Raw genomic sequence first — 57,413 nt, 5'->3', positions numbered from 1 at the left:
CGGACGCGCGACGAGCATGTCCTCGCCGCCCTCGTTCTCACCGAAGTCGATGTCGAAGGACTCGAGAAGCTCGCGGTCCTCCTCCTCCGGGCTGACGATCTCGACGACGTAGTTCATCTCGTCGGCGAGCAGATGCAGCGTCTCGTCGGTGACCGACTGAGTCGCGGTGACCATCTCGCCCAGGTTCAGCATGACCTGGACCAGCGACGCCGGGTTGGCGTTGATCTTCTCGGCGAAGTCCGTCAGCGAGGCACCACGCGACAGGCGAACCGTCGCGCCGTTGCCGCGGGGCAGCATGATGCCGCCCACCGACGGGGCCTGCATGGCCTCGTACTCCTGACGCCTCTGCCGCTTCGACTTGCGGCCACGACGCGCCGGACCGCCGGGACGGCCGAACGCACCCTGCGTGCCACCACGGCCACCGGGACCGCCGGGACGACCGGCGAAGCCGGGACGACCGCCGAAGCCGCCGCCACCACCGGGACCGCCGCCACCGGGACGACCGGCGAAACCGCCGCCGCCACCCGGACGACCGCCACCGCCACCACCGGGACGACCGGCGAAGCCGCCGCCGCCACCGGGACGACCGCCGCCGCCACCAGGACGACCGGCACCGCCGGGACCACGGCCGCCGCCACCGCCGGGGCCCGGACGCGGGCCGGCAGCGGGACGCTGCGGCATCATGCCCGGGTTCGGGCGGTTACCGCCGCCACCACCGGGACGCGGGGCGCCACCGGGGGCCGCACCCTGCGGACGGGGCATACCACCGGGGGTGGGACGCGCGCCGCCCTGACCGCCCTGGGGACGGGGGCCGCCCTGGCCGCCGCCCTGCGGACGCGGACCGCCGCCGGGGCCACCCTGGCCGCCGGGACGCGGGGCGCCACCGGGACGGGGGGCCTGCGGACGGGCCATGCCCGTGGAGCCACCGGATGTGAAGGGGTTGTTGCCCGGACGCGGACCGGACGGACGACCGCCGGGACGCGGGCCCGGACGCTCGCCACCGGGGCGCGGAGCGTTACCGCGGCCCTGGCCGCCCTGGCCGCCCTGACCACCCTGGCCGGACGCCGCCGGACGGGCCGGACGCGGGGCGGGGGCACCGGGACGGGGAGCCGACTGGCCGGCCGCCGGAGCAGCCGGAGCGGCCGGCGGAGCCTGGAACTCGGGCTGCGCGGGGGCGGCCGGAGCGGGCTTGGGTGCCGCGGGGCGCGCCGGGGCGGGGCGCGGGCCCGGGGTGGGGCCGGCGGCGGGAGTGCTCTTGGGAGCCACCGGGGCCTCGGGCGCCTTCGGCGCCTCGGGGACCTTCGGTGCCTCGGGGGCTGCCGGAGCCGCGGGGCCCGGCTTGGGGGCGCCCGGCTTCGGGGCAGCAGGACGTGCCGCCTGCGCCGGGGACGGCGCGGACGGCTTCGCGGGGGCCGACTTGCGCGGCGCCGCGGGCTTACCGGCGGCGCGGCCATTGCCGCTGCCTGCCTGGAAAGCGTCGGTCAACTTGCGAACAACCGGCGCCTCGATCGTCGAGGACGCCGAACGGACGAATTCACCAAGTTCTTGGAGCTTGGCCATGACGACCTTGCTCTCAACGCCGAACTCCTTGGCGAGTTCGTATACCCGGACCTTAGCCACTTCGCTCCTTCTAGGTCCGGGTTTGTCCACCGGACCGTCGCTACTTCATGGGCGTACTCATCGCGTACTCATCGAGTGCTCATCGCAATCTCGACCTACTTCCGACTCGCGAGGTACCTGACCGCACGGTTTTCCGTGCGCTGTGCATTTCGTGCTGTGCGTTATTGCAGGGGCTGCTCGGCACGCTCGACGGACCGGCGCAAGGCCGTCGTGTCGAACGGTCCCCGGGCCCGGTAGGCCCGGTTGAACGCCCGGCGGCGAACCGCCAGGTCGAGGCAGACCAGTGTCGGGTGCACGTAAGCACCCCGGCCGGGCAGCGTACCGCGAGGATCGGGGACGCACTCACCCTCGATCTCCACGATGCGCAGCAAATCGCCCTTGGCCGCTCGCTCCCGGCATCCCAGACAGGTGCGCTCAGGGCATGCGCGGGCATGCGTCCGGCCAGACACTGCTTAAGTCTACCTCCCCGCGCCGCTCCGGCCCCGCTGGGGTGAAGGCCGTGCGGCTGCTCAGAATTCCCGGACGGGCGCCGCGGCACCACCGATTTTTCGGGGCCCGCGGCGCGACCGGTCGCCTCGGACGGTCTCAGTCCTGCGGCGCGTGCTCGGTGTCCGGACGGATGTCGATCCGCCAGCCCGTGAGACGGGCGGCGAGCCGGGCATTCTGCCCTTCCTTACCGATGGCCAGTGACAGCTGGTAGTCGGGCACGGTGACCCGGGCGGAGCGTGCCGCCAGGTCCACGACCTCGACCTTGCTGACCCGGGCCGGCGACAGCGCGTTCGCCACCAGCTCGGCCGGGTCGTCCGACCAGTCCACGATGTCGATCTTCTCGCCGTGCAGCTCGGCCATCACGGCGCGCACCCGGCCGCCCATGGGGCCGATGCAGGCGCCCTTGGCGTTCAGGCCGGAGCGGGTGGACCGTACGGCGATCTTGGTGCGGTGGCCGGCCTCGCGGGCGATGGCGGAGATCTCCACCGAGCCGTCCGCGATCTCCGGGACCTCCATGGCGAAGAGCTTCTTCACCAGATTGGGGTGGGTGCGCGACAGCGTCACCGACGGGCCGCGGACGCCCTTGCTCACCCGTACGACGTACGAGCGCAGCCGGGTGCCGTGCGCGTAGTCCTCACCGGGGACCTGCTCCTGCACCGGCAGCATGGCCTCCATCGGGCCGACGTCCACCAGCACGTTCTTGGGGTCCTTGCCCTGCTGGACGACGCCGGTGATGACATCGCCCTCGCGCCCGGCGAACTCGCCGAAGGTGATCTCCTCCTCGGCGTCCCGCAGCCGCTGGAGAATGACCTGCTTGGCGGTGGTCGCCGCGATCCTGCCGAAGCCGGAGGGGGTGTCGTCGAAGTCGCGGGGCTCCGCGCCCTCCTCCAGGTCCTCCGGGTCCTCCTTCGCCCACACCGTCACATGACCGGTGTTGCGGTTCAGCTCCACCCGCGCCCGCCGGCGGCTGCCTTCGGTGCGGTGGTAGGCGATGAGGAGGGCCGACTCGATCGCCTCGACCAGCAGGTCGAACGAGATCTCCTTCTCCCGCACCAGACCCCGCAGGGCACTCATGTCGATATCCACGGCTACGCCTCCTCCTTGTTCTCGTCGATCTTCTCGTCGTGCTGCGCGTCGCGCTTGTCTGTCTTGTCGGTCTTACGGCTGAATTCCAGCTCGACGCGCGCCTTGGCGATCTCGTCGAAGGAGACCCGGCGGGCGGTCGGCTTGCGGCCCTTGACTCCCGGCACCTCGAGGTCCAGTCCGGAGTCGTCGACGGCGATGATCCGTGCCACCAGCTCGCCGCCCTCGTGGAGTTGGGCCTTGATGAGGCGGCCGACGGCGCGGCGGTAGTGCCGCAGCTCGGTCAGCGGGCGGTCGGCGCCGGGTGAGGTCACCTCAAGGGTGTACGGGGCGCCGCCCATCACATCGGAGTCGTCCAGGACCTGGGAGGCCTCGCGGCTCAGCTCGGCACACTCGTCCAGCTGGACGCCCTCGTCGGAATCGACCACGATCCTCAGCACCCGCCGCTTGCCTGCCGGTGTCACCTCGATCTCTTCCAGATCCAGGTCGCGCGCGGCGATGAGCGGTTCAAGCAGTCCGCGCAGCCTCTCGCTCTGGGTGGTGCTCATCCGGGTGACTCCTCGGCCGCGTGTGCTGTTGTGGGTAGGTCGCGTGTCGGGTCAAAGCCTATCGGTTCCGGCGGGGTACTGACGATTCGGTGGGTGGTCACGGATACTCTCGCCTGCGGTGATCACTACGGAAGACCCCGGGAAGTGCAACGTGCCGAATGTGCCGTACGCGCGTAGAAGGACCCTGCTGGCCGGCGCCGCCCTCGGGGGCGCGGCCCTGCTCACGGGCTGCTCCGAGGACTCCGGCCCCGACCGGGCCGAGCACTCCTCCGCCGCCGAACGGCTGCGCAAGCGCTCGGCCCGCGACAGCACGACCCTGCTGGCGCGCTACGACGCGACGCTGGCCGCGCACCCGGCGCTGGAGTCGCGGCTGCGCCCGCTGCGCTCCGAAGTCGCCCGGCACGCCGAGGTGTTCGGCGACGAGCGGGCCGCGCCCTCGCCCGGCGGCGGCGCCTCCGACGGCCCCGCGGAGGACGCCGGAGCCCCCGCGTCCGCTCCCTCGCCGCACGGCGCCCGGCCGTCCGGTCCCCCGGTCCCCGAGGATGAGCGGGCCGCCCGCTCGGCGCTCGCCGACGCCGAACGCCGGCTCGCCGACACCCGTACCAAGGCGCTGATCGCCGCGCCTCCGGAACTGGCCCGGCTGCTGGCCTCGGTCGCGGCGGCCGGTGCGGTGCACGCGTATCTGCTGGCGGAGCGGGCCGGATGACGGGTGCGGCGGGGCACCGGGCAGGAACCAGCGAAGGGGTGTGCGGATGACGGCCGGAACGGCTCGCGGCAGCAGACGCGACAGCGACGACAGCGGGCACGACGAGCTGACGGCGGTGCAGGCGGCGCTGGCGGCCGAGCATGCCGCGGTGTACGGCTACGGCGTGGTGGGCGGGCGGATCGCCGGTGACCGGCGCACCGAGGCGCAGGCGGCGTACGACGGGCACCGCGCCCGCCGGGACGCGCTGCGCCGCGTGGTGCGCGATCTGGGCGGTACCCCGCAGGCCGCGGCCGCCGCCTATGAGCTGCCCTTCCCGGTGCCGGACGCGGCCGCCGCGGCCCGGCTGGCGGCGGAGCTGGAGGACCGGCTGGCCGCCGTGTACGCGGATCTCGTACGGGCCGGCGGCGCGGTCCGGCGGCGGGAGGCGGCGGCCGCGCTGCGCGAGGCGGCGGTGCGGTCGGTGCGCTGGCGCGGCGGCGGCGTAGCCTTCCCTGGGCTCGTGGAGCGGGCCGCGGAGGCCGCGCCGGCCGGCTCCGCGAGCGCCGCCGCGGGCGCGCTCTGAACGACCGGCCGCTCCGCGGTCTCCGCCCCAGGAAAGGGACAGCTCAAGCATGGCAACGGCCCCCATCGAACCGCCGCAGCGGTTGGTGAGTTCGCTGAGCGGCGATCCGGAAAGTCCGGTGCGGCAGTGGCTCACGGCGCTGCCGACGCTGGTTCAGCAGCAGCTGGCGGCCTGGGAGCTGACGCTGGAGCGGGTGCAGGCGCCCGGTGGCCGCCGCAGTCTGCTCGCGCTCGTACGGCAGCAGGACGGGACGCCGGCGGCGCTGAAGTTCCCGGTGCCGGGGCGGGTGTCGACGCACGAGGGCGCGGCGCTGGAGATATGGGACGGCTGGGGCGCGGTGCGGCTCCTGCGGTCCGACGACAAGAGCGGTGCGCTGCTCCTGGAGCGGCTCCAGGGCGGGGTGTCGCTGCGTTCGCTGCCGGAGGCCAAGGCGCTGCTGGAGGCGGCCGGCACGGTACGGCGGCTGTGGGTGGAGCCCGCCGCGGGGCACCCGTTCGAGACGCTGGCCGGGCGGACCGAGCAGGACATGGAAGGGCTGCGCACGGCCGGGGCGCTGACCCGGGCCGCCGGACCGCTGGTGGAGCAGGCACTGGAGCTGCGGCGCGCGCTGCCGACCGGGTCCGATGAGGAGTTTCTGCTGCACGGTGCGTTCCGGCAGGGCAAGGTGCTGGCCGGGGCGCGGACGCCCTGGCTGGCGGTCGGCCCGTCGCCCGTCGTCGGCGAGCGGGCGTATGACCTGACGGCGCTGGTGCTGGACCGGTTCGAGGATCTGCTGGCCGGGTCCGGCGCGGCCGCCGCGGCCCGCCGCCGGGTGGCCAAGCTGGCCGACTCCCTGGAGGTCGACCGGGACCGGCTGCGCGACTGGACGCTGTACCGGGCGGTGGACACCGGCGTCCGGGAGGTGGCCGTGGGCGACCGTCAGCGCGGGGAACTGCTGCTGGAGTTCGCGGCCTGGCTGTAGGCCCGGCCCGGTGGTCGGTGCCCACGGGACAGGCCCTGGTGCACAGGCGAACGGGCCGGCCGGGGCGCACCCCTGGCCGGCCCGTTCGCCGTACGGCGGTTACGCGCTGAGGCGGGCGACGGCCTCCTCGACCGTCAGCTCCTCGCGCTCGCCGGTACGGCGGTCCTTGACCTCGACGACGCCCTCGGCCGCGCGCCGGCCGGCGACCACGATCGTCGGGACGCCCAGCAGCTCGGCGTCGGTGAACTTCACACCCGGCGAGACACCGGCCCGGTCGTCGACGAGGACCCGCAGGCCCGCGGCGCCGAGCTGCTCGCCGACCTCCAGGGCGAGTTCGGTCTGCTTGGCCTTGCCGGCCGCCACGACGTGCACATCGGCCGGGGCGATCTCCCGGGGCCAGCACAGGCCCTTCTCGTCGTGGGTCTGCTCGGCGAGGGCGGCCACCGCACGGGAGACGCCGATGCCGTAGGAGCCCATGGTGACCCGGGCGGGCTTGCCGTTCTGGCCGAGCACATCGAGGTCGAAGGCGTCCGCGTACTTGCGGCCGAGCTGGAAGATGTGGCCGATCTCGATGGCGCGGTCGATCTTCAGGCCGGTGCCGCACTTCGGGCAGGGGTCGCCGGGCTCGACGACGACCATGTCGAGGTACTCGTCGACCTCGAAGTCCCGGCCGGCGACGACGTTCCTGGCGTGCTTGCCCTCCTTGTTGGCGCCGGTGACCCAGGCGGTGCCGGCGGCGATGCGGGGGTCGGCGAGGTAGCGGAACGCCTTGCCGGCCAGGCCCTGCGGGCCGACGTAGCCGCGGACCAGGTCCGGGCGGTCGGTGAAGTCCTCGGCGGTGACCAGCTCGACGGTGGCCGGTGCCAGGTGCTCACCGAGCTTGCCGAGGTCGACCTCGCGGTTGCCGGGGACGCCGACCGCGACGATCTCGCCGTCGACCTTGATCAAGAGGTTCTTGAGGGTCGCGGCGGCCGGGACACCGAGGTACTCGGCGAGGGACTCGATGGTCGGGGTGTCGGGGGTGTCCAGCTCCTCGACGGGGCCGTGCGCGGAGCCGTCGGCCGGCTCGACCTTGACCGTGACGGCCTCGGTGTTGGCGGCGTAGTCGCAGGCCGGGCAGTCGACGAAGGTGTCCTCACCGGCCGCGGCGGGGGCCAGGAACTCCTCGGAGGCGGAGCCGCCCATCGCGCCGGAGACGGCGGAGACGATGCGGTAGTCCAGGCCGAGCCGCTCGAAGATCTTGGTGTAGGCCTCGCGGTGCTGGGCGTAGGACTGCTCCAGGCCCTCGTCGGTGGTGTCGAAGCTGTACGAGTCCTTCATCTGGAACTCACGGCCGCGCAGCACACCGGAACGGGGACGGGCCTCGTCGCGGTACTTGGTCTGGATCTGGTAGAGGATCACCGGCAGGTCCTTGTAGGACGTGCACTGGTCCTTGACCGTGAGGGTGAAGATCTCCTCGTGGGTGGGGCCGAGGAGGTAGTCGGCGCCCTTGCGGTCCTTGAGGCGGAAGAGCAGGTCGCCGTACTCCTCCCAGCGGCCGCTGGTCTCGTAGGGCTCCTTGGGCAGCAGGGCCGGCAGCAGGACCTCCTGGCCGCCGATGGCGTCCATCTCCTCGCGCACCACGCGGGAGACGTTCTCCAGGACCTTCTTGCCCAGCGGCAGCCACGTCCAGATACCGGCGGAGGAGCGGCGGACGTAACCGGCGCGGACGAGCAGCTTGTGGCTGGCGGTCTCGGCGTCGGCCGGGTCGTCGCGCAGTGTCTTGATCATCAAGCGGGACATGCGCTGGACCTGTGCGGCGTGGGCCATGGGAGATTCTCCTGCGTAAGAAAGGTGACTCCCTGGAGGTTAGCCGTAGGGGTGTGGCGCTAGGAAATGAGATGCGCTGCGCTTTGCCTGTCTCCCGCGTTTTCGGCTTTCCCGCCGTGGTGGTCGCTCGCCGTTTGTGGCCCGCTTCGCGGTGCGTTTCGCTGCGCTTTGCCTCGGTCGATGATTTCGGCTGTCTCGCCGTTGCGCCTGCGGCGGGCGGTCCGCTGCGCGGGGCTGTCGGGGTGCGGTGACGGGCCTGCGGGGCAGGGGTGTGGGACTGCTTCGCTTTACGTCCCACACCCCTGCCCCTCCGGCCCGTCACCTCCCGTTGTGGTGGGTGGAAGGGAAGGCCGGTGGGGGTGGGCCCTTGTTGTTGCCTGCGGCCTGATGGCTCGTTCAGGGGCGCTTGAGGGGCAGGGGGGCGCCCATTACCGCGTAGGGGGTGGGGGCGCTGGGGAAGAGGACTCGGCGGGCCAGGTCGTGGTAGCCGAGGGAGCGGTAGAGGCGGCGGGCGGGGCTTTCGGTGTCGATGGCGGAGAGGATGGAGCGGGGTTCGGCGGCCTCGTCGGTGATGCGGGTGATCAGGGCGCGGCCGAGGCCGCGGTGCTGGTAGCCGGGGTGGACGTGCAGCTCGGTGATGGTGAAGGAGTCGTCGAGCCAGTGGTCGAGGTGCTCGTTGCGGAGGTAGGGCTCGACGACGGTGGACCACCAGTGGGCGCGGTCGTTGGGCATGCCGTAGACGAAGCCGACCAGCCGGCCCTCGGGGGTGGTGGCGCCGAGCGCACGGGCGCCGGGGCAGCCGAGGTGGCGCAGCACGATGTGCCGGCGGACGGCGATCTCCTCGTCGCTAAGGCCGAAGGCGAGCGCCTGGACGGCCAGCGCGTCATCCACGCGGGCAGCGAGATCAAGGGGGCCGACCGCGACGTCATCCATGCCCGGAGCGTACAAGGCGGTGGGTCAGAACAGTACGCTCATGAACGCTCCGACTTCCTCGAAGCCCACCCGGCGATAGGAGGCGCGGGCCGCGGTGTTGAAGTCGTTGACGTAGAGGCTGACGACGGGGGCGACGTCGCTGAGGGCGTAGCGCAGCACGGCGGCCATCCCGGTCTCGGAGAGGCCCTTGCCGCGGTAGGCGGGGTCGACCCAGACGCCCTGGATCTGGCAGGCCCGCGGGGTGGCGGCGCCGATCTCGGCCTTGAAGATGACCTTGCCGTTCTCCATACGGGCGAAGGAGCGGCCGGCGCCGACGAGTTCGGCGACTCTGGCCTGGTAGAGCAGTCCGCCGTCGCCGGCCATCGGGGAGATGCCGACCTCTTCGGTGAACATGGCCACGCACGCGGGCATGATCAGGTCCATCTCGTTCTTGCGGATCCGCCGGACGTACGGGTCGGGGGCGATCTCGGCGGACGGTGCGGTGGTGACCATCAGGGGCTGGTGGGCGCGGATGTCGCGGGCCGGCCCCCAGTGGGGCTCCAGGAGCGACCACAGTTCGGCGGTGACTTCAGCGGGGCCGACGATGGAGGAGCAGCGACGGCCCTGGCGGCGGGCGCGCTCGGCGAAGCCGCGGATGGCTTCGGAGGTGGCGCAGACCGGGACGAGGTTGGCTCCGGCGTAGCAGAGCGACTCCAGGCGGCCGTCCACGTACCAGCCCCACATCTCGCCGCCCAGCCGCCAGGGGTCGAGGCCGGCGATCTGTACGCGGGCGGCGACGAAGGCATTGGCGACCGGATCGCGGTCGAGGACCGCGAGGGCGTCGTCGAGCTCCCCGGGCTCGAGGACCTTGATGGCGGTGGTCGTCAGCACGTGTCGGAAAGCCTCACCGTTACGGGCCTGGGAGGCCAGGCGGGAGCAGGTCTTGGCACTTTACCTCCCCCCGCGCGGGAGCACCCGGCCGCTGCGGGGGCGGATGGTGCCGGGCAGCGCGGAGCCCCGCGGCCCGGGGCGGGCGCGGGGCTCGGCGGCGGTACTGCGGGGCCGTGGTGGCCGTGGATCAGCCGGCGACGGCGACGGTCGGCTCGCCGGAGGCGATGCCGTCCTTCTCCATCTGCTCGGCGATCTTCATGGCCTCTTCGATGAGGGTCTCGACGATCTTCGACTCGGGGACGGTCTTGATGACCTCGCCCTTGACGAAGATCTGGCCCTTGCCGTTGCCGGAGGCGACACCGAGGTCGGCCTCGCGGGCCTCGCCGGGGCCGTTGACGACGCAGCCCATGACGGCGACGCGCAGCGGCACCTCCAGGCCGTCCAGGCCCGCGGTGACCTCGTCGGCGAGCTTGTAGACGTCGACCTGGGCGCGGCCGCAGGACGGGCAGGAGACGATCTCCAGCCGGCGCTGGCGGAGGTTGAGCGACTCCAGGATGGAGATGCCGACCTTGACCTCCTCGGCGGGCGGCGCCGAGAGGGAGACCCGGATGGTGTCGCCGATGCCCTCGCTGAGCAGTGCGCCGAAGGCGACGGCGGACTTGATGGTGCCCTGGAAGGCGGGGCCGGCCTCGGTGACGCCGAGGTGGAGCGGGTAGTCGCACTGGGCGGCGAGCTGCCGGTAGGCGTTGACCATCACGACCGGGTCGTTGTGCTTGACCGAGATCTTGATGTCGCGGAAGCCGTGCTCCTCGAAGAGGGAGGCCTCCCACAGCGCGGACTCGACCAGCGCCTCGGGGGTGGCCTTGCCGTACTTCTGGAGCAGGCGGCGGTCGAGGGAACCGGCGTTGACGCCGATCCGGATCGGGGTGCCGGCGTCACCGGCCGCCTTCGCGATCTCCTTGACCTGGTCGTCGAACTGCTTGATGTTGCCGGGGTTGACCCGGACCGCGGCGCAGCCGGCGTCGATCGCGGCGAAAACATACTTCGGCTGGAAATGGATGTCCGCGATGACCGGAATCTGCGACTTCCGGGCGATCACGGGCAGCGCATCGGCGTCGTCCTGCGTCGGGCAGGCGACCCGGACGATCTGGCAGCCGGAGGCCGTCAGCTCGGCGATCTGCTGCAATGTCGCGCCGATGTCGGACGTCCGCGTGGTCGTCATCGACTGCACCGAGACCGGTGCGTCTCCGCCCACGGCGACCGGACCGACCTGGATCTTGCGGCTGACCCGTCGGTCGGCAAGTTTCGTCGGTACGTCCGGCATTCCCAGTGAAATGGCAGTCATCTGGCGAGCAACCCCAAGGTGTGGATCAAGGCCCCGCAGCGGCGGGCTCCGGTCTTCGAGATTACGGCACAGGAGTCGCGGCAAGCACATCGCGCCCGTGTCGCGCCACGAATGGAGACGGCCGGACACCTCCAAACGCCACAGAGGCGCCCGGCACACGCCAGGGAGGTGTCCGGCCGCCGCCAAACCCGTTTTCAGGTCAGCTTCACCGGATTCACCACGTCGGCGACCAGGACCAGCAGCGTGAAGCAGATGAAGATCCCGGCGACGACGTAGGCGACCGGCATCAGCTTGGCCACGTCGAAGGGGCCGGGGTCGGGACGCCGGACGATCTTGGCGAAGGCCCGCCGGATCGACTCCCACACGGCACCGGCGATGTGCCCGCCGTCCAGGGGCAGCAGCGGCAGCATGTTGAACAGGAACAGCGAGAGGTTGAAGCCCGCGACCAGGAAGAGCATGGTCGCCACCCGCTGCTCCGGCGGAATGTCCAGGGAGAAGACCTCGCCGCCGACCCGGGCCGCACCGACCACGCCCATCGGGGAGTCCTGCTTGCGCTCGCCGCCGTTGAAGGCCGCGTCCCACAGGTCCGGGACCTTGGCGGGCAGGTTTATCAGCGAGGAGACGCCCTGCTCGACCATGCTGCCCATGCGGTCGACGGACTGGCCGAAGGACTGCTGGACGACGCCGCTGGCCGGGGTGAAGCCGAGGAATCCGGCGGTGACGAATTCGCCGGGGACGTAGCCTCCGCGGCCGTCGGTCTTGGCGACCTTGTTCTCGATCAGGTCGGCGTGCAGCGTCTTGCGCGCGCCGTGCCGTTCGACGACGAGGGTCGCGGGTCCGGTGGTGTCGCGGATCTGCTGCTGGAGTGCGCCCCAGTCCGGCACGGGGTGGCCGTTGAACGAGACGATCTTGTCGCCGGCCCGCAGGCCCGCGGCCTCGGCCGGGGAGTCCTTGGCGCCGGCCGGGCACTTGTCCGTCTTGGCCGCGGCCGAGATGACGCACTCCGAGACCGAGCCGACCTGGGTGGTCTGGGTGTTGATCCCGAAGCCCATCAGCACGCTCATGAAGATCACGACCGCCAGGATCAGATTCATGAACGGCCCGGCGAACATCACGATGACGCGCTTCCAGGGCTTACGGGTGTAGAAGAGCCGCTTCTCGTCGCCGGGCTGGAGCTCCTCGTAGGCGGCCGAGCGGGCGTCCTCGATCATGCCGCGGAACGGCGAGGTGGAGCGGGCCTGGAGCTTTCCGTCGTCGCCGGGCGGGAACATCCCGATCATGCGGATATAGCCGCCGAGCGGGACGGCCTTGATGCCGTACTCGGTATCGCCCTTCTTACGGGAGAAGAGCGTCGGCCCGAAGCCCACCATGTACTGCGGCACGCGGATACCGAACATCTTGGCCGTGGAGAGATGGCCGAGCTCGTGCCAGGCAATGGAGAACAGCAGGCCGACGACGAAGACGACTATGCCGAGGATGGTCATCCAGGTCGTCATGCGCGAGCCTCCGAAGGTGTCCGTGCCGCACGGGCGGCCAGTTCGCGGGCGCGGGCGCGCGCCCAGGTTTCCGCCTCCAGGACGTCCGCGACCGTCAGGGAGGTTCCCCGTGCGGGCGTGCCGTGCTCGGCGACCACTGCGGCGACCGTATCCACAATCCCTGTGAATGGCAGCCCGCCCTGGAGGAAGGCATCCACACATTCCTCGTTCGCCGCGTTGAAGACGGCGGGGGCGGTGCCGCCCAGATCACCGACCCGGCAGGCCAGCGAAACGGCCGGGAAGGCCTCCTCGTCCAGCGGGAAGAACTCCCAGGTCTGCGCCTTCGTCCAGTCCACGCCCGGGGCCGCGTCCGGGACCCGCTCGGGCCAGCCGATGCCCAGCGCGATCGGCATCCGCATGTCGGGCGGGCTGGCCTGGGCGAGCGTGGAGCCGTCGGTGAACTCCACCATCGAGTGGATGTAGGACTGCGGATGGACGACGACCTCGATGCGGTCGAAGGGGACGTCGAACAGCAGATGCGCCTCGATGACCTCCAGGCCCTTGTTGACGAGGGTCGCGGAGTTGATGGTGACGACCGGTCCCATCGCCCAGGTGGGGTGGGCCAGCGCCTGCTCGGGTGTGACCCCGGCCAGGTCGTGCTTGGTGCGGCCGCGGAACGGGCCGCCGGAGGCGGTGACCACCAGCTTGCGGACCTCGGCCCGTTCGCCGCCGGCGAGCGCCTGGAAGAGCGCGGAATGCTCGGAGTCGACGGGGATGATCTGGCCGGGCGCGGCGAGCGCCTTGACCAGGGGGCCGCCGACGATCAGCGACTCCTTGTTGGCCAGCGCGAGCACCCGGCCCGCCTTGAGGGCGGCCAGCGTGGGCGCGAGCCCGATGGAGCCGGTGATGCCGTTGAGGACGGTGTGGCAGGGGGAGGCGGCCAGGTCGGTGGCCGCGTCGGGGCCGGCCAGGATCTCGGGCAGCGGCTCGCCCGCGCCGTAGCGGTCCGCCAGCGCCGTACGCAGTGCGGGCACCGCGTCCTCGCGCGCCACGGCGACGGCGGTCACCCGCAGTTGGTGCGCCTGATCGGCGAGCAGCTCGACCCGGCCGCCGGCCGCGGAGAGCGCGGTCACCCGGAAGCGGTCGGGGTTGCGCAGCACGATGTCGATCGCCTGGGTGCCGATCGACCCGGTCGAGCCGAGGATCACGATGTCGCGCGGGCCGCCGGGGTGCGGGGCGGCCGGCTCGAAACGCAGATGCGGGTGGGCGAGGGAGTCCGTCATGTGGTCCATTGTGGCCGGTCGCCGAGGGGGCCCGGACACCCAGGCCCGGTCGGATGGATCATGTGGCTCGCCCGCGGCGCGGGACATGCCCCGGGGCCGGTCCGGTGGATCGCTGCCGGACCGGCCCCGGGCGTGCGGCCGAGGGACGTTCAGCGGATGGGCCGCCGGACGTTGTCGGTCATGCTCGGTCCCGGAGTGGCGTCGGCGATCCAGGGGCCGTCGCTGCTGGGGTCGATGATGCCCTCCTCCAGCCAGGCGTAGCTGCCGTCGAGGACTCCGGAGACGACCTTGCGGTCGAGTGCGTCGGTGTTGGTCCACAGCCGGCCGAACAGCTCCTCGACGCGGATCCGCGCCTGCCGGCAGAACACATCGGCCAGCTGCTGTGCCTCCCGGCCGTGGTCCCCGGTCTCCCGCAGATACTCGGCCCGTACGCAGGCGGCGCTCATCGCGAAGAGTTCGGCGCCGATGTCGACGATCCGGCCGAGGAAGCCCTGCTTGGTCTCCATCCGGCCCTGCCAGCGGGACATCGCGTAGAAGGTGGAGCGGGCGAGCTTGCGGGAGGTCCGCTCGACATACCGCAGATGGCCCGCCAGCGTGCCGAACTCCTGGTACGTACGCGGGAGTTGGCCCGGTCCGGCGACGAGCTTGGGCAGCCAGCGGGCGTAGAACCCGCCGGCCTTGGCCGCCGCCCGGCCCTTGTCGGCGAGGGTCTTGTCCGGGTCGATGAGGTCACCGGCGACCGACAGATGGGCGTCCACCGCCTCGCGGGCGATCAGCAGATGCATGATCTCCGTGGAGCCCTCGAAGATCCGGTTGATGCGCATATCGCGCAGCATCTGCTCGGCGGGGACCCCGCGTTCGCCGCGGGCGGCGAGCGAGTCGGCGGTCTCGAAGCCGCGGCCGCCGCGGATCTGGACCAGTTCGTCGGCCATCAGCCAGCCCATCTCGGAGCCGTAGAGCTTGGCGAGGGCGGCCTCGATGCGGATGTCGTTGCGGTTCTCGTCGGCCATCTGGGAGGACAGGTCGACGACCGCTTCGAGGGCGAAGGTGGTGGCGGCGATGAAGGAGATCTTGGCGCCGACGGCCTCGTGCTTGGCGACCGGCCGGCCCCACTGCTCACGGGCCCCGGACCACTCGCGGGCGATCTTCAGGCACCACTTGCCGGAGCCGACGCACATCGCGGGCAGCGACAGCCGGCCCGTGTTGAGGGTGGTCAGGGCGATCTTCAGACCGGCGCCCTCGGGGCCGATGCGGTTCGCGGCCGGGACCCGTACCTGGTGGAAGCGGGTGACGCCGTTCTCCAGGCCGCGCAGGCCCATGAACGCGTTGCGGTTCTCGACGGTGATGCCGGGCGAGTCCGCCTCGACGACGAAGGCCGTGATGCCGCCCTTGTGGCCCTCGGACGCGGGCACCCGCGCCATCACCACCAGCAGATCGGCGACCACGCCGTTGGTGGTCCACAGTTTCACGCCGTCGAGCACGTAGTCCGTACCGTCCGGCACGGCCATGGTCGCCAGCCGGGCCGGGTCCGAGCCGACATCGGGCTCGGTCAGCAGGAAGGCCGAGATGTCCGTGCGGGCGCAGCGGGGCAGGAAGGTCTCCTTCTGCTCCTTGGTGCCGAACAGCTTCAGCGGCTGGGGGACGCCGATCGACTGGTGGGCCGACAGCAGGGCGCCGATGGCGGGGCTGGCGGTGCCGACCAAGGACAGCGCGCGGTTGTAGTAGACCTGGGTGAGACCGAGGCCGCCGTACTTGGGGTCGATCTTCATCCCGAGCGCGCCGAGCGCCTTGAGGCCGTCCACGGTCTCGTCCGGAATCTGCCCCTCGCGCTCGATCCGCGCCCCGTCGACCTCCGTCTCGCAGAATTCGCGCAGCGTGGCCAGGAACTTCTCACCGCGGCGGACGTCGTCGACCGCGGGGGTGGGGTGCGGATGGATGAGGTCGAGCCGGAAGCGCCCCAGGAACAGTTCCTTGGCGAAACTGGGCTTGCGCCAGTCCTGCTCACGGGCCGCCTCGGCGACCTGGCGTGCTTCGCGCTCGGAAACGTTGCGGATGGATGGAGCAGTCATCAGGAGCTCACCTCGCCGCGGGATCGGGAGTTCAGCGCCGGCGGGCCGGTCGGCCGCTGGACAGCGCTACTTGTGAGAGTTACCCGATCCGCACGGGTTGCACCACTGGAGCTACCGGACGCGGGTGGGTGTTCGGGCCACCGCACGCCAAGCGGGACCTGTGCCCCGGCCCCGGACCGGGCCGGCCGGCCGCCCTCCGCCCTTCGGGGGGTGCGGCATACCGCGAGGGTTGTACGCGCGGCGCGGTCTCCCCCCTGGGGTACCGGCGCGGCTCCCCCTCAGACAGGAGGAAGCAGCGGGGGCCCGTCCCGTACGGTCAAGATCCGGCATGGCGGGAGACGATGCCGGAAACGGGGGACGCGGCGCGCTCCGGAAACAGGGTGCCGGAGCGCGCCGCGTCGAGAGGCCGGCGCCGGGGGGCGCGCCGGCCGGGGCCCGGACGGCGATACGGCCCGAGGGAGGGCCGTCGCTGTCCACCGGTCCGGGCCGGGCCGGGTGTTACAGGGCGAGCCCGGTCAGGACCAGCACCCGCTCGTAGGTGTAGTCGTCCATCGCGAAGCGCACGCCCTCGCGGCCCACACCGGACTGCTTGACGCCGCCGTACGGCATCTGGTCGGCGCGGTAGGACGGCACATCGCCGATGATCACGCCGCCGACCTCCAGCGCCCGGTGGGCGCGGAAGGCGGTCTGCACGTCATGGGTGAACACACCCGCCTGGAGGCCGAACTTGGAGTCGTTGACGGCCGCGAAGGCCGCGGCCTCCCCGTCGACCTTCTTGAGCGTGAGGACCGGGCCGAAGACCTCCTCGCAGGCGAGGGTGGCGTCGGCGGGCACGTCCTCCAGGACGGTCGGCGCGTAGGAGGCGCCGTCGCGCTTGCCGCCCGCGAGCAGCTTCGCCCCGCGCTCCACGGCCTCGTCCACCCAGGACTCGACGCGCCGGGCGGCGTCCTCGCTGACCAGCGGGCCGACCTCGGTCGCATCGTCCGACGGGTCGCCGGTGACCTGCGCCTCGACGGCCGCCACGATCTTCGGCACCAGCCGGTCGTACACGGACGCGTCCGCGATGACCCGCTGTACCGAGATGCAGGACTGGCCGCCCTGGTAGTTGGAGAAGGTGGCGATGCGCTGCGCCGCCCAGTCCAGGTCCGCCTCGGAGGAGAAGTCCGGCAGGACGACGGCCGCGCCGTTGCCGCCGAGCTCCAGGGTGCAGTGCTTGCGCGGCACCGAGTCGAGGATCGCGTAGCCGACCTTCTCGGAACCGGTGAAGGAGACGACCGGCAGCCGCTCGTCCTGGACCAGCGCCGGCATCCTGTCGTTGGGCACCGGGAGGATCGACCAGGAACCGGCCGGCAGGTCGGTCTCGGCCAGCAGCTCGCCGAGGATCAGGCCGGAGAGCGGGGTGGCCGGGGCCGGCTTGAGGATGATCGGGGCGCCGGCCGCGATGGCCGGGGCGATCTTGTGGGCGCAGAGGTTCAGCGGGAAGTTGAACGGGGCGATGCCCAGGACCGTGCCGCGCGGGAAGCGGCGGGTCAGCGCCAGCCGGCCGGCGCCGCCGGCGTCGGTGTCCAGGCGCTGCGCCTCGCCACCGTTGAAGCGGCGGGCCTCCTCGGCGGCGAAACGGAACACGGAGACGGCGCGGCCGACCTCGCCACGCGCCCACTTCATGGGCTTGCCGTTCTCCGCGGAGATCAGCCGGGCGATCTCCTCCGTGCGCTCCACCAGCCGGCGGTGCACATGGTCCAGCGCGGCGGCCCGTACATGCGCGGGGGTCGCGGCGAGCTCCTCCTGGACGGCGACGGAGGCGGCGATCGCCTCCTCGACCTGGGCCTCGGTGGGGACGCTCACCGTGCCGACGAGACGTCCGTCCCAGGGGGAGGTGACATCGAAGGTGGCCTCGCCGGTGGCCTCGCGGCCGGCGAGCCAAAAGGCGGTGGGGGCTGCATCAGTGGGGATCGGCACAGTGGAACCCGGCCCTTCAGAAGTGGTGGGTGGTGCGCATGGCTCAGGGAGCGTCTCTGCGGTGTTGACTCTGGACCCACGGTAGGGGTGCGGCGCCGTCGTGACGTTTGTCCGAAGCGGCGTAATCACGGCGCCCGTCTCTCCGCGGTGGAGGGGGCGTACGGGGCCGAGCCGGGGCGCGGGGCGGCGCGAGCTCCCGGAGGCCTCCGCGGCAGGTCCTCCCGGGGGAGCGGCTCGACGCCTGGGACGCGCTTGTCTCCGGCCCGCCGGCCGACGGGGACACGACCCACCGGCCTACGGGGACGCTGCCTCCCCGCGCCTTCCAAAGACGGCCACCGCGCGGAAGCAGCGAGCTCGCTCGGACTGCCCTCCCCGGGGCGGCCCCGCCCTCACTGCTCCCCCTGCGGCGCCGACGTCGCCTTGAGCGCCAGCCACAGCTCCATCCGCACATCCGCGTCGTCCAGCGAGCGCCCCAGGATCTCCTCCACCCGCCGCATCCGGTAGCGCAGCGTGTGACGGTGCACCCCCAGGTCGGCGGCGGCCGCGTCCCACTGGCCGTGCCGGGCGAGCCAGGCGCGCAGCGAGGCCACCAGATCGCCGCGGCCGGTCGCGTCGTGCTCGCGCAGCGCCCGCAGCAGCCCGTCGGCGAAGGCGCGGACCGCGTCGTCGGCGAGCAGCGGCAGCACGGAACCCGCCGCCACATCCTCGTGCTCGACCAGCGCACGGCCCCGCCGCCGCGCCACCGAGAGCGCCTGTTCGGCCTGGCGGTAGGCGTTCGCGGCGGCTATCGGCCCGGTCGGCGCCGACAGCCCGACGGCCACCCACGCGCCGTTGCCCGCCTCCGCCCGCGCCGCCCGGCCGCGCGCCCGCGGCTGCGCACCGGCTCGGGCCTCGGCCTCGGCGGCGTACGCGGCACAGGCGTCCGCGGCCGCCCCGCCGTCCGTGACCAGCACGATCAGCCGGCCGCCGTCCGGGACGGCGAGCACCGCCTCACCGGTACGCGCGGCCGCGGAGTCCATCGCGTCGGCCAGCGCATCGAGCACCCCGGCGCCCGCGGCACCGCCCGACGACGGCTCCTCACCGGCCACCGGTTCGGCGACCACCACCCGGAACGGCGCGTCCAGCAGCCCGCCGTAGAGCCGCCCGGCCACCGCCCGCGCATGGTCCGGCTCCCCCGCGAGCAGCATCTTCAGCACCGCGTCACCCAGCCGCTGCTCGGCGTCCTGCAGCGCCCGGGACCGCTCGGTGGTCAGGGTGAGCAGCGCGACCGCGGAGTGCACGGCATAACGCTCGGCGGTGCCGAGCGGCGCGGCGGTCCCCACCGCGAGCACCCCGCGGGCCCGCCGCCCGGTGCCCAGCGACTGGAGCTCGACCCGGTCATCGCCGTCGGTGTCGCTGACGACCGAGCTGGCGGGGGCGGGCCGCTCCCGCAGCCGCCCGACGTCGTCGGTCAGCCGGGCCGCGCGGCGGGCGGCCCAGTCGGGGGCGGCGGCCACCACCGCGCCCGACGCGTCGTAGAGCGCGGCCCAGCCGTCCAGATGCGCCGCGAGCCGGGACAGCAGCTCGGCCGGTCCCTCCGCGCTGAGCGCCGCCCGGGTCAGCTCCCGCTGCGCCTCGAATCCGGCGGTCACAGCGCGGTACTGGTCCGCGGCCACGGCGGCCGACACCGCCTTGCTGATCGCGATGAACGGCGTCCTGCGCGGCACCCCGAGCAGCGGCAGCCCCTGCTCCCTCGCCGCGTCGACCAGCGCCTGCGGCACCCCCTCGTAATTCACCCCGACCGCGAACCCCAGCCCGACGACCCCGGCCTCCGCGATCCGCCGCACATACCTCCGGGTCGCCTCCGCGTCCTCCGCGTCCAGCTTGAGCGCGGTGATCAGCAGCAGCTCGCCGCCCTCCATGTACGGCACCGGATCGATCAGCTCGCTGGCGTGCGCCCAGCGCACCGGCGCCTCCAGCCTCTCCTCCCCCGCGAGCACGGTCAGCTTGAGCGCGGTGTGATTGACCAGGGAAGCCAGGGTGTGCGGCATGGAACCTTCATGACATCGACGACTACGAGGGACCGACCGGCAACCGGCCACGAACCGGCCGATGCCCGCCCGACACCCGATTGATTACGCCGCCTCGTATGAACGGCCACTGCCGATTCTGCCTCAACGGAGGAATCGGGGGGACCCACCATTCCAGCCCCCCGCCTCCGGCCCGGACAGGCATGGCAAGGCGGTCCCTCCGGGCCCCCTCAGGACCGCAGATCCACCAGCACCGGCGGAGCGTGCTCCCCGGCCACCGACGTCACGGACAGCACCGCATGCCCGGGCGGCACCGAATTCGCCAGATCCGACGCGGACCAGCGCTCCCGCTCGACGGTGCGGACGGTGACGGCTTTGGCGGTGGCCGCCTTGCCGGTGACCAGCTGGCGCACCATATGGAACGCCTTCCCCGCGGCACTCTCCGCAATGATCTGGCGGTCGGTCACATCGCGGGTCTCCACCCACTCCTTGCCCCACACCTCGGCGAACCGCGCACCGTCCCAGGTCGTGACGCCCGAGAACGCCATCCGGCAGCCGACCGCGCCGAGCAGGGTGCCGCGCAGCGCGTCGGGCACATCGTCCAGGGAACGCAGCGTCAGCACCGCGCCGGCATTGGCCGAACGCAGCCGTTGCAGCCCACGCAGGGCCTCGGCGGTAATCGTGTGCGCGGCCTCGTCGACGACCAGACACGCGAACAGCGAGCGGTCACCGCGGGCCACCGCGCACTCGATGAACTGTGCGAGGACCAGCCGGGCGAGAATCCGCGAGGCCTCCGCGTGCCCGCGCTCCGGCAGTTCGATGCGGACCCGCAGGGGGTGGTCCAGGGCACGCAGGGAGACCTGGCGGGTGCGGCCCGTGGGGTCGAAGAAGGCGGCGAAGGCCGGCCGGTCGAGCAGCGCGATGCGGTCGGCGAGCAGGACGGCGACATCACCGGGGCGGTCCGACTGCCGTACGCGGGCGTCCAGTTCGCGCAGCAGAGTGGGGGCGTCGGCGGCCTCCAGCGCGGTGCGCAGTGCGGCGATCGCCTGGGGTGCGCCGTCCAGCAGTTCCCGTAGTTCGGGCACCGTGGGGAAGCGGTCGTGCGCGGCCCGGAAGGGGCCGAGCAGCTGGGACAGCGCTGTCGCGGCGCGCCGGCTGTCACCGCCGGGCAGCTGCTCGGCAAGGTCGCCGACCAGCGCCTCGGCAAGGATTCCGGACGCCTCGTCAGGGTCGGTGGTGCCGCCGTAGAGGTCGAGATCGCACTCCGGGTCCGGACGGCCGACCCGGACCACCACATCGAACGCGTCATCCGGCCCGAGGTCCGATCCCGCCGGGCCGACGGCGATCAGCGCGCTCTGCCCGGCCAGCGCCTGGAGGCACATCGACTCGACGACCGGCTTGACGACCCGGGTGGTCTTGCCGCTTCCGGCGGGGCCCACGGCCAGCAGCGAGGTGCCCAGCACGGCGGGCGACAGCGCGCTGCCCGCGCCACGGTGCTGATACGGGTTCCGCGTGTGTTCGGCGGCGGTGCCGATCCGGACCTGGTGGGCGAGCAGGTCGTGGTGGGCGGCCCTGCGGGACAGATCGCGCCGCCCCGAAGGGTGCGCGCAGGCCGCCGCGCCGTGCCGGAGCACGGTGTCGGTGAAGGAGGCGGCGGAGTTCTTGCCGGACCGCACCGACTGCCAGGCACGCTCGATCCTGGCCACGTCCACATCGTTCATCCGCCCGGTCCGCGCCTCGGCGGCGAGCTTGTCGGCGGCATCGGCGGCGCCATGGGCCCGCAGCTCGGGCCACAGCGCCCGGTCGGCGCCGGGCTCGGGCTTGGAGACGGGGGCGCGCTTGCGGCGGAGAGCGGGGAGCGCGTACCGGCGGGCCAGCTCCGCCCACCGGCCGAGGCGCCCGAAGACGATCACCAGGCCGACGATCCACAGGCCGTAGTAGACGCGGGAGGCAATGGCATAGGCGACCCTGTCGCCGGATGTCGCGCCGAGCACCCAGGAGTCGGGGAACAGGACGGCCATGGGCCAGGCCCAGTACGGCCCGAGGTAGCCGTTCCACAACAACGACCACAACAGCCACCCGCACAGGAACGAGATCACCGCCCCGCTGATCAGCTGTCGGCCGGGGACCCGGTCGGGTTCCTCCGCCGGCCGGGGCCGGTGGCCGTACGTCCAGATCCCGGGTGCGGCGGAGGGGCGCGGGGTACGCAGCCAGCCCAGCAGCGGCGGTTCGGCTGCGGTGCCGGCGGACGCGGGGCCCGGTGGGGTGGTGGGCACGGCCGGCAGGGCGGGCGTGACAGCGGGGGGTGGCGGGGTGTGCGGCGCCGCGGCCGGTGGGGCGGGGGGTGCCGCGGGGTGCGGCACCGTGGGTTCGGGTCGGTGCGCTCCGCCGGACGGCTGGGGAGCGGTGTGCTGTGCGTCGTGCGTGCCCTCGGTGTCCATCCGGTGCCCCTTGTCCCCCTTGAGCCGTGGCCTGCCGCGGCCGGGGCGGCCGGCCGCGTTGTCATTGTCATGCCCGTGCTGGTGGCCGCCGTTGCCGGGTGGGCCGGCGTTCAATCTACTGGCCGTGGGGCGTCGCTATGTCCGGTGCGGACAACGCAACACGCGCACTTCTCCCGAACGGAACATGCCAGACCCGCCCGGCCGCCCCTAGCCTGCGAGAACAACACCTGTGTACGTCCCGTTCCACCCCCAGGAGACTGCCATGACCGAACTGTCCGGAGGCCCCGCCCTCGCCCAGGAGCGTCGCGTCGTCACCGCGATCCCCGGCCCGAAGTCGCAGGAGCTGTGGGCCCGTAAGCAGGCCACGGTCGCCGGTGGTGTCGGCGCCGTGCTGCCCGTCTTCGTCAAGCGCGCGGGCGGTGGCGTCCTGGAGGACGTGGACGGCAACTCCCTGATCGACTTCGGCTCCGGCATCGCGGTGACCTCCGTGGGCAACAGCGCGGAGGCGGTCGTCCGCCGGGCCACCGCGCAGCTCCAGGCCTTCACCCACACCTGCGCCATGGTCGCGCCGTACGAGCCGTACATCGAGGTCTGTGAGCAGCTGGCGGAGCTGACGCCGGGCGACCACGCGAAGAAGTCGGCGCTGTTCAACTCCGGTGCGGAGGCGGTCGAGAACGCCGTCAAGATCGCCCGGGTGCACACCAAGCGCCAGGCGGTCGTCGTCTTCGACCACGGCTACCACGGCCGGACGAACCTGACGATGGCGCTCACGTCCAAGAACATGCCGTACAAGCAGGGCTTCGGCCCGTTCGCGCCCGAGGTCTACCGCGTCCCGGTGGCCTACCCCTACCGCTGGCTGACCGGCCCGGAGAACTGCGCGCAGGAGGCCGCCGACCAGGCCATCTCGCAGATCACCAAGCAGATCGGCGCGGAGAACGTCGCGGCGATCATCATCGAGCCGGTGCTCGGTGAGGGCGGGTTCATCGAGCCGGCCAAGGGCTTCCTCCCGGCGATCGCGAACTTCGCGAAGGAGAACGGGATCGTCTTCGTCGCGGACGAGATCCAGTCCGGCTTCTGCCGCACCGGCCAGTGGTTCGCGTGCGAGGACGAGGGCATCGTCCCGGACCTGATCACGACGGCCAAGGGCATCGCGGGCGGTCTGCCGCTGGCGGCCGTCACCGGGCGCGCGGAGATCATGGACGCGGCGCACGCGGGCGGCCTGGGCGGCACCTACGGCGGTAACCCGGTCGCCTGCGCCGCGGCGCTCGGCTCCATCGAGACCATGCGCGAGCAGGACCTGAACGCCAAGGCCCGCCGGATCGGCGAGGTCATGACGGCCCGTCTGCACGCGATCGCGGAGAAGTACGACATCATCGGCGAGGTCCGCGGCCGCGGCGCGATGATCGCGATCGAGCTGGTCAAGTCCGGTTCCAAGGAGCCGAACCCGGAGGTCACCGGCGCCCTCGCCAAGGCCTGCCACCAGGAGGGCCTGCTGGTGCTGACGACCGGCACGTACGGCAATGTGCTGCGCTTCCTGCCGCCGCTGGTCATCGGTGAGGACCTGCTCAACGAGGGTCTGGACATCCTTGAGGGCGCCTTCGCCGCGCTCTGAGCGGCCGACGGCGCGCACCCCGCGGGAGGAACCCCGGCGCGGCCCGGGGCACGACTCATGTCGTGCCCCGGGCCGCGCCCCGTTCCGGGTCTGGGGACGGGCGGGCGGGGCGCAGGGGGACGGGCCGGTGCGCGAGCCGGTGGACGGGCCGGTGCGGGCCGGTGCGGGCCGGTGCACGCCTCTGTCCGCCTTCCCCTCCACCCCCTCCTGCTCCCCTTCTGTCCCCCTTTCTGGGCTCATTTCCGTATGGACGCGCGTAGCTGGAGACATGGCGTGAAGAAGATGTGCGGGGCCGATGGCGGCAGGGTGATGCGCCTGTCGGGCGCGCTCGCCGTGCCGTACGGTTTCTGCAGATGAGAGAAACACCCCGCTCGCAGGGGACTGCGGGCGACGCCCGGTCGGCGCTTCCCCGGCTTCGACCAGGCCGTGCCCTCGCGCACACCACCGGAACCCCCGGTTCCGGGAATCCTCACCGATCGGATGTCCGCCCGCCCCATACCCCCCGGGGCGCGCGGGACACCGGTCCACCCGGCCGCCTCGGAACTACCCCCCCTGTTCCGAGGCGGCCGCCCCCTTTTCCGGGCTCTTCTGACGCACCGTGTTCCCCTGGCCCGTCCGGTGGCGGCTCCCGGCGCCTCTCCCCGTGGTGGGTCGGTGCCTTCGGTGCACTGCTCTTCGCGGCGCTCACCTGGCAGGTGGCCGGGCACGGCCCGCTGCGCGCCCTCGACGAACGGCTCGGCCGCGCGCTGGCCACCAGTCATCTCCCCGCCGGGCCCGCCGAGTTCTGCGCCGATCTCGGCAACACGGCCGTGGCGCTACCGGTGTTGTGTCTGGTCATGGTGTGGGCGGGGTGGCAGGGGTGGCGCGGCGGAAGCGAGGAGGCGCCCAACGAAGGTGCCCCGGTGCGGTGGTGGCTGCCGCCGCTCGCCGCCGGCCTCACCCTGGCCGTCGTGCCCGCGCTGGTCGTCCCGCTCAAACTGTGGCTCGCGCGGCCGGGTCCGCCGGAGATGGCGGGCGGGGCGCACGACGGCTTCTATCCGTCGGGTCATGGCGCCACGGCGGCGGTGGCGTACGGGGTGGCCGCGCTGTTGGTGCTCCGCGGGGTACGGGGGAAGCGGGCGGGCCGCCCGGCCCGTCGGCTGGTCGCGCCGTCGGTCGTGGCCGTGGTGGCGCTGCTGAATGTGGCCGTCGGACTCGGTCTGGTGCGTCGCGGCTACCACTGGCCGCTGGACGTGCTCGGCAGCTGGTGTCTGGCCGCGGTGCTGCTGGCGGTGTGGTGCGCGGTGTGTGACCGGTGGTCGGGGGCGGGCGCCGGGCGGGCGTCGAAGCGCTGAGGAATACGCAGGGGGCGGACGGCTGTCGGCCGCCCGCCCCCTGCGCCGCGCGTCAGCTGTCGAAGCCCAGCCCCACCTTGTCCATGGCCTTCAGCCACAGATTGCGGCGGCCGCCACGGGTGTCGGCCTGGGTCATCGACCACTGGGTGATCCCGATACCGGCCCAGCGCAGCGGCTCGGGCGGGAAGGGCAGCGGCTTGCTGCGGACCATCTCCAGCTCCGTACGCTCGGTGCGCTCGCCGGACAGCAGGTCGAGCATCACATCGGCGCCGAAGCGGGTGGCTCCCACGCCGAGGCCGGTGTAGCCGGTGGCGTAGGCGACCCGGCCGGCGTGTGCGGTGCCGAAGAACGCGGAGAAGCGGGAGCAGGTGTCGATGGCGCCACCCCAGGTGTGGGTGAAGCGGAGCCCCTCCAACTGCGGGAAGCAGCGGAAGAAGTGCCGGGCGAGCTTCTCGTAGGTGGCGGGGTGGTGGTCGTACTCGGCCCGGATGCCGCCGCCGTAGCGGTAGACGATGTCGTAGCCGCCCCACAGGATGCGGTTGTCGGCGGTGATGCGGAAGTAGTGGAAGTGGTTGTTGGAGTCCGAGAGGCCCTGGCGGTTCTTCCAGCCGATGGCGGCGAGCTGTTCCTCGGAGAGCGGCTCGGTCATCAGGGCGTGGTCGTAGACCGGGACGATGTACGGGCGGACCCGCTTGACCAGTGACGGGAAGGCGTTGGTGCCGAGCGCGACATGGCGGGCGAAGACCCGGCCGTAGGGCGTGCGGACGGCCATGCCGATGCCGTCGGAGGCCAGGTCGGTGGCGGGGGTGCGCTCGTAGATGCGGACGCCGAGGCCGAGGCAGGCCTGCTTCAGGCCCCAGGCGAGCCGGGCCGGGTTGAGCATGGCGACGCCGTCGCGGTCCCACAGTCCGGCGCGGAAGGTCGGCGAGTCGACCTGGGCGCGCAGCTCGTCCTCGTCGAGGAAGGTGTGCCGGTCCAGGCCGAGTCCGGCGGCGTCCTCGGCGAACTCCTTGAGTTCGGCGATCTGGTGGGGCTCGGTGGCGATGTCGATCTCGCCGGTGCGCTCGAAGGCGCAGTCGATGCCGTAGCGCTCGACGGCCTCCCCGATGGCGTCGAGGTTGCGGATGCCGAGCTGTTCGAGGGTGGCGAGTTCACCGGGCCAGCGGGCCAGGCCGTTGCCGAGGCCATGGGTGAGGGAGGCGGCGCAGAAACCGCCGTTGCGTCCGGAGGCGGCCCAGCCGATCTCGGCGCCCTCGACGAGGACGACATCGCGCTGGGGGTCGCGCTCCTTGGCGATCAGCGCGGTCCACAGGCCGGAATAGCCGCCGCCGACGACCAGCAGATCGCAGGTCTCGTCGCCGACGAGGGCGGGTCGGGCGGCCGGCCGGTCCGGATCGGCCAGCCAGAAGGGGGTGGGTTCGGCGTCCGCGAGCGCATGCGCGGCGGACGGGGTCATGGCAGCTCGTGCCATGGTTCTCAGCTCCTCTTGCTCCTTTTGCGGGCCCCGGCCAGCTGGCCGACGACTACACACACCACGGCGACCAGGAACATCGCCGTGCCGATGACGTTGATCTGCACCGGCGTGCCCCGCTGCGCCGATCCCCAGACGAACATGGGGAAGGTGACGGTGGAGCCGGCGTTGAAGTTGGTGATGATGAAGTCGTCGAAGGACAGGGCGAAGGACAGCAGCGCGCCGGAGGCGATACCGGGGGCGGCGATCGGCAGCGTCACCCGCAGGAAGGTCTGGACGGGGGACGCGTAGAGGTCCTGGGCGGCCTGTTCCAGGCGCGGGTCCATGCTCATCACCCGGGCCTTGACGGCGGTGACGACGAAACTCAGACAGAACATGATGTGCGCGATGAGGATCGTCCAGAAGCCGAACTGGATGCCCATGTTGAGGAAGAGGGTCGCCAGCGAGGCGGCCATGACGACCTCGGGCATCGCCATCGGCAGGAAGATCAGGGTGTTGACGCCGGAGCGGGCCCGGAAGCGGTAGCGGGCCAGCGCGAACGCGATCATGGTGCCGAGGACGGTCGCGCCGACGGTGGCCCACAGCGCGAGCTGAAGGCTCAGGCCCAGCGAGCCGCACAGGTCGGCGACGCCGCACGGATCGCGCCAGGCGTCCGTGGAGAAGCGCTGCCACTGGTAGTTGAAGCGGCCGTTGGGCTTGTTGAAGGAGAAGACCATCACCACGATGTTGGGCAGGATCAGGTAGCCCAGCGTGCCCAGGCCCGCTATCGCGACGATGTTGCGGCGCAGCCAGCGCAGGCCCCGGTTCGGGGTGCGGACCGCGGTGGCTTCGGTGGTCCCGTGGACGGCCATCAGACCAGATCCTCCGTCCCCGACTTGCGGATGTAGATCGTGACCATGGCGAGGATGGCCGCCATGAGGATGAAGGAGAGGGCGGCGGCGGTCGGGTAGTCCAGCACCCGCAGGAACTGCGACTGGATGACGTTGCCGATCATCTTCTGGTCGGTGGAGCCCAGCAGTTCGGCGTTGATGTAGTCACCGGCGGCGGGGATGAAGGTGAGCAGGGTGCCGGCGACGACACCGGGCATCGACAGCGGGAAGGTCACCCGGCGGAAGGTGGTGGACGGCCGGGCGTAGAGGTCCCCGGCGGCCTCGTGCAGCCGCGGGTCGATGCGCTCCAGCGAGGTGTAGAGCGGCAGCACCATGAACGGCAGGAAGTTGTAGGTCAGTCCGCAGACCACGGCGAGCGGGGTGGCGAGCACCCGCTGTCCTTCGGTGAGGCCCAGCCAGCTGGTGACGTCCAGGACGTGCAGCGAGTTCAGCAGCCCGACGACCGGTCCGCCGTCGGCCAGGATCGTCTTCCAGGCGAGCGTACGGATCAGGAAGCTGGTGAAGAACGGCGCGATGACCAGGATCATCACGATATTGCGCCAGCGGCCGGCCTTGAAGGCGATGAGGTAGGCCAGCGGGTAGCCCAGGAGCAGACAGAGCGCGGTGGCGGTGGCGGCGTAGCCCACGGAGCGGACGAACTGCGGCCAGTATTCGCCGAGCGCGTCCCAGTACGTCGCGAAGTGCCAGGTGACCTTGAAGCCCTCTTCGAGGGAGCCGGTCTGGACCGAGGTCGACGCCTGGTAGACGAGCGGGGCGGCGAAGAAGATGATCAGCCACAGGATGCCGGGCAGCAGCAGCCAGTAGGGGACGAGCCGCTTGCGGACGGGGGTCTTGCGCACCTCCAGGGGTGCCGTCCCGGCCTGGCCGTCCGGTGGTGCGGGCGTCTCGGTGGTGGTCACGCGGCCTCCTCGTCGAGGTCCGCGCCGGCCTGGATGTCCTGTGCGGCGTCCAGACCGAAGGTGTGCGCCGGGTTCCAGTGCAGGACGATCTCGGCGCCGGGGACGAGGCGCTCGTCGCGCTCGACGTTCTGCTCGTAGACGGCGAGCCGGCCCAGGCCGGGTACCTCGACGACGTACTGGGTGGAGACGCCGATGAAGCTGGCGTCCTTGATGCGGCCGGGCAGCCGGTTGCGGCCTTCGGCGATGGTGCCGGCGTCATCGGTGTGTATGAGGGCGACCTTCTCGGGCCGTATACCGGCCAGCACCTTCCCGCCGGTACGGGCCGGGGTGCTGCACCGGGCGGCGGGCAGCCGCAGCTTGGCGTCGGCCGCCGTGAGCAGCAGCTCGTCCCCGCCGGCCTCGACGACCTCGGCCTCGATGAGGTTGGAGGTGCCCAGGAAGTTGGCGACGAAGGTGGTGGCGGGGTTCTCGTAGAGGTCGGCGGGGGCGCCGAGCTGTTCGACCCGGCCGCCGTTCATCACGGCCACGGTGTCGGCCATCGTCATGGCCTCCTCCTGGTCGTGGGTGACATGCACGAAGGTGATGCCGACCTCGGTCTGGATGCGCTTGAGCTCCAGCTGCATCTGGCGGCGCAGCTTGAGGTCGAGGGCGCCGAGCGGCTCGTCGAGCAGCAGCACCTGGGGGTGGTTGATCAGCGCGCGGGCGACCGCGACGCGCTGCTGCTGGCCGCCGGAGAGCTGCTGCGGCTTGCGGCGTGCCATCGGGCCGAGCTGGACGAGGTCGAGCATCTCCTCGACCTGCTTCTTGACGGACTTGATGCGGCGGCGGCGCAGACCGAAGGCGACGTTCTCGTAGATGTCCAGGTGCGGGAAGAGCGCGTAGTTCTGGAAGACGGTGTTGACCTGGCGCTTGTACGGCGGCAGGACCGTGACGTCCCGGCCGGACAGCTCGACGGTGCCGGTGGTGGGCTCCTCCAGCCCGGCGATCATGCGCAGAGTGGTCGTCTTGCCGCAGCCCGAGGCGCCCAGGAGCGCGAAGAAGGAGCCCGCGGGGACGGTCAGGTCGAGCGGATGGACGGCGGTGAAGGAGCCGTAGGTCTTGCTGATCCCTTGGAGGCGGACGTCGCCGCCGCTGCTCTGGGGGGTCGCGGAGTGGGTCATGTCGGTCGTCCCGTGGGTCGGTGGGCGAAACGGCTCGGCGGGCCTGAGAGGGGGGATCAGGCGCCGGTGAGGTCGGAGAACTTCTGAGTGAACGCCTTGTTCTCCTTGGCGGACAAGGCACGGAAGGAGTGGGACTTCTCGGCCATCTCCTGGTCCGGGATGATCAGCGGGTTGGCGGCCGCCTTCTTGTCGATCTTGGCGAGTTCCTCGCGTACGCCTTCCACGGGGCAGACGTAGTTGATGTACGCCGCGACCTTCGCCGCCACCTTCGGCTCGTAGAAGTAGTCGATGAGCCGTTCGGCGTTCTGCTTGTGGCGGGCCTTGTTCGGCACCATGAGGTTGTCGGTGGACGTCATATAGCCGTCCTTGGGGACGGCGAAGCCGATGTCCGGGTTGTCGTTCTGGAGCTGGACGACATCACCCGCCCAGGCCACACAGGCGGCGAGGTCGCCCTTGTCCAGGTCGGTGGTGTAGTCGTTGCCGGTGAAGCGGCGGATCTGCTTGGAGTCCACGCCCTTCTGGAGCCGGGCGAGCGCCGCGTCGAAGTCGTCCGCGGTGCAGTCCTCGGGCCGTTTGCCCATGTCCAGGAGGGTCAGTCCGACGCTGTCGCGCATCTCGGAGAGGAAGCCGACCCGGCCCTTGAGCTCGGGGTCCTCCAGCAGCTGGCTGATCGAGTCGACCTTGCGGCCCCCGGTGGCCTTCTTGTTGTACGCGATGATCGCCGGGATGCCCTGCCAGGGGTAGGAGTGCGCGCGGCCGGGGTCCCAGGCGGGGCTGCGGAACTGGGGCGTGAGGTTGCTGTAGGCGTGCGGAAGGTTGGCCGGGTCCAGGGACTCGATCCAGCCGAGGGAGATCATCCGCGCGCACATCCAGTCGGTGAGCACGATCAGATCCCGGCCGGTGTCCTGGCCCGCCGCGAGCTGGGCCTGGATCTTGCCGAAGAACTCGTCGTTGTCGTTGATGTCCTCGGTGTATTTGACCGCGATGCCAGTGCGCCGGGTGAAGTGCTCCAGGGTGGGCCGGTGCTTGCCGTCGTCGGTGACGTCCATGTACTCGGTCCAGTTGGAGAAGTTGATCCGCTTCTCCGCCCCGGAGTGGTCCGCGGAACGGCCGGCGTCCGTACGGCCCGCGGGCGGGATACCGCAGCCCGCCAGGGCGCCGAGGCCCCCGATCGTGGCCGCCATGGCGCCGCTCGCGCGCAGCAGGGCGCGGCGGCTCATGGCGAGCCGGCCGTCGGTCAGGCTCCGGCGCATGGCGGCGAGTTCGACCGGGGACAGGGGTTCGGGCTGCTCGTGGTGCTCCATGCGCAGTGCCCTTTCAGGGGATGAGCCCGGCGCTCGGCCGGTGGTGACGATGCCGCGCGGCGCTGGCCGCTGGGTGGGGCCCGCGGGGGCCGGTGGGGGCTCGGTGGTGCCAGGTGGTGCTCAGCGGTGGGCAGCCCTTACGGGCGGTCCCCGAAGATCGTGCGGTGCCAGTCCTTGCGCGCGACCGCGGTGTTGTCGTACATGACGTGCTTGACCTGGGTGTACTCGTCGAAGGAGTAGGCCGACATGTCCTTGCCGTAGCCGGACGCCTTGGCGCCGCCGTGCGGCATCTCGCTGAGGATCGGGATGTGGTCGTTGACCCAGACACAGCCCGCGTTGATCTCGCGGGTGGCGCGGCCGGTGCGGTAGACGTCCCGGCTCCAGGCGGAGGCGGCCAGCCCGTAGGGGGTGTCGTTGGCCAGCGCGATGCCCTCGTCGTCGCTGTCGAAGGGCAGCACGACCAGCACCGGACCGAAGACCTCGGACTGCACGATCTCGCTGTCCTGCGCGGCCCCGGCGATCAGCGTCGGCCGGTAGTACGCGCCCTTGGCCAGCTCGCCACCGGGCGCCTCGCCGCCGGTGACGACGGTGGCGTAGCCGCGCGCCCGGTCGACGAAGCCGGCCACCCGGTCGCGCTGGGTGTGCGAGATCAGCGGGCCCAGGTCGGTGGACGGGTCGAAGGGGTCGCCGAGCCGTACGGTCGCCATCAGGTCGGCGACGCCGCTGACGAAGGCGTCGTAGAGCGGGCGCTGGACGTAGGCGCGGGTGGCGGCGGTGCAGTCCTGGCCGGTGTTGATCAGCGATCCGGCGACCGCTCCATGGACGGCGGCCTCCAGATCCGCGTCGTCGAAGACGACGAAGGGGGCCTTGCCGCCGAGTTCGAGGTGCAGCCGCTTGACGGTGCTGGTGGCGATCTCGGCGACGCGCTTGCCGACGGCGGTCGAGCCGGTGAAGGAGGTCATCGCGACGGAGGGGTGGCCGACAAGGCGCTCACCGGCGTCCCGGCCCGCGCCGGAGACGATGTTGAGCACCCCGTCGGGCAGCCCGGCGCGCTGCGCGGCCTGGGCGAACAGCAGCGAGGTGAACGGGGTGATCTCGGCCGGCTTCAGGACGATGGTGTTGCCCGCGGCGATGGCCGGCAGCACCTTCCAGGCGGCCATCTGGAGCGGGTAGTTCCACGGCGCGATGGAGCCGACCACGCCGATCGGCTCGCGGCGGATGACGGAGGTGTGGTCGGCGCTGTATTCGCCGGCCGCCTTGCCCTCCAGGTGACGGGCGGCGCCCGCGAAAAAGGCCGCGTTGTCGATCGAGCCCGGTACGTCGAACTCGTTGCTGAGCTTGATCGGCTTTCCGCAGTTCAGCGATTCCGCGTAGGCGAGATCGGCGGCGTCCTCGGCGAGCGCGGCCGCGAAACGGTGCAGGGTGTCGGAGCGCTCCCCCGGTGTGGCACCGCCCCACTCCGGGAACGCCTGCCGGGCGGCGTCCACGGCCGCGTCGACATCCGCCGTCCCCGCGAGCGCGTAGGAGTACACCGTCTCGCCGGTCGCCGGGTCCACGACGTCCTGGGTGCGTCCGGAACTGCCGGTGCGGAGACTTCCCGCGATGAATTGCGCGCCCTCGGCGAACCGCTCGGCGACATCGAATCGGTGATCCATGGTGCTCTCCTCCGCCGGGCGCCGGAGCCGCTCAGCGGCACCTTCCGGCGTAGCTATTTCCGGAATCGATGGCCGATCTTGACAGAGTAGAGCGGCCTCAACAAGGGATTCCGTTGTTGCCTTTTGGTTACGCGACGGATTCTGCGATTTCACCCTCGGGGACCCCGACACGTTGTCAGTGCCCGCTGACAGAATCCCGGCATGATGCACGACAGCACGGGGAGCACCACGGGGGACGCGGCCGGACCGGTCGCGGACGGGCCCCGCTCGGTCGGGGAGCTGTGCCGGCGGACCGCCACCGGCAAGCGTCTCAAATACGTCCATTTCTGGGGCCACAGCCCTCGGCGTGACGGCAGCCTGGGCGTGAGCTGCTTCAGCCAGTGGTGGCCCGCCCCCTTCACCGCCGAGGGCGTCCACTACGCCACCGCGGAGCACTGGATGATGGCCGGCAAGGCCCGGCTGTTCGGCGACGCGGAGGCGGAGCGCCGGGTCCTCGCGGCCCGCCACCCCAAGCAGGCCAAGGACGCCGGGCGCACGGTCCGCGGCTTCGACGAGGAGACCTGGCAGCGGCACCGCTTCGACCTGGTCGTCGACGGCAGCGTCCACAAGTTCGGCCAGGACGCCGCCCTGCGGGAGTATCTGCTCGGCACGAACTCCCGGGTGCTGGTCGAGGCCAGCCCCGTGGACCGGATATGGGGCATCGGCCTCGCCGCCGACGACGAGCGGGCCGCGGACCCGGCGCGCTGGCAGGGGCTGAATCTGCTCGGCTTCGCGCTGATGGCGGCCCGCCAGCGGCTGCGGGAAGCGGCGGGCACGGCGTCGTAGGGCGAACCGTGCAGCCGGCCGGCCGGGAGCGATCCACGGACCCGCGCCCCCGGCGGGCCCTGCCCCACTTAGCATGGCCAGGCCGTTCCGCGCACCCATGCGCGCCCTTTGACCAGGAGGAACCGTTGTCCGATCTCGATGCCTTCATCGCGGGCCTGCCCAAGGCGGAGCTGCACGTCCACCACGTCGGATCGGCCTCCCCGCGCATCGTCTCCGAGCTGGCGGCGCGGCACCCCGACTCCGCCGTCCCCACCGACCCCGAGGCGCTGGCCGACTACTTCACCTTCCGAGACTTCGCGCACTTCATCGAGGTCTATCTCTCCGTCGTGGACCTGGTCCGCGACGCCGAGGACGTCCGGCTGCTGACCTACGAGGTCGCCCGGGACATGGCACGCCAGCAGATCCGCTACGCCGAGCTGACCCTCACCCCGTTCAGCTCGACCCGCCGCGGTATCCCCGACGCCGCGTACGTCGAGGCCATCGAGGACGCCCGGAAGGCGGCGGAGTCGGAGCTGGGCGTGGTGCTGCGCTGGTGCTTCGACATCCCCGGTGAGGCGGGTCTGGAGGCCGCGGAGGAGACCGCCAGGATCGCCTGTGACCTCCAGCCCGAGGGCCTGGTCTCGTTCGGCCTGGGCGGCCCGGAGATCGGGGTGCCGCGCCCGCAGTTCAAGCCGTACTTCGACCGCGCCCGCGCGGCCGGTCTGCACTCCGTACCGCACGCCGGGGAGACCACCGGCCCCGGCACGATCTGGGACGCCCTCAACGAGCTGGGCGCCGAGCGCATCGGCCATGGCACCAGCGCCACCCAGGACCCCCGGCTGCTGGCCCATCTCGCCGAGCACCGCATCCCGCTGGAGGTCTGCCCCACCTCCAACATCGCCACCCGCGCGGTGCGCACCCTGGAGGAGCACCCGGTCAAGGAGATGGCCGACGCGGGCGTACTGGTCACCATCAACAGCGACGACCCCCCGATGTTCGGCACGGACCTCAACACCGAATACGCCGTCGCCGCCCGCCTGCTGGGCCTGGACACCACCGGCCTGGCCGCCCTCGCCAAGAACGCCGTGACCGCGTCCTTCATGGACACCACCGCCAAGGCGAAGCTGACGGCCGAGATCGACACCTACACGGCATCGTGGCGCGGCTGACGGCGACGGCCGCGACGGCCTGACTCCCGCTGCCCCGCCGCCCTGGACGGCGGCGGGGTGGCTCCCGAGGGCGAACTGCCGCTCCCGTCACAGGGGTTCACAGCATGCTCGCGGGCCCGTCAGCGGTCGGCGACCAACAAGGTTTGCAGGACGCGGCCGCAGTCTCCGTCCCGGTCGTCGAGCTGCCCGAGCGCCAGGCCGGATCCGCCGGGGCTGGCCGCGGTCGCGGACCGTACGCACAGCCATTCACCGACGGGCTCCCGGTGCAGCGCCAGCGTGACGTCCGTGTTGATGACGAACTGCTGCCGGTGGTCGAGTTCGAAGGCGACCCCCCAGCTGCTGTCGGCCAGGGTCAGGGCCCGCGTCAGGGGAGTGTCTTCCTCACCGGCCACCAGCGGGATGCGCTGCCGCGCCCAGGCCGTTCCCGGGCCGGGCGTGTCAAACCCGTCTCCTGGCGCGAACCGCCACTCCATCGCTGACATGTAGCCGTCCAGGTGAGCGTCCGCCATCGTGTGCGCGGGCTGCGGGTGAGGAAGCTGCGGCGGGTCGGAAACGGGCCGCAGCCGGGGAGTGTCGGCAGGACTGCCGGCCACCCGCCAGGCCCGCGCCATCAGCACACTCTCACCGTCCGAGGTCAGCTCGCCCTCCAACAGCTCGGTGCGCCCGCCCGAGCGGAGGGTACGGACTTCGGCCCGCAGATCGCCCACCGGAACCGGGCGCGGTAGCTCCAGCGTGACGCGGGCGATGCGGAACCCCTCCCGGGCCGCGTGCTGCTCGAACGCCCGCCCCATCAGCGCGGAGGGCGGGCCGCCATGCTGTGCCTTCGGGCTCCACGGCCCCGCGGTGGAGGGGCTGCTCGCGTACAGGCCGTCGCCCAGGGGCCGATAGAAGGATTCATGCGGTGACGTCATCTCCGCCATTTTGAGCCCTCCCCTCACAACCCCACCATCCCGTTCCACTCCTTGGCGAACTCCGGCCGCTCCTTCGACGTGATGTCGCGGGCGATGGCCAGCCGCTTGCGCATGGTGTCGTCGGGGAAGATCAGCGGGTCCTCGGCGAGTGCGGCGCGTTCCTTGTCCTTGGAGGAGGCGAGGATGTCGCGGGCGGCCGGTACGGGGCAGACGTAGTTGACCCAGGCGGCCAGGTCGGCGGCCACCTCGGGGCGGTAGTAGTAGTCGATCAGCCGCTCGGCGTTGCGCTTGTGCTCGGCGAGGTCGGGGATCAGCAGGCTCTCGGCCCAGAGTTCGGCTCCTTCCTCGGGCACCACGAATTCGATGTCCGGGTTGTCCGCCTGGAGCTGGATCACATCGCCCGAGTAGGCCTGCGCGGCGAGCACATCCCCGGAGTCCAGGTCCTTGATGTAGTCGTTGCCGGTGAAGCGCCGGATGTGGCCCTTGCTCACCAGGCGGCGGATCCGGTCGGTCATCCGGTGGAAGTCGTCGGCCGTCCAGCGGGTGATGTCCACCCCCTCGCCCTGCATGAGCAGCGCGAAGGACTCGTCGAGCCCGGAGAGCAGGGTGACCCGGCCGCGCAGATCGTCCTTCCACAGGTCGGCGGTGTGCTTGATCTCCCGGCCGAGCTTCTTGCGGTTGTAGGCGATGCCGGTGATGCCGGACTGCCAGGGCACCGAGTGGGTGCGGCCCGGGTCGAAGTGCGGGTTCCGCAGCAGCGGATCGAGGTTCCGGGCGACGTGCGGCTGGGCGGCGCGGTCCATTTCCTGGACCCAGCCCAGCCGGACGAAGCGGGCGCACATCCAGTCGCTGATGACGATCAGATCGCGGCCGGTGCTCTGGTGGTTCATCAGCGCCGGGCTGATCTTGCCGAAGAACTCGTCGTTGTCGTTGATCTCCTCGGTGTACGTGACGGAGATCCCGGTGTGCCGCTCGAAGGCGTCCAGGGTGGGGCGGCGCTGTTTGTGGCGGTCGTCGACGTCGATGTAGAGGGGCCAGTTGGCGAAGACGAGCCGGTGGTCCCGTGCCGACCGGTCCGGGCCGCCGCGGTCCGCCGTCTCGACGTAGGCCGGCGGCACCCCGCATCCGGTCATGGCGGCCAGCGCCCCCGTCACACCCAGTCCGCCCATGCCCCGGAGCAGCGCCCGCCGCGAAAGATCTGCCATGGCGAGCACTCTCACGTGCCGCGGGCGGAGGCGGCAAGCGACAGAGCGTCAATTGCCGGGCCTCCGCCCGCGACGGTGTGTCGAGCGTTCCGCCCGACGGGAGCGTTCCCCCGGCTCAGCCGTCGAGGGAGGTCATCACGTGCTTGATCCGGGTGTAGTCGTCGAAGCCGTAGGCCGACAGGTCCTTGCCGTAGCCGGACTTCTTGAATCCGCCGTGCGGCATCTCGGCGACCAGCGGGATGTGGGTGTTGATCCACACACAGCCGAAGTCGAGGCTCCTGGACATCCGCATCGCGCGGGCGTGGTCCTTGGTCCACACCGAGGACGCCAGGGCGTACTCGACGCCGTTGGCCCACTCCACGGCCTGCTTCTCGTCGCTGAAGGACTGGACGGTGATGACCGGGCCGAAGACCTCGTGCTGGACGATCTCGTCGTCCTGCTTGAGGCCCGAGACGACGGTCGGGGCGAAGAAGTAGCCCTTCTCGCCGACCTGCTCGCCGCCCGCCTCGATCTTGGCGTGCGCGGGCAGCCGCTCGATGAAGCCCTTGACCTGCTTGAGCTGGTTGGCGTTGTTCAGCGGGCCGTAGAGCACGTCCTCGTCGTCGACCGCGCCGGTCTTGGTCTCCGAGGCGGCCTTGGCCAGCGCGGCGACGAACTCGTCGTGGATGGACTCCTGGACGAGCACCCGGGTCGCGGCCGTGCAGTCCTGGCCGGCGTTGAAGTAGCCGGCGACCGAGATGTCCTCGACGGCCTTGGCGATGTCGGTGTCCTCGAAGACGACGACCGGCGCCTTGCCACCCAGCTCCAGGTGGACCCGCTTGAGGTCCTTGGACGCGGACTCGGCGACCTGCATACCGGCGCGCACCGAGCCGGTGATCGAGGCCATCGCCGGGACCTTGTGCTCGACCATCAGCCGGCCGGTCTCGCGGTCACCGCAGAGGACGTTGAACACGCCGCGGGAGTGGCCCAGTTCGTCCAGCACACTGCCGATGATGTCGGCGATCAGCACCGTGGAGGCCGGGGTGGTGTCGGACGGCTTGATGACGACGGTGTTGCCCGCGGCCAGCGCCGGGGCGAACTTCCACACGGCCATCATCATCGGGTAGTTCCACGGCGCGACCTGGGCGCAGACGCCGACCGGCTCGCGGCGGATGATCGAGGTGAAGCCTTCCATGTACTCGCCGGCCGAGCGGCCTTCGAGCATCCGGGCGGCACCCGCGAAGAAGCGGATCTGGTCCACCATCGGCGGGATTTCCTCGGACCGTACGAGCGCGACCGGCTTGCCGCAGTTCTCCGACTCGGCGGCGATCAGCTCTTCGGCCCGCTCCTCGAAGCGGTCGGCGATCTTCAGCAGGACCTTCTGGCGCTCGGCCGGGATCAGGTCGCGCCAGGCGGGGAAGGCGGCCTCGGCGGCGGCCATCGCCGCGTCCACGTCGGCGGCGGCCGAGAGCGGGGCGGTGGCGTACGCCTCACCCGTGGCGGGGTTGACCACCTCCGTGGTCCGCCCGTCGGCGGCGTCCCGGAACTCCCCGTCGATGTAGTTGCGCAGACGACGCAGTGCGGTGGTCACTGTGCGCCCCCTTCAGTCAGAAGTCTGGTGGTTTGGACATCCACCCTAGCCATGGAACCCACGTTTTCAACACACCCGCCACCCATGAACAACGGAATCAGTGAAATTCTGATCGCTAGACGACTAATTTCATCGGTTTGGGGTTGCAAGACAGACGAGGCTCGTGCACAGTGAACGGCGTGGCTCCCCGTAACGGTCATGACAGAACCGGCACCCCATCGATTGACTCCGTCTCCCTGGCGATCATCGAGCAGCTCCAGGAGGACGGGCGCCGTCCGTACGCCGCGATCGGCAAGGCCGTCGGCCTGTCCGAAGCGGCGGTACGCCAGCGCGTACAGAAACTGCTCGACCAAGGCGTGATGCAGATCGTCGCGGTCACCGACCCCCTCACGGTCGGTTTCCGACGGCAGGCAATGGTCGGCATCAACGTCGAAGGTGACCTCGACCCCGTTGCCGACGCCCTGACGGTCATGGAAGAGGTCGAGTACGTCGTCATGACGGCAGGCTCCTTCGATCTCCTCATCGAGATCGTCTGCGAGGACGACGACCACCTTCTGGAAATGATCAACAAGCGGATCCGCACGCTTCCCGGCGTCCGATCCACCGAGAGCTTCGTGTACCTCAAGCTCCGGAAGCAGACCTACACCTGGGGAACGAGATAGCAATGAGCGGCGACCTCTCCAAGACGGCATACGACCACCTGTGGATGCACTTCACCCGCATGTCGTCGTACGAGAATGCCCCCGTGCCCACGATCGTGCGCGGCGAGGGCACCAACATCTACGACGACAAGGGCAAGCGCTACATCGACGGGCTCGCCGGCCTCTTCGTGGTCAACGCCGGCCACGGCCGGGTGGAGCTCGCCGAGACCGCCTTCAAGCAGGCGCAGGAGCTGGCCTTCTTCCCCGTGTGGTCCTACGCCCACCCCAAGGCGGTGGAGCTGGCCGAGCGGCTGGCGAACGAGGCCCCCGGTGACCTCAACAAGGTCTTCTTCACCACCGGTGGCGGCGAGGCCGTCGAGACCGCCTGGAAGCTGGCCAAGCAGTACTTCAAGCTCGTCGGCAAGCCGATGAAGCACAAGGTGATATCCCGCGCGGTGGCCTACCACGGCACCCCGCAGGGCGCCCTGTCCATCACCGGCCTGCCCGCTCTGAAGGCCCCCTTCGAGCCGCTGGTCCCCGGCGCGCACAAGGTCCCGAACACCAACATCTACCGCGCCCCGATCCACGGCGACGACCCCGAGGCCTTCGGCCGCTGGGCCGCCGACCAGATCGAGCAGCAGATCCTCTTCGAGGGCCCGGAGACCGTCGCCGCGGTCTTCCTGGAGCCGGTGCAGAACGCCGGCGGCTGCTTCCCGCCGCCGCCCGGCTACTTCCAGCGGGTCCGCGAGATCTGCGACCAGTACGACGTACTGCTCGTCTCCGACGAGGTCATCTGCGCCTTCGGCCGGCTCGGTACGACGTTCGCCTGTGACAAGTTCGGCTACGTCCCGGACATGATCACCTGCGCCAAGGGCATGACCTCGGGCTACTCCCCGATCGGCGCCTGCATCATCTCCGACCGCCTGGCCGAGCCGTTCTACAAGGGCGACAACACCTTCCTGCACGGCTACACCTTCGGCGGCCACCCGGTCTCCGCGGCCGTCGGCGTCGCCAACCTCGACATCTTCGAGCGCGAGGGCCTCAACCAGCACGTCCTCGACAACGAGGCCAACTTCCTCAACACCCTGGAGAAGCTGCACGACCTGCCGATCGTCGGCGACGTCCGCGGCAACGGCTTCTTCTACGGCATCGAACTCGTCAAGGACAAGGCCACCAAGGAGTCCTTCAACGACGAGGAGACCGAGCGCGTCCTGTACGGCTTCCTCTCCAAGGCGCTGTACGACAACGGTCTCTACTGCCGCGCCGACGACCGTGGCGACCCGGTCATCCAGCTCGCCCCGCCGCTGATCGCCGACCAGCCGGTCTTCGACGAGATCGAGCAGATTCTGCGCACGGTCCTCACCGAGGCCTGGACCAAGCTCTGACCCTCACGGCGCCAACCGGTCCACTCGTACACAATTGAATATCCAGCGGCCCGGATTCACTCACTTCAAGCCATACGAGTGAATCTGGGCCGTTGTGCTGCCAAGCGGCGAATACCGGGGGTCACCAATCCTTACCGTGCTTGTGACCGATACCCTCCATGGTCGTTCACCCGGTCGGGGGAACGATTCGACGCCTACAACAAGAGGTGCGCAGATGGTGGCCCCGCCTGACAACGACGTTCTCTGGGCCCGCGGCCTGCACCACGCGTACGGCGGCACCTCCGCCCTCGCCGGAGTCTCCGTCGGCGTCCCCGAAGGCGAGATCCTCGCCGTCACCGGCCCGCGCGGCAGTGGCAAGACCACCCTGCTGAAGTGTCTGTCCGGTCAACTCGTCCCGGCCGAGGGCGAGGTGTGGTTCAACAGCTCCCCCGTGCACACCCTCTCCTCCCCCAGCCGCGAACGGCTGCGGCTGGACCGGTTCGGCTGGATCGACACCGAACCGCACCTCGTCGCCGAACTCACCGCCTGGGAGAACGCCGCCCTCCCCCTCCTGCTCCGCGGCACCGGCACCCGCTCCGCCAAGCACACCGCCCTCGAATGGCTGGACCGCCTCGACGTCGGCATGTGCGCCGGGCGCCGCCCCGCCAAGCTCGACCAGTCCCAGCGCCAGCGCGTGGCCATCGCCCGCGCCCTCGCGACCACGCCCCAGGTGCTGTTCGCCGACGAGCCGACCGCCCCGCTGCACCGCACCGACGGCACCCAGGTACTGCGCACCCTCACCACCGCGGCCCGCTCGCACCAGATCACCGTGGTCCTGGCGACCCATGACCCCGATGCCGCCACGCTCGCCGACCGGACCCTCGCGCTCCTCGACGGCCACCAGTCGAGCGGTGCGCCCGCCACCAACGGCGCCTCCGATGAGGAAAGCAGGGCAGAGTGCTCGCTCTCCGTCTAGCCCGCGGCTCGCGCCCCCTCGTCCTGCTGCGCCGCCTCTCGGTCACCGCCGCGGCGGCCGGCACCGGCTTCCTGCTGCTCTCCACCCTCGGCCATGCCGCCGGCCATCCGTCCGCGGTCGACGAGTCGCTGGTGCGCCTGCTGTGGTGCGCGGCCCCGCTCGCCGCCACCGCCCAGTTCGCGGTGTCCACGGCGCGTACGGACCCCGCCGCCCGCCTCCAGCGCGGCATGACCGCCGCCGGACTCGGCCCGCTCCGGCTCACCCTGCTCGCCACCGCCTCCACCGCGCTGACCTGCTTCCTCGGCGTCGCGCTGGCCCTGCTGGCCTTCCTCCGGCTGCGCGGCGACCTCGGCCCCGGGCAGCTCGGCCGCCCGTCCTCCCTCGGTCTGGACTCCGACCTGCTCGGCAGCGGCCACCCGGTGCCGCTCGTCGGCGCCCTGCTGCTGCTGGCGACCGTGCCGCTGACCGCCGCGGCCGCGACCGCTGTCGCCCTGCGCCCCCGCGACGAGGCCGGCGCTCCCGAGATCGACAGCCGCCCCCGGACCGCCCAGCCCTCCGGCCTCCCGTGGGGCATCGCGATGGCCGCGGCCGGCCTGGCGATCGAGGCGTACGCCAGCCGCGGCGCCCACGCCCCCGGCGGACTGCTGCCGCTGCCCGGCCGGCTCGTCGGCAGCCCGCCCGGTGTACTGGCCGGCTGGGCGCTGTCGGCCTTCGGCCTCGTACTGGCCGGTCCCGGTCTGGTGCATCTGTGCGGCCGGCTGCTCTGCGCCGGCCGCCCCGGCGCACTGCGTCTGCTGTCCGGCCGCGTGCTCCAGGAGGAGGCGCACCGCCTCGGCCGCCCGCTCGGGGTGCTGTGCGCGGTCGCCTCCGCCGCGTACGCCGCCGTGAAGGTCTACGAGTCCTCGCCCGCCAGCCCGTTCGGCCCGCTCACCGCGCTCGGCGCGGCCGTCGTCCTCGCCTGTGTCACCGCCAGCGCGCTCACCGCCGCAGTGGAGTCCCGCTCGGCCCGCGCCCACACCACGGCGGCCCTCCGCCGCCTCGGCGCCTCCGCCTCGGTACTCCACCGCGCCGCGGCCCTGCGCTTCCTGTCACTGCTCCTCGTCCTGGCCCCACTGACCTGGACCGTCGCGGAGATGGCCACGCTGCCGCTGGTGCATTGAGCAGTGCAGGGCCCGGGCGGCCCGTCCCGGTAACGGCGACGGGCGGCCCGTCCCGGTGAGGGCGCCATCCGCGTCAGCGCAGCCGCCCGGGCGCGCCGCCGTCGGGCAGCCGGCTCCGGGACGGACCGAACCAACGGGCGAGGGCTGCGCGCAGACCATCCGCGTCGTCGTCCCGCCCGGCCCGGCAGACATGCCCGTCCGGGCGGACCAGCAGTGCCTCGCCGCCGTCGGCCGCGGGCCCCTGATCGATACGGTCGGCCCAATCCGCCGCGGCAGCCACCGGCAGTCCAGCACCTCGGCGGTGCGCGGCTGGAGGTTGAGCGCCTTGGACCGGCCGGTCCGTTGGGGCAGCCGCTCCACGACGGTGGTCCGCACCCCGGCCAGGCCCAGCTCGTTGGCGAGCAGCAGGCCGGTCGGACCCGCCCCCGCGATCAGCACCTCGACGTCGGCGTCCACGGCTCCCCTACAGCTTCATGCCGTGCCGGGTGAGGTACCAGTTGTGCCAGGTGAGCAGCCCGCCGAGGAGCGCCAGCCAGAGCACGGTGCCGGCGAGCGGGAAGGCGTCCACCGGGATCGTGTACGCCAGCACCACCCGCAGCACCGCGTCGAGCAGGAAGACCGCGCCCCACACCGCCGTGACCAGCCGCAGGTGGTGACGGAAGGCCGGCTCCGGGTCCCACCGCGCCTCCCATTGGGCCAGTCCGGCCTCGCCGACCTTGGCGATGACGATGCCGCGCGAGGCCGACATGATGAACGGGCGCCGGGTGAGCAGCGTGCCGAGCACCCAGAGCCCGATCGCGGCGGTCAGCCAGCTGTCCCGGATCATCAGCACCCGCGGGCTGCCGCTGATCAGGGACAGCAGGGTGCCGGCCACCACCAGGGTCAGCGTGAACACCGCCATCGCCTCCACCCGGCGCCGGCGCACGATGCCGTAGCCGATCCACGGCAGCAGCAGTACACCGCCGGCGACCATCGAGAGCCACTGGCTCGCGCCGGCCGCGCGCAGCCCGTAGTAGGAGCCGAGCGGGAGGACGAGTTCGAAGAGCAGCTGCGCGGCGAGCCGCCGGCGCAGCGCCGCCGTGCGGCCCGGGACGGGCGCCGCCGCGGGCGCGTCGGTTCCGGTCTGTGGTGCGTGTGGCGTTGCCATGGTGCCTGCCCCCGTGTCCGTGGTCATGACGTGCTTCTGGTGGCGCGGTCGAACAGGTCCGCCAGCTCCCGGCCGGCGGCCCGCACATCGAGGCCGGGATCGTGGGTGGCGCGGCGCACCACGTCGTCGATGGCGGCGCGGATCGCCCGCATCATCACCCACGGGTCGAAGTCCCGGAACTCGCCGGTCCGCTGCGCCTTGCGGAGCTGTTCCACCTGGACGGCGAGGTTGGCCTCCGTGGTGTCGAGGAAGGCGACCATGCCGGGGTCGCCGCCGCGGAGGTTGGCGAGGATCTCGACGATCGCCGCGAGGTGGTTCGGGTACTCGGCGCACAGGTCGAGGTTGCCCTCGATGGAGGCGCGCAGCCGGGCCGCATAGCTCTCGTGGGCCTCGATACGGGGACGGAGATAGCCCTCCGCGAGCCGCATCACGTCGGTGACGACCTCCCGCATCAGGTCGTCCCGCCCGTCGAAGTGGTACGAGATCATCCCCGTGCTGCTCAGCCCGGCGCGCTCCGCGATCTTCGCGAAGGAGGCCCGGTGGTACCCGGCCTCGGCGATGACCTCGATCGCCGCGGCGACGATCTGGGCGCGGCGCCCCGTCTCCGTGAAGGAGGGCCCGGCCCTGCGCGCCGCCTTTTGCTTGGCCGTGCTGTTTTTTGCTTGCATGAGCAAGAAGGTAGCGAGGTTTACTCAGCCGAGCAAGACGGTGGGGCGCCGGGGAGGGAAATCGGCGCGCGGGGGTACCGCGTGAGCACGGACGTACCGGGCGGGCGCGCGACGGTGCGCTCCTGGGCGTCCTCGAAGCGGCCGCCCCGGGCGGAGAGGTACCTCGCCCCCTGGGCGGTGACACCGCGGTCCTAACATGACGGGCGTGCAGTCGAATTCACAGCCGGCGTCCCGCCGCACCCGTGCCCATGCCGACCACGACGACCGTGAGATCGAGACCCTGGAGGAGTTCGACCAGGTCGTCGCCTCGGGGAGTCTCGCCGGACATCGTGTCCAGTCGGTCGACCTGACGGACCGTACGTTCGCGCTGCTCAGCGCGGACACCACGGAGTCCGTGTTTCTCGGCTGCGCCATGGAGCCGGACGCCGCCGCCAAGGTGCGTGCCGGGGGCTCGCTGGTCTTCCCACCCGTGCCGGACCTGCCGTTCGATCCGTACCGGGGCGCGCTGTACGGCCCGGACGAGCTCTTCGAGGGGCTGGCCGACGGCGGCTTCGACGCCACCCCGGACGCCCGTACCTACGGCTGGTACCAGGAGACCAAGTCGGACGGCGACATCTTCGCCTCGATGCTGCGCAGCATCCATGACGACGCCGTGTCCGACGCCCTGGACGAACACCTCGCCGGTGCGCAGGTGGTGGGCATCATGGGCGGCCATGCATTGGAGCGCGGTTCCGCGGCGTACGCGGGCGCGGCCCGGCTCGGGCGCCGGCTCACCCGCGACGGGCTGACCGTCGCGACCGGTGGCGGCCCCGGCGCGATGGAGGCGGCGAACCTCGGGGCGTACGCCGCGCCCTTCGAGGACGAGATGCTCGACCAGTCGCTGGCGCTCCTCGCCAAGACGCCGCACTTCACCCCGTCCGTCACGGACTGGGCCCGGGCCGCCTTCGAGATACGCGAGAGCCGGCCGGGCGGCGGCGTCTCGGCCGGCATTCCCACCTGGTTCTACGGGCATGAGCCGCCGAACGCCTTCGCGTCCCACATAGCCAAGTACTTCGTCAACGCGGTGCGCGAGGACGGGCTGCTGGCGCGCTCCAACGCCGGTGTCGTGTTCCTGCCGGGCGCGGCCGGGACCGTACAGGAGATCTTCGACAATGCGACCCCGAACTACTACCAGTCGCGGGGCGAGCCGACGCCGATGGTGCTGGTGAACCGCGCGCACTGGACGGAGAAGCTGCCCACCTGGCCGCTGCTCCAGGCGCTGGCGGCGGACCGTCCCATGGCGGCCCGGATCGCCCTGGTCGACTCGGTGGACGAGGCCCCGGAGGCGCTGGCCCGCCTCCGCACCCAGGCGCCTTCCTGACGCGTCCGCCGCCCGCCGGCTCCCCGGCGTCGAAGGCTCCGCGCGGCTGCGGTTCGGCGACGCACCGGTGTATTTGCCGGCGGAGGCAACTCCCGTCCCCGAATGCACGTCTGCCAGGAAGGTAATGAACGAGTAATGCGGACAGCGGGCGAACGGAGCTCTTGGTGATCATCGGCCTTCTGACGGCCGTGGCGGCGTCGGCCTGCTACGGCACGGGATCGGTCCTCCAGGCGGTGGGCTCGCGCAAATCCGCCCGCCGGGAGGCGGCCGCGGCGTCCACCACCGAGGTCACCCAGCATGGCGGACCCAGCCTGTCATCGACCGCGAAGGCGGCCGTGACCTGGGAGTTCATGGTGGGCACGGTGCTGGACTTCATCGGGTTCGGGCTGGGCGCGCTTGCTGCCCGGCTGCTGCCGCTGTTCCTTTCGCAGACCGTGATCAGCGCCAATCTCGTGATCACAGCCGTACTGAGCATCAAGCTTCTCGGCATCCGGCTCAGCCGCGCCGAGTGGTCCTCCATCGCGGTGGTCTGCTCGGCGCTGGTGCTGCTGGCCACGGCCGCGGGGCCGGAGGGCAGCGGCCACACCCCGATCGCCACCCACTGGTGGCTGCTCGTCGCCTCCGTCGTGCTGATCGGCGGCGGCATCCTGATCGTGCGGCTGCTCGGCGGGCGGGCCGCGATCCTGGCGGGTCTGCTCTCCGGTCTGGGCTTCGGTGCGCTCGGGGTCGGCGTACGGGTGCTGAACGGGGTGGACCCCTTCCACCTGCCGTCGCTGCTCGGCGACCCGGCGCTGTACGCGATTCTCGTGGCGGGCATCGGGGGCATGTATCTGCACACCGTCGCCCTCCAGATCGGCTCGGTGAACGGCGCCACGGCGGCGCTGGTGGTGGGCGAGACGGTGGTCCCCGGCATTCTCGGGGTGCTGTGGCTGGGGGACGCCTCCCGTCCGGGCTTCGCCTGGGTCGCCGTTCTCGGCTTCGTGGTGGCGGTGGCCGGCGCCGTCGCGGTCGCCTGGTTCGGCGAGCCGGAGCCGGAGCCGGGCGCAGCCGGCGCCGGGACGGCGGGGGCCGACGCGCTGCCCACGGAGGTCGCGGCCCGCTGAGGCGCGCCTCCGTACTGCCGGACGGGGGGCGCCTGTGAGCGGCCCACGTCCGCGGCGCCCACCCGGCCCCTGGAGTCAGCCCGCCGGAGCGGCCGCGTCCAGCACCACCACGTCCTGCGCCTGGAAGGCGATCCCCACCCGCTCGCCCACTTCGGGCGCGTCCCGCAGCGCGCAGGCCGCCTCCACCTGCGGTCCGGCGGCCGGCTGGAGCAGCAGCGCGACATGGGTGCCGCGGAACGTACGGGCCGCGACCGTGCACGGCAGGCCCTCCGCGGCGGCCGTCAGCCGTACCCCGGCCGGGCGGACGAGCAGCCGGCACGGCCCGTCCGGGGTGGCCGCCGGAACGGGCACCTTCCCCCAGGGGGTGGCGGCCGCCTCGCCCTGCACCGTCGCCTCGACCACGTTGTCGAAGCCGAGGAAGCGGGCGACGAATTCGGTGGCGGGCCGCTGCCAGACCTCCAGCGGGGTGCCGGACTGGGCGATCCGGCCGTCCTGCATCACCACGACCCGGTCCGCGAGCGCGAAGGCCTCCCCCTGGTCGTGGGTGACGGCCAGCACGGTCGTCCCCAACTCCTGGAAGAGCCGGCGGAGTTCGACGACCAGCCGTTCGCGCAGCCCGCGGTCGAGCTGGCCGAGCGGCTCGTCCAGCATCAGCAGACGGGGGCGGGGGGCCAGGGCCCGGGCCAGGGCGACGCGCTGCTGTTCGCCGCCGGACAGGGAGGCCACGGCGCGCCGCTGGGCGCCCGGCAGCCCGACGAGGTCCAGGAGTTCGGCGACCGTACGCTCCTGGTCGGCGCGCGGGGTGCGCCGCATCCGCAGCCCGAAGCCGACATTTCCCTCGACATCGCGCTGCGGGAAGAGCTGGTGGTCCTGGAACATCAGGCCGACCCCGCGCCGGTGGGTGGGAACCCCCGACTGGTCCCGCCCCTCCAGCAACACCTGCCCCGCGTAGGCCTGTTGGAGCCCGGCGACCACCCGCAGCAGCGTGGACTTGCCGCTGCCGCTCGGCCCCAGGACGCACACGATCTCCCGGGCGGCGACCTCCAGATCGACCGCGTCCAGCGCCGGGTGGCCGCCCGTCCCGAAGCGGACGGTCACCCCGCCCAACCGCAGCAGCTCCCGCGTCGTGCTCCCGGCCCGTGCCGTCATCTAGAACTCCCCGGATCGGTCGAGGGGGCGCAGCCGCTCCAGTACCAGCAGGGCGGCGGCGCACACCACCATCAGGATGGTCGACAGGGCCATCGCCTGCCCGTAGTTGAGCTCCCCCGCACGCCCCAGCAGCCGGGCCACGGCCACCGGCAGCGTCGGCTGATCCGGCCGGGCGAGGAAGACCGTCGCGCCGAACTCACCGAGCGACACGGCGAAGGCGAAGCCCGCGGCGATCAGCAGCGCCCGCCGCACCATCGGCAGGTCGACCGCGCGCCACACCTGCCAGGGCGAGGCGCCCAGTACGGCGGCCGCCTCCCGCAGCCGGCTGTCGACCGCGCGCAGCACCGGCAGCATCGTCCGGACCACGAACGGCACCCCCACCAGCGCCTGGGCGAGCGGCACCAGCCACCACGAGGCACGCAGATCGAGCGGTGGCGCGTCGAGGGTGATCAGAAAGCCGAAGCCGACGGTCACCGCGGAGACCCCCAGCGGCAGCATCAGCAGCGCGTCGAAGCCGCCGACGAACCGGCTGACCACGGGCGTCCGCCCGGACGGGCCGCGGCGCAGCCGGGGCAGGGTCAGCGCGGCGGCCGCCAGTCCGCCCACCACCAGCGCGATCGCGGTGGCCGCTGCCCCGTAGGCGAGGGAATTCCACAGCGCGTCCAGGGGGGCGACGGCGAAGGTGCTGTCGGCGCTCGCGGCGGAGCCCAGCGCGGCGTAGAAGACCGTCCCGTAGCCGTCCGGCCCTGCGAACGAGCGCTCCACGAGCACCACCAGCGGCGCGAGGAGCAGGACGGCGATGACCGCGAACGTCCCCCACAGCAGCACCCACTGGCCACGGCCGCGCGGCCGGCGGGCCGTCTGCGACGCGTCCACGAGCCGCAGCGCGGATTCCCGGCGGCGCACGGTCCAGGCGTGCAGCGCCAGAACGCCCAGCACCGCGGCGAACTGGATCATGGTGAGGACGGCGGCCGTCGGCAGATCCAGGAAGTCCGCGGTCTGCCGGTAGATCTCCACCTCCAGCGTCGAGAAGGCGGGGCCGCCCAGGATCTGCACCACCCCGAAGGAGGTGAAGGTGAACAGAAAGACCATCAGGGCGGCGGCCGCGACGGCCGGCCCCAGCGCGGGCAGCGTCACCCGCCGCCAGGCCTCGAACCGCCCGGCCCCCAGCACCCGCGCCGCCTCCTCCTGCCGCGGATCGAGCTGCCCCCAGAGCCCGCCGACGGTCCGTACGACCACGGCGTAGTTGAAGAAGACATGCGCCAGCAGGATCGCCCACACCGAGGTGTCCAGGCGCACGCCCCACAGGTCGTCCAGCAGCCCGCCCCGCCCGACCAGCGCCAGGAACGCCGAGCCGACAACAACGGTCGGCAGCACGAACGGCACCGCCACGACGGCCCGCAGCAGCTGTTTGCCGGGGAAGTCGAAGCGCGCGAAGACATAGGCGCCGGGCAGCGCGATCAGCAGCGTCAACCCGGTCGAGGCGGCCGCCTGCCAGACGGTGAACCACAGCACCCGCACGACATCCGGGTCGCTCAGCACGGCACCGAACCGGCCGAGCTGCCACTGCCCGCCGTCCTTGAGCCCCCGTCCGACGATCGCCACAACGGGATAGGCGAAGAACAGCGCGAAGAAGGCGAGCGGCACCGCCATCAGGCCGAGCCGCACCGCCGTCCCCCGCGCGGGCCTGCCGCGCCGGGCGCCCGTGACGTCCGAAGGCGTTACTTCAGAACGAGCGAGGACCACTGCTTGATCCACTGTTCGCGGTTCTTGGTGATCGTCCCGGGCGGCAGGGTGGCCGGCTTGTCGATCGTCGTGCCGTACTTGGTGAACAGCTCCGGCACCGCGGCATCCTTACGGGCCGGGTTGACGAACATCTGCAACGGCACGTCCTCCTGGAACTTCTTGCTCAGCAGGAAGTCCAGCAGCGCCTTGCCGCCCTTCTCGTTCTTCGCGCCCTTCAGCAGACCGCCGAATTCGATCTGCCGGAAGCAGGTGCCGGCCGCGACACCGGTCGGGGCCTCCTTGGGCGCGGGCTTCTTGCCGAGCACCTCGGCGGGCGGGCTGGAGGCGTAGGAGACCACCAGCGGCTTGTCGCCCTTGCCCTTGCCCGCCGCGGAGCCGGAGAACCGGTCGTTGTAGGCCTGGTCCCAGCCGTCGACGACCTCGACACCATTGGCCTTGAGCTTCTTCCAGTAGCTCTGCCAGCCCTGCTCGCCGTACTTCGCGATGGTGCCGAGCTGGAAGGCGAGCCCCGGGGAGGAGGTGGCGGAGTTCTCCGTGACGAGCAGCCCCTTGTAGCGGGGCTTCAGCAGGTCGTCGAAGGTCTTCGGCGGCGCGATCTTGTGCCGGGTGAAGTAGCCGCGGTCGTAGTTGACGCAGATGTCGCCGTAGTCGAGCGGGGTGACCCGGTGCTCGCCCTTGTCGAGCTGAAGCCCCGCCGGGACACTCTCCAGCCCCTTGGCCCGGTAGGGGCTGAAGAGCCCCTCGTCCAGACCGCGCGAGAGCAGCGTGTTGTCGATACCGAAGAACACATCGCCCTGCGGGTTGCCCTTGGACAGGACCGCCTGGTTCACGGCCTTGCCGGCGTCCCCGCCCTTGAGCATCCTGACCTTGTAGCCGCTCTCCTTCTCGAAGGCGGCCAGCACGGACTTGGAGACATTGAACGAGTCATGGCTGACGAGCGTGACGGTCTTGGCGTCCGCGCTCCCGCCGCCCGAGGTGCCGCAGGCGGTGAGGCCGGTCATACCGGCTGCGACGGCGAGCGCCGTCGCGGTGATCCTGCTCCTGATGCTCACTGATTTCCTCCTGGCTGGCCAGGAAGAGACGCGGCCCTGCCCGGTGTCCACGGCTCCCGGCGTCCGGGGACGCGGGGAGGGAACTCCGGGCAGGGCGCAACAGCATGAGTGACGACCGAACTTCCTACCCGGAATGACCCGGGCGAGGTTCAAGGGTCTGCGGGCACCGTAGGACTACGACGCTTCCGCACTCTCAGCGCTGTGGCGCTCCCCTGTCGGAATGTGCATTTGTTCGACGACACCGTACCAGCGGGGCGGTCAGCGCTCCGAGGCCGCGAGCTGCCCGCAGGCGCCGTCGATCTCCTGGCCGCGGGTGTCGCGGACGGTCACCGGCACCCCGTGCGCCTCGATGGCCTGGACGAACGCCCGCTCGTCCTCGGGCCGCGACGCGGTCCACTTCGAGCCCGGCGTCGGGTTCAGCGGAATGAGGTTCACATGGACGCGCTTGCCCTTCAGCAGCCGTCCCAGCAGGTCACCGCGCCACGCCTGGTCGTTGATGTCCCGGATCAGCGCGTACTCGATCGAGATGCGCCGCCCGGACTTCTCGGCGTACTCCCACGCCGCGTCCAGCACCTCCCGCACCTTCCAGCGTGTGTTGACGGGCACCAGGGTGTCGCGCAGCTCGTCGTCCGGGGCGTGCAGCGACACGGCCAGCCGGCACTTGAAGCCCTCGTCGGCGAACCGCAGCATGGCCGGCACCAGCCCGACCGTGGAGACGGTGATCCCCCGCTGCGACAGCCCCAGCCCGTCGGGCTCGGGATCCGTCAGCCGCCGGATCGCCCCGACCACCCGCTTGTAGTTGGCGAGCGGCTCGCCCATCCCCATGAAGACGATGTTGGACAGCCGCGCCGGCCCGCCCGGCACCTCGCCGTCGCGCAGCGCACGCATCCCGTCGACGATCTGGTGCACGATCTCGGCGGTCGAGAGATTACGGTCCAGCCCCGCCTGCCCCGTGGCGCAGAACGGGCAGTTCATCCCGCACCCGGCCTGCGACGAGATACACATCGTCACCCGGTCCGGGTACCGCATCAGCACCGACTCGACGAGCGTCCCGTCATGCAGCTTCCACAGCGTCTTGCGCGTGGTGTCCTCATCGCACGAGATGTGCCGCATGACCGTCATCAGCTCCGGCAGCAGCTCACTCGCCAGCTTCTCGCGCGCCGCCGACGGAATGTCGGTCCACTCCGCCGGGTCATGCGCATAACGGGCGAAGTAGTGCTGCGACAGCTGCTTGGCACGAAACGGCTTCTCCCCGATCGCCGCCACCGCTTCGCGACGCTCGACGGGACTGAGATCAGCAAGGTGCCGCGGCGGCTTCTTGGCCCCGCGCGGCGCGACAAAAGTAAGTTCTCCGGGTGCAGGCATGGTGCGTCCAGTGTGGCAGATCGTCTACGGCGGCCCAGGCCACAGCGGGGTGGGGCCGGTCACCCCTTGTGGCCCTCCGTCACTGGTGGCCGGCCTCGCACGGCCCAGAGACGGCCCAGGACGTCATCCCGTCGTGAGGTGCTACCACCGCCCTTACCCAGCGCCTCGGCCACTAAGGATCCTCTCGTGACCGCTGGGAGGGGATGAAGGGAAGTCGCCCTAGCCTCTCGATCATGCGCATCAACCAGATCGAACCCTGGCTCCGTGAGCATGGTGCGGAGGTGCAGCCCGTGCCTCTGTCCGCTCGGTTCAATGCGTACCTCAGCACGCTCCCGTGGGCAGGTAACGGCATCGACTGGCGAGACCTACCGCACCGCTCACTGAGACTGGACGACGTCTCGGACGAACGCGTAGTGGACTGGGCTCGCCAGACACCCGTCGCTCTGCACAGCCACTCGCTGATCATCGACTCCGCCTCCGAGCCGGGCGTGATGTGCCGGTTCGAGGACGCCATGCGGGATTTCGAGCTGCTGTCGAACCGCCCCGACCTCTACATCTGTGGCGTCGGTCTTGTAAAGGGCGAAGTACAGCCGACCTTCGACCGCTTCATCGAGCGGCGTTCTTTTATGACCCTCAATGCTCGAATCTGAGACCAGCCGCAGCAGCGATTGATGGACGCCGATCTCTGCTTTGTAAGCCTGGGGGCGGTCGACCATCCGTATCCGCTGTTCGACGGGCGTGTGACTGGCTCCGACCTGTGGGCAGGTGTCGGTACCGATGGGCGCCCTCCTTGACTGTGGTTGACCGTCCGTTCTGGCACGCACCTGACACGCGAAGTGAGCAGGTCACAAGCTTCTTACTAAAGGGGTGCCGGTCATGGGGCTGGAGCGGGAGTGCGAGCGGCACACAGTCGCATTGCGGCCGGTGGTGAAGCTCGGCGGGCGTGTCAACAGCGTGAGCAGGTAGGTGGCACGGGCAAGGCTCTGTCGGCCACCGGCACCAGATGCTCGACGAGACGCTCCATGCCACCACACGGAGCAATCCTCCCTGCACCTTCCCAGTTCGTGCCGGAGAGTGCGGCACGGGCACCAGCCGGGCTGGAGCGGGGCGGAGACAGGAGTGCAGGCCCGGCCGGGGGCCGGGCCGCGCGCGGGGAGCGGAGCGAGCCGCCTTGAACTCGTAGAGAAAGTCGTTACTCAAGCCCCTGACGGAATGTGCCAGAGCGGCGCCTGGTACTGCTCCGGGCGGCTGCTGAGCAGTAGTGCCCTGAGGTCCTGACGCTGGGTACCGCTAAGCCCGAAGGCTTCGGTGAGGCGGCGGAGCGTTGTGTGGGTGATTCCGCGGGATTGGGCATCGGCCTCGAACTCGTCGAGCTGATGGAGCACAGCATCCGGGTCGAGCTTCTGGGCAGGCTGATTGCCCAGCCAACTGGCCTTGTTGCGTTCGTAGTCGATTTCGGAGAAGCCGCAGATCTCGCGGCTGAACTGCTCGACCTGGTGCAGGTTCTCCGTGGCGAGGATGGCGCGGGCGAGCTGGTTGCGGTTCAGGGCTTCGTCGAGATCGGACTCGTGAACGACCGGGCCTTCGTCGGTGAGCGGAACGGGCAGGCCGGCGTCCCGCACTTCGCACAGACCGCGGACACCTCGTGCTGTGGCGGCCAACATGGCCGTTGCCTCGGAGGGGTGCCACTCCAGTACCGAGCTGACGGGCTGAACGTGCTCGGTGGTGAGTGTCAGGGCGACGGGGCCCAGGCGATCGCGTAGGGCGTCGGCGGGGATTTCGCCGTCTAGGCCGGGGCCGGCGACCAGGAGCCGTACGGGGAAGTTGAGTTCGCAGCACGCCGCGAGGGTGAGAGCGTCGGCGAGGGGGCTGCGGAGAGTGGGCTCGTCGCCCTGGGCGAGGATGTCGCCGCCCACGTCCAGGAGGTCGACGGAGTCCGGCTCCAAGCGTTGGATGAGCTCTTCGAGTTGGCGCACCATGCCCTCGACGCCGTGGTGTGGATCGATGAGCGCGAAGATCTGCGGGAGCTCTGCGGCCAGCCGGGGAAGCGTCGAGCCCGCGGGAGCAATCGGCGCTGCGTCGGCGGGGACGGTATGGACGCTGCGAGTAAAAGGGCGGAGGCCAGTGAAGTTGGCCGGCCCTCTTGGGCCCGGAACAGGGTCGATCAAGAGGCGGTCCCACGCGTACGTGAGAACCACCGCCGGAGTCTCGCCGCCGTAGAGGGCGGCATCCAGCATCGCAGCGGCGACAGCGTCGCCGCCTCCTCCTGCTGCCACGATCAAGCGCGTCACGTGCGTCAGCGTACGGGCCGCTGCACTAGCCACTCACTCTATAGTGGCTAGAGGTAATAGCCACTTAGGGAAGGGGGAACGGATGCCGAAGATCGAGGAAACCCAGCCCAAGTACCTTCAGATCGCGCACCACATTCGCGATCAGATCCTGCGGGGCGACTTGCGGCCTGGCGACGAGGTGCCGTCGGAACGTCAACTGGCTGCGGATTGGGGCGTGTCGCGCCCGACAGCCGCGCGTTCACTGGAGGCCCTGCGGCATCAGGGGTTGGTCGAGAAGCGGCAAGGGTCGGGCACTTACGTACGGGGTCTGGCGGTCAACCGCCGCGCTCGCGAGCTGTACGGACGGGCCAAGCAGACCGGAAAGATCTACACGCCGGGCGAGTACGCGGTGATCACATCGGCGGGCTGGTTGGACGCGCCAGACCATGTGGCGGAGGCGCTGAACCTGGCAGCCGGCGCCCGTGCGGTGCACCGTCGGCGGGTCACCAAGAACGACTCCGGTCCCATCACACTCTCCACCTCCTGGTTCGGCCCCGACGTGGGCGAGCGCGCGCCGAAGCTCCGGGATCCCGACCGGATCCAGGAGGGAACGCTGATGTACGTCGAGAACATGACCGGTCGCCAGGGCAGCTACGCCGAAGACCGGATGTGCGCCCGTCTCGCGACCGAGGATGAGGCGGCTGACCTGGAACTGGAGCCAGGGTCAGCGGTACTGATTGTCCATCACGTCGTCTATGACCTGCAGGATCGCCCTCTGGAATTCGCCGAAGCGACGTACCCGCCCAGCCGTTGGGCATTCGAGCAGGGGTACCCGATCGGGTAGAAAGCCTTGATCCTCCGACCGAAACACTTGCGGCCACAAGTGGCTAATGCCACTATCCAGTAAGCGGCTAAGGCCACTTCGTCGGAAGGGGGCACGGGCGTGAGTCAGAAACGTGCGGAGTTACGACACGTCGCCGCGGCTGCATGTCACGGCTGCCGCGGTCGAGGCTGGAAGCGGGTAGCTCCCCGCTCGGCCTTGGCGGTCTCTGCGGCTGATGCTCGCGTCCGTGCTACATCCAAGCGGCGCTGTCTGGACTGCGACGGCACCGGTAGGGAGTAGGACGGGATGAGCGATGTCATTGAAGGCCCCGAAGGGTCGGGGGCTGAGCCCGTGTACATCGGGGCCATGACCTTGTACCCGGTGCCGGAGTCTGTACCACGGGCCCGGCGCTGGTTCAGGAAGTTCACAGATCCGCATGAGCTCGTCTGCTCGGTGGATGACTGCGCATTGATGATCTCCGAGCTGGTCACCAACGCTGTTCTCTACGGTGAGGCGGAGGAATCCTGGCGGGTGCGCGTGCAATGGTGGCGTGTAGGCGAAGCGCTGCGGGTGGACGTGCACAACCCCGGCTTTCCCACGCGAGTTCGCATGCGGCAGGCTACCGCTGATGAAGCGCACGGGCGGGGCCTACGTCTTGTGGATGCGCTGGCGGACTCGTGGAGCGCCGGCCCCAGCCACTTCGGTGGAACAGTGGTGTCGTTCACGGTCGATGAAGCTTGGAAGCCCTGATGGGCATGCGCTCTGCGTTACTCACGGGGCTTCCACTGTTGGTTGTCCGACGGATGGCCTCGTACAGCTCGACCATTGCTCTTCACGAACTCGGCCCGCGGCATCGTTTGGCGGAGCAATTTCAACGTCCAGGACTGGAAACCCGCGCCCGCGGCGGCCGGGCTCATCCCCACGCCGCAGCCAGGTCAGCCCTACGCCTCCGCACGGGAACACGGCATGCACGCCCTACGACACTTCTACGCCTCGGTGCTCTTGGACGCGGGTGAGAGCGTGAAGGCCGTAAGCGAGTACCTGGGTCACTCCGATCCAGCCATGACGCTCCGCGTCTATGCGCACCTGATCCCGACCAGCCGTGAGCGCGCACGACGAGCAGTGGATCAGCTTCTCCAGCCGGAGTGATACCGGGTCGAAGGTTCTGCGGCTCATTGGAAACTGGTACACGAGCAGCTGCGGACCGCTACGGTTCGCCAACTGAGAGTTTCAGAACAGGGGGATGGTTGTGCGAGCACTCAATGCGGTTACCTGCGCGGTGTTGCTCGTCGCCCTGGCAGGGTGCGGTGATACCTCGCCTAAGAAGAAGACCAAGGAAGCCGCCTCACCGCGTCCAACCATTGCCGATTACGTCGGCAAGACCAAGAGCGAAGCAGAGGACGCCCTGAGCCCGACGATGACATTGAGGTCGTACCAGGACGCGGACACGAAGGCTGATCGCAGTGATTCCATATTCGATACCTGGATCATCTGCAAGCAGAAAGCGCAGGTTGACGGCCCTGCGATGTTCTCCGTTGCTGCCACCCGTGAAGCCTGCGGGCTGCCCGCGGCGCCGAAGGAGCCAGGGGGCCCGAAGTCTGCGTCCCCCTCCTCAGATACCTCAGATGATGTGCCCTCTCCATCGGACAAGGACGAGCAATACGCCGGCGCCGTAAAGGCCCGCGCTCCCGAGCTCAGGCAGGTGGAAGCTGACGACCTCGGCGTTCAGGGGCAGCTTGTTTGCACAGAGCTAAAAGCGGGCGACAGCCCCCGGGAAGTACTCGAAACCATCCAGGCTGCGTACCCCGGAGCGAAGGGTCTGGCCATCGTTACCGAAGCGCCTCCCGTCCACTGCCCTTCGCGCGAGTCCGCTGTGGCCTCAGCCTTGAAGTAGCTGATGGCCCTACTGGAACCGCTGACGGCCCAGCCACGGCCAACAGCCCACGCAGAAGCCCCCTACCAGCAGCAAAACCGCTGGTAGGGGGCTTCTCGTCACCCTCAGAGACTGAGTTCTCCGGGTGCAGGCATGGTGCGTCCAGTGTGGCAGATCATCTTGGGAGGCCCAGGCCGGAGCGGTGTGGGAGGCGGTTACCTCCAGTGGCCCGCTGTCACGCGTGGTCCACGTCGCACACCCCGGGGACGTCCCGGGCTCCCCGGCGCGGCCCGTCCCCTCCCCCTGTGGATGCCGCTCCTGCGCGGCCGTCGCTCACCGAAGGGGCGAAGCAGGCGTGTCCCCAGCCCGGTGCCTTCGTTGGCCACCTCGCCGTGGTGGCTGGTGTGGGGTACGACAGGAGCGTGAAGCAGTGGCCGTGACCCGATGGATCGTGATCAACGTCCCTTCCTGGTTGCTGTTGGCAGGGCTCGTCGTCGTGATCGCCGGCGGGACCGCAGTCGTCCAGGCATTCGTCCGGCGCCGCGTCCCCAGCCTCAGGCAGGGCCAGCA

General features: G+C 71.2%; 49 protein-coding genes, 2 pseudogenes and 1 riboswitch (2 of these 52 running past the window's edge). Of the genes and pseudogenes, 19 read left to right on the top strand and 32 right to left on the bottom strand.

The annotated features are described in order from the left end of the window. The 4 genes from infB to rimP form a co-directional block, all read right to left on the bottom strand. On the bottom strand, positions 1-1,620 hold the 5' portion of the coding sequence (gene infB, locus QT196_RS29040) for a translation initiation factor IF-2 (protein WP_290355982.1). 1,518 nt of this gene lie to the left of the window's left edge; the window shows 1,620 of its 3,138 coding nt (coding positions 1-1,620); its start codon is at positions 1,618-1,620; its stop codon lies off the left edge, out of view. A 161-nt stretch (positions 1,621-1,781) separates the two neighbouring features. Continuing rightward, positions 1,782-2,069 carry a YlxR family protein gene (locus QT196_RS29035; protein WP_042149520.1) on the bottom strand — a complete coding sequence of 96 codons (288 nt, stop codon included), beginning with the start codon at positions 2,067-2,069 and terminating at the stop codon, positions 1,782-1,784. A gap of 136 nt (positions 2,070-2,205) precedes the next feature. After that, positions 2,206-3,195 (bottom strand): transcription termination factor NusA, encoded by a 990-nt coding sequence (gene nusA / locus QT196_RS29030; protein ID WP_085927363.1) that lies wholly within the window; start codon positions 3,193-3,195, stop codon positions 2,206-2,208. A gap of 2 nt (positions 3,196-3,197) precedes the next feature. Beyond that, the gene (gene rimP, locus QT196_RS29025) at positions 3,198-3,740 is read right to left on the bottom strand and encodes a ribosome maturation factor RimP (RefSeq protein ID WP_290355981.1); all 543 of its coding nucleotides are present in this window, start codon (positions 3,738-3,740) and stop codon (positions 3,198-3,200) included. Positions 3,741-3,900: 160 nt separating this feature from the next. Here rimP and QT196_RS29020 point away from each other — a divergent pair, with 160 nt between their 5' ends. Genes QT196_RS29020 through QT196_RS29010 form a run of 3 tightly spaced genes read left to right on the top strand, consistent with a single transcriptional unit; the run spans position 3,901 to position 5,969 of the window. Further along, positions 3,901-4,446: a hypothetical protein gene (locus QT196_RS29020; protein ID WP_168484055.1), complete on the top strand. Its 546-nt coding sequence runs from the start codon at positions 3,901-3,903 to the stop codon at positions 4,444-4,446. Positions 4,447-4,492: 46 nt separating this feature from the next. Beyond that, entirely contained in the window at positions 4,493-5,008 is a 516-nt protein-coding gene (locus tag QT196_RS29015) for a ferritin-like domain-containing protein (protein ID WP_290355980.1), read from the top strand. Between the two features lie 49 nt (positions 5,009-5,057). Further along, a complete protein-coding gene (locus QT196_RS29010; protein ID WP_290355979.1) occupies positions 5,058-5,969 on the top strand; it encodes an aminoglycoside phosphotransferase family protein in 912 nt (303 codons plus the stop codon). 99 nt (positions 5,970-6,068) lie between these two features. Here the strand turns inward: QT196_RS29010 and QT196_RS29005 are convergent, their stop codons facing one another. From QT196_RS29005 to QT196_RS28960, 10 genes are all read right to left on the bottom strand, one after another. After that, positions 6,069-7,778, bottom strand: coding sequence for a proline--tRNA ligase (locus tag QT196_RS29005; RefSeq protein ID WP_168481623.1), 1,710 nt, complete (start codon positions 7,776-7,778; stop codon positions 6,069-6,071). Between the two features lie 396 nt (positions 7,779-8,174). Further along, complete coding sequence (locus QT196_RS29000; protein ID WP_168481622.1) at positions 8,175-8,711, bottom strand: GNAT family N-acetyltransferase; 537 nt, start codon at positions 8,709-8,711, stop codon at positions 8,175-8,177. Between the two features lie 24 nt (positions 8,712-8,735). Beyond that, a complete protein-coding gene (locus QT196_RS28995) occupies positions 8,736-9,581 on the bottom strand; it encodes a GNAT family N-acetyltransferase (RefSeq protein WP_168481621.1) in 846 nt (281 codons plus the stop codon). Between the two features lie 187 nt (positions 9,582-9,768). Then, positions 9,769-10,926, bottom strand: a complete 1,158-nt coding sequence (gene ispG / locus QT196_RS28990; protein WP_168481620.1) for a flavodoxin-dependent (E)-4-hydroxy-3-methylbut-2-enyl-diphosphate synthase — start codon at positions 10,924-10,926, stop codon at positions 9,769-9,771. Between the two features lie 194 nt (positions 10,927-11,120). Beyond that, complete coding sequence (locus QT196_RS28985) at positions 11,121-12,422, bottom strand: site-2 protease family protein (protein ID WP_168481619.1); 1,302 nt, start codon at positions 12,420-12,422, stop codon at positions 11,121-11,123. Next, positions 12,419-13,684: a 1-deoxy-D-xylulose-5-phosphate reductoisomerase gene (gene dxr / locus QT196_RS28980; RefSeq protein WP_168481618.1), complete on the bottom strand. Its 1,266-nt coding sequence runs from the start codon at positions 13,682-13,684 to the stop codon at positions 12,419-12,421. Before dxr ends, QT196_RS28985 begins: the two co-directional genes overlap by 4 nt. A 149-nt stretch (positions 13,685-13,833) precedes the next feature. Then, positions 13,834-15,753, bottom strand: a complete 1,920-nt coding sequence (locus tag QT196_RS28975) for an acyl-CoA dehydrogenase family protein (protein ID WP_168481617.1) — start codon at positions 15,751-15,753, stop codon at positions 13,834-13,836. Positions 15,754-16,251: 498 nt separating this feature from the next. Beyond that, on the bottom strand, positions 16,252-17,712 hold the full coding sequence (locus QT196_RS28970) for an aldehyde dehydrogenase family protein (protein ID WP_290355978.1): 1,461 nt from the start codon (positions 17,710-17,712) through the stop codon (positions 16,252-16,254). A gap of 389 nt (positions 17,713-18,101) precedes the next feature. Beyond that, positions 18,102-19,742: a PucR family transcriptional regulator gene (locus tag QT196_RS28965; RefSeq protein ID WP_290355977.1), complete on the bottom strand. Its 1,641-nt coding sequence runs from the start codon at positions 19,740-19,742 to the stop codon at positions 18,102-18,104. A 209-nt stretch (positions 19,743-19,951) separates the two neighbouring features. Further along, positions 19,952-22,162 carry an ATP-binding protein gene (locus tag QT196_RS28960; protein WP_290355976.1) on the bottom strand — a complete coding sequence of 737 codons (2,211 nt, stop codon included), beginning with the start codon at positions 22,160-22,162 and terminating at the stop codon, positions 19,952-19,954. 262 nt (positions 22,163-22,424) lie between these two features. Between QT196_RS28960 and gabT the strand changes: the two genes are divergently transcribed. Then, positions 22,425-23,774 carry a 4-aminobutyrate--2-oxoglutarate transaminase gene (gene gabT, locus QT196_RS28955; RefSeq protein ID WP_168481615.1) on the top strand — a complete coding sequence of 450 codons (1,350 nt, stop codon included), beginning with the start codon at positions 22,425-22,427 and terminating at the stop codon, positions 23,772-23,774. A 695-nt stretch (positions 23,775-24,469) separates the two neighbouring features. Beyond that, positions 24,470-25,108: a phosphatase PAP2 family protein gene (locus tag QT196_RS28950; protein ID WP_248001339.1), complete on the top strand. Its 639-nt coding sequence runs from the start codon at positions 24,470-24,472 to the stop codon at positions 25,106-25,108. A 52-nt stretch (positions 25,109-25,160) separates the two neighbouring features. Here the strand turns inward: QT196_RS28950 and QT196_RS28945 are convergent, their stop codons facing one another. The 6 genes from QT196_RS28945 to QT196_RS28920 all read right to left on the bottom strand — a co-directional run bounded on the left by QT196_RS28945 (position 25,161) and on the right by QT196_RS28920 (position 32,487). Then, complete coding sequence (locus QT196_RS28945; RefSeq protein WP_168484053.1) at positions 25,161-26,564, bottom strand: FAD-dependent oxidoreductase; 1,404 nt, start codon at positions 26,562-26,564, stop codon at positions 25,161-25,163. A gap of 20 nt (positions 26,565-26,584) precedes the next feature. Beyond that, complete coding sequence (locus QT196_RS28940) at positions 26,585-27,430, bottom strand: ABC transporter permease (RefSeq protein WP_168481614.1); 846 nt, start codon at positions 27,428-27,430, stop codon at positions 26,585-26,587. Beyond that, positions 27,430-28,368, bottom strand: coding sequence for an ABC transporter permease (locus QT196_RS28935; protein WP_168481613.1), 939 nt, complete (start codon positions 28,366-28,368; stop codon positions 27,430-27,432). Before QT196_RS28935 ends, QT196_RS28940 begins: the two co-directional genes overlap by 1 nt. After that, positions 28,365-29,528 (bottom strand): ABC transporter ATP-binding protein, encoded by a 1,164-nt coding sequence (locus QT196_RS28930; RefSeq protein ID WP_168481612.1) that lies wholly within the window; start codon positions 29,526-29,528, stop codon positions 28,365-28,367. Before QT196_RS28930 ends, QT196_RS28935 begins: the two co-directional genes overlap by 4 nt. A gap of 56 nt (positions 29,529-29,584) precedes the next feature. Next, entirely contained in the window at positions 29,585-30,832 is a 1,248-nt protein-coding gene (locus QT196_RS28925; RefSeq protein ID WP_168481611.1) for a spermidine/putrescine ABC transporter substrate-binding protein, read from the bottom strand. A 137-nt stretch (positions 30,833-30,969) separates the two neighbouring features. After that, positions 30,970-32,487 (bottom strand): gamma-aminobutyraldehyde dehydrogenase, encoded by a 1,518-nt coding sequence (locus QT196_RS28920; protein WP_168481610.1) that lies wholly within the window; start codon positions 32,485-32,487, stop codon positions 30,970-30,972. A 201-nt stretch (positions 32,488-32,688) separates the two neighbouring features. On the opposite strand from QT196_RS28920, the gene QT196_RS28915 reads away from it, so the two are divergent. Next, on the top strand, positions 32,689-33,312 hold the full coding sequence (locus QT196_RS28915; protein ID WP_168481609.1) for an NADAR family protein: 624 nt from the start codon (positions 32,689-32,691) through the stop codon (positions 33,310-33,312). A gap of 125 nt (positions 33,313-33,437) precedes the next feature. Beyond that, positions 33,438-34,460 carry an adenosine deaminase gene (locus tag QT196_RS28910; RefSeq protein ID WP_168481608.1) on the top strand — a complete coding sequence of 341 codons (1,023 nt, stop codon included), beginning with the start codon at positions 33,438-33,440 and terminating at the stop codon, positions 34,458-34,460. Positions 34,461-34,579: 119 nt separating this feature from the next. Here the strand turns inward: QT196_RS28910 and QT196_RS28905 are convergent, their stop codons facing one another. The 3 genes from QT196_RS28905 to QT196_RS28895 form a co-directional block, all read right to left on the bottom strand. Further along, complete coding sequence (locus tag QT196_RS28905; protein ID WP_211117445.1) at positions 34,580-35,371, bottom strand: thioesterase family protein; 792 nt, start codon at positions 35,369-35,371, stop codon at positions 34,580-34,582. A gap of 23 nt (positions 35,372-35,394) precedes the next feature. Further along, the gene (locus QT196_RS28900; protein WP_168481606.1) at positions 35,395-36,576 is read right to left on the bottom strand and encodes a spermidine/putrescine ABC transporter substrate-binding protein; all 1,182 of its coding nucleotides are present in this window, start codon (positions 36,574-36,576) and stop codon (positions 35,395-35,397) included. Positions 36,577-36,691: 115 nt separating this feature from the next. After that, on the bottom strand, positions 36,692-38,146 hold the full coding sequence (locus tag QT196_RS28895; RefSeq protein WP_168481605.1) for a gamma-aminobutyraldehyde dehydrogenase: 1,455 nt from the start codon (positions 38,144-38,146) through the stop codon (positions 36,692-36,694). Between the two features lie 170 nt (positions 38,147-38,316). On the opposite strand from QT196_RS28895, the gene QT196_RS28890 reads away from it, so the two are divergent. The 4 genes from QT196_RS28890 (at position 38,317) to QT196_RS28875 (ending at position 42,287) form a co-directional block, all read left to right on the top strand. Next, positions 38,317-38,808, top strand: coding sequence for an Lrp/AsnC family transcriptional regulator (locus tag QT196_RS28890; protein WP_085927545.1), 492 nt, complete (start codon positions 38,317-38,319; stop codon positions 38,806-38,808). 2 nt (positions 38,809-38,810) lie between these two features. Further along, a complete protein-coding gene (locus QT196_RS28885; RefSeq protein ID WP_168481604.1) occupies positions 38,811-40,172 on the top strand; it encodes an aspartate aminotransferase family protein in 1,362 nt (453 codons plus the stop codon). 214 nt (positions 40,173-40,386) lie between these two features. Continuing rightward, positions 40,387-41,127, top strand: a complete 741-nt coding sequence (locus QT196_RS28880) for an ATP-binding cassette domain-containing protein (protein ID WP_168481603.1) — start codon at positions 40,387-40,389, stop codon at positions 41,125-41,127. Then, positions 41,109-42,287 (top strand): hypothetical protein, encoded by a 1,179-nt coding sequence (locus QT196_RS28875; RefSeq protein ID WP_168481602.1) that lies wholly within the window; start codon positions 41,109-41,111, stop codon positions 42,285-42,287. Before QT196_RS28880 ends, QT196_RS28875 begins: the two co-directional genes overlap by 19 nt. A 73-nt stretch (positions 42,288-42,360) precedes the next feature. Here the strand turns inward: QT196_RS28875 and QT196_RS28870 are convergent, their stop codons facing one another. From QT196_RS28870 to QT196_RS28855, 4 genes and pseudogenes are all read right to left on the bottom strand, one after another. Continuing rightward, positions 42,361-42,567 (bottom strand): hypothetical protein, encoded by a 207-nt coding sequence (locus tag QT196_RS28870; RefSeq protein WP_266734504.1) that lies wholly within the window; start codon positions 42,565-42,567, stop codon positions 42,361-42,363. A 38-nt stretch (positions 42,568-42,605) separates the two neighbouring features. Then, positions 42,606-42,725: pseudogene (locus QT196_RS28865) on the bottom strand (FAD-dependent monooxygenase); the annotation flags it as partial. Between the two features lie 25 nt (positions 42,726-42,750). After that, positions 42,751-43,461 (bottom strand): VC0807 family protein, encoded by a 711-nt coding sequence (locus tag QT196_RS28860; protein ID WP_290355974.1) that lies wholly within the window; start codon positions 43,459-43,461, stop codon positions 42,751-42,753. Next, on the bottom strand, positions 43,458-44,102 hold the full coding sequence (locus tag QT196_RS28855) for a TetR/AcrR family transcriptional regulator (RefSeq protein WP_168481600.1): 645 nt from the start codon (positions 44,100-44,102) through the stop codon (positions 43,458-43,460). Before QT196_RS28855 ends, QT196_RS28860 begins: the two co-directional genes overlap by 4 nt. Before the next feature lie 205 nt (positions 44,103-44,307). Between QT196_RS28855 and QT196_RS28850 the strand changes: the two genes are divergently transcribed. Next, positions 44,308-45,462 (top strand): LOG family protein, encoded by a 1,155-nt coding sequence (locus tag QT196_RS28850; RefSeq protein WP_248001338.1) that lies wholly within the window; start codon positions 44,308-44,310, stop codon positions 45,460-45,462. A 164-nt stretch (positions 45,463-45,626) separates the two neighbouring features. Continuing rightward, complete coding sequence (locus QT196_RS28845) at positions 45,627-46,565, top strand: hypothetical protein (protein WP_168481598.1); 939 nt, start codon at positions 45,627-45,629, stop codon at positions 46,563-46,565. Positions 46,566-46,640: 75 nt separating this feature from the next. Here QT196_RS28845 and QT196_RS28840 read toward each other — a convergent pair whose 3' ends face one another. From QT196_RS28840 to rlmN, 4 genes are all read right to left on the bottom strand, one after another. Beyond that, positions 46,641-47,714: an ABC transporter ATP-binding protein gene (locus QT196_RS28840; RefSeq protein ID WP_290355973.1), complete on the bottom strand. Its 1,074-nt coding sequence runs from the start codon at positions 47,712-47,714 to the stop codon at positions 46,641-46,643. After that, on the bottom strand, positions 47,715-49,367 hold the full coding sequence (locus QT196_RS28835) for an iron ABC transporter permease (protein WP_248001674.1): 1,653 nt from the start codon (positions 49,365-49,367) through the stop codon (positions 47,715-47,717). A gap of 68 nt (positions 49,368-49,435) precedes the next feature. Next, a complete protein-coding gene (locus QT196_RS28830; RefSeq protein WP_290355972.1) occupies positions 49,436-50,512 on the bottom strand; it encodes a thiamine ABC transporter substrate-binding protein in 1,077 nt (358 codons plus the stop codon). Between the two features lie 103 nt (positions 50,513-50,615). Next, positions 50,616-50,736, bottom strand: a riboswitch (TPP riboswitch). 34 nt (positions 50,737-50,770) lie between these two features. Continuing rightward, entirely contained in the window at positions 50,771-51,877 is a 1,107-nt protein-coding gene (gene rlmN, locus QT196_RS28825; RefSeq protein WP_168481594.1) for a 23S rRNA (adenine(2503)-C(2))-methyltransferase RlmN, read from the bottom strand. A 233-nt stretch (positions 51,878-52,110) separates the two neighbouring features. Here rlmN and QT196_RS28820 point away from each other — a divergent pair, with 233 nt between their 5' ends. Next, complete coding sequence (locus QT196_RS28820) at positions 52,111-52,527, top strand: 3'-5' exoribonuclease (protein ID WP_168481593.1); 417 nt, start codon at positions 52,111-52,113, stop codon at positions 52,525-52,527. Positions 52,528-53,073: 546 nt separating this feature from the next. Here the strand turns inward: QT196_RS28820 and QT196_RS28815 are convergent. Further along, positions 53,074-54,159: a DUF1152 domain-containing protein gene (locus tag QT196_RS28815; RefSeq protein ID WP_168484052.1), complete on the bottom strand. Its 1,086-nt coding sequence runs from the start codon at positions 54,157-54,159 to the stop codon at positions 53,074-53,076. A 91-nt stretch (positions 54,160-54,250) separates the two neighbouring features. On the opposite strand from QT196_RS28815, the gene QT196_RS28810 reads away from it, so the two are divergent. From QT196_RS28810 to QT196_RS28790, 5 genes and pseudogenes are all read left to right on the top strand, one after another. Beyond that, positions 54,251-54,991 (top strand): GntR family transcriptional regulator, encoded by a 741-nt coding sequence (locus tag QT196_RS28810; RefSeq protein ID WP_168481592.1) that lies wholly within the window; start codon positions 54,251-54,253, stop codon positions 54,989-54,991. 285 nt (positions 54,992-55,276) lie between these two features. After that, positions 55,277-55,720: an ATP-binding protein gene (locus QT196_RS28805; protein WP_290355971.1), complete on the top strand. Its 444-nt coding sequence runs from the start codon at positions 55,277-55,279 to the stop codon at positions 55,718-55,720. A 75-nt stretch (positions 55,721-55,795) separates the two neighbouring features. After that, a pseudogene (locus QT196_RS28800) lies at positions 55,796-56,119 on the top strand (tyrosine-type recombinase/integrase); the annotation flags it as partial. A 100-nt stretch (positions 56,120-56,219) separates the two neighbouring features. Further along, on the top strand, positions 56,220-56,864 hold the full coding sequence (locus tag QT196_RS28795; RefSeq protein ID WP_266733175.1) for a hypothetical protein: 645 nt from the start codon (positions 56,220-56,222) through the stop codon (positions 56,862-56,864). Between the two features lie 409 nt (positions 56,865-57,273). Then, positions 57,274-57,413, top strand: partial view of a DUF4239 domain-containing protein gene (locus tag QT196_RS28790; RefSeq protein ID WP_211117444.1) — the start only. Its footprint extends 658 nt past the window's final position; 140 of the gene's 798 nt are visible here — the first part of the coding sequence; it begins with the start codon at positions 57,274-57,276; the stop codon falls past the right edge of the window.

The organism is Streptomyces sp. P9-2B-2 (assembly GCF_030406865.1).
GTDB lineage: Bacteria > Actinomycetota > Actinomycetes > Streptomycetales > Streptomycetaceae > Streptomyces > Streptomyces platensis.
Note: the sequence above shows the minus strand (reverse complement) of the source record. Positions and strands in the feature narration are given on the sequence as shown.

Bases quoted from the DNA above. Each gene is read 5' to 3' on its own strand.
- QT196_RS28975 (WP_168481617.1), bottom strand. From the start codon at position 15,753: ATGACTGCTCCATCCATCCGCAACGTTTCCGAGCGCGAAGCACGCCAG.
- QT196_RS28900 (WP_168481606.1), bottom strand. From the start codon at position 36,576: ATGGCAGATCTTTCGCGGCGGGCGCTGCTCCGGGGCATGGGCGGACTG.
- QT196_RS28965 (WP_290355977.1), bottom strand. From the start codon at position 19,742: ATGCCGCACACCCTGGCTTCCCTGGTCAATCACACCGCGCTCAAGCTG.
- QT196_RS28915 (WP_168481609.1), top strand. From the start codon at position 32,689: ATGATGCACGACAGCACGGGGAGCACCACGGGGGACGCGGCCGGACCG.
- ispG (WP_168481620.1), bottom strand. From the start codon at position 10,926: ATGACTGCCATTTCACTGGGAATGCCGGACGTACCGACGAAACTTGCC.
- gabT (WP_168481615.1), top strand. From the start codon at position 22,425: ATGACCGAACTGTCCGGAGGCCCCGCCCTCGCCCAGGAGCGTCGCGTC.
- rlmN (WP_168481594.1), bottom strand. From the start codon at position 51,877: ATGCCTGCACCCGGAGAACTTACTTTTGTCGCGCCGCGCGGGGCCAAG.
- QT196_RS28820 (WP_168481593.1), top strand. From the start codon at position 52,111: ATGCGCATCAACCAGATCGAACCCTGGCTCCGTGAGCATGGTGCGGAG.
- QT196_RS28925 (WP_168481611.1), bottom strand. From the start codon at position 30,832: ATGGAGCACCACGAGCAGCCCGAACCCCTGTCCCCGGTCGAACTCGCC.
- QT196_RS28805 (WP_290355971.1), top strand. From the start codon at position 55,277: ATGAGCGATGTCATTGAAGGCCCCGAAGGGTCGGGGGCTGAGCCCGTG.
- rimP (WP_290355981.1), bottom strand. From the start codon at position 3,740: ATGAGCACCACCCAGAGCGAGAGGCTGCGCGGACTGCTTGAACCGCTC.
- QT196_RS28885 (WP_168481604.1), top strand. From the start codon at position 38,811: ATGAGCGGCGACCTCTCCAAGACGGCATACGACCACCTGTGGATGCAC.
- QT196_RS28810 (WP_168481592.1), top strand. From the start codon at position 54,251: ATGCCGAAGATCGAGGAAACCCAGCCCAAGTACCTTCAGATCGCGCAC.
- dxr (WP_168481618.1), bottom strand. From the start codon at position 13,684: ATGACGGACTCCCTCGCCCACCCGCATCTGCGTTTCGAGCCGGCCGCC.
- QT196_RS28840 (WP_290355973.1), bottom strand. From the start codon at position 47,714: ATGACGGCACGGGCCGGGAGCACGACGCGGGAGCTGCTGCGGTTGGGC.
- QT196_RS29005 (WP_168481623.1), bottom strand. From the start codon at position 7,778: ATGGCCCACGCCGCACAGGTCCAGCGCATGTCCCGCTTGATGATCAAG.
- QT196_RS28940 (WP_168481614.1), bottom strand. From the start codon at position 27,430: ATGGCCGTCCACGGGACCACCGAAGCCACCGCGGTCCGCACCCCGAAC.
- QT196_RS28880 (WP_168481603.1), top strand. From the start codon at position 40,387: ATGGTGGCCCCGCCTGACAACGACGTTCTCTGGGCCCGCGGCCTGCAC.
- QT196_RS29000 (WP_168481622.1), bottom strand. From the start codon at position 8,711: ATGGATGACGTCGCGGTCGGCCCCCTTGATCTCGCTGCCCGCGTGGAT.
- QT196_RS28855 (WP_168481600.1), bottom strand. From the start codon at position 44,102: ATGCAAGCAAAAAACAGCACGGCCAAGCAAAAGGCGGCGCGCAGGGCC.
- QT196_RS28945 (WP_168484053.1), bottom strand. From the start codon at position 26,564: ATGACCCCGTCCGCCGCGCATGCGCTCGCGGACGCCGAACCCACCCCC.
- QT196_RS28985 (WP_168481619.1), bottom strand. From the start codon at position 12,422: ATGACGACCTGGATGACCATCCTCGGCATAGTCGTCTTCGTCGTCGGC.
- QT196_RS29015 (WP_290355980.1), top strand. From the start codon at position 4,493: ATGACGGCCGGAACGGCTCGCGGCAGCAGACGCGACAGCGACGACAGC.
- QT196_RS28920 (WP_168481610.1), bottom strand. From the start codon at position 32,487: ATGGATCACCGATTCGATGTCGCCGAGCGGTTCGCCGAGGGCGCGCAA.
- QT196_RS28835 (WP_248001674.1), bottom strand. From the start codon at position 49,367: ATGGCGGTGCCGCTCGCCTTCTTCGCGCTGTTCTTCGCCTATCCCGTT.
- QT196_RS28905 (WP_211117445.1), bottom strand. From the start codon at position 35,371: ATGACGTCACCGCATGAATCCTTCTATCGGCCCCTGGGCGACGGCCTG.
- QT196_RS29010 (WP_290355979.1), top strand. From the start codon at position 5,058: ATGGCAACGGCCCCCATCGAACCGCCGCAGCGGTTGGTGAGTTCGCTG.
- QT196_RS28960 (WP_290355976.1), bottom strand. From the start codon at position 22,162: ATGGACACCGAGGGCACGCACGACGCACAGCACACCGCTCCCCAGCCG.
- QT196_RS28930 (WP_168481612.1), bottom strand. From the start codon at position 29,528: ATGACCCACTCCGCGACCCCCCAGAGCAGCGGCGGCGACGTCCGCCTC.
- QT196_RS28860 (WP_290355974.1), bottom strand. From the start codon at position 43,461: ATGACCACGGACACGGGGGCAGGCACCATGGCAACGCCACACGCACCA.